42 protein-coding genes and 1 pseudogene (1 of these 43 running past the window's edge) are annotated in these 57,671 nt (G+C 34.4%); 24 read left to right on the plus strand and 19 right to left on the minus strand.

Features of this window, described 5'->3' with window-relative positions; translation table 11 throughout:
• Positions 1–105 precede the first annotated feature (105 nt).
• The 7 genes from sppA to ABD935_RS10725 form a co-directional block, all read right to left on the minus strand.
• On the minus strand, positions 106–1,869 hold the full coding sequence (gene sppA, locus ABD935_RS10695; protein ID WP_345192026.1) for a signal peptide peptidase SppA: 1,764 nt from the start codon (positions 1,867–1,869) through the stop codon (positions 106–108).
• Between the two features lie 2 nt (positions 1,870–1,871).
• The gene (locus ABD935_RS10700) at positions 1,872–2,948 is read right to left on the minus strand and encodes an AMP-binding protein (RefSeq protein ID WP_345192027.1); all 1,077 of its coding nucleotides are present in this window, start codon (positions 2,946–2,948) and stop codon (positions 1,872–1,874) included.
• A complete protein-coding gene (locus ABD935_RS10705; RefSeq protein WP_345192028.1) occupies positions 2,945–3,910 on the minus strand; it encodes a CPBP family intramembrane glutamic endopeptidase in 966 nt (321 codons plus the stop codon). The genes ABD935_RS10700 and ABD935_RS10705 overlap by 4 nt, the downstream gene beginning before the upstream one ends.
• Positions 3,911–4,048: 138 nt before the next feature.
• Positions 4,049–5,095: an o-succinylbenzoate synthase gene (locus tag ABD935_RS10710; RefSeq protein ID WP_345192029.1), complete on the minus strand. Its 1,047-nt coding sequence runs from the start codon at positions 5,093–5,095 to the stop codon at positions 4,049–4,051.
• Positions 5,096–5,773, minus strand: a complete 678-nt coding sequence (locus ABD935_RS10715) for a metal-dependent hydrolase (RefSeq protein ID WP_345192030.1) — start codon at positions 5,771–5,773, stop codon at positions 5,096–5,098. It lies immediately after the preceding gene.
• Between the two features lie 35 nt (positions 5,774–5,808).
• Positions 5,809–6,717 carry a 1,4-dihydroxy-2-naphthoate octaprenyltransferase gene (gene menA, locus ABD935_RS10720; RefSeq protein WP_345192067.1) on the minus strand — a complete coding sequence of 303 codons (909 nt, stop codon included), beginning with the start codon at positions 6,715–6,717 and terminating at the stop codon, positions 5,809–5,811.
• Positions 6,717–7,556 carry a 1,4-dihydroxy-2-naphthoyl-CoA synthase gene (locus ABD935_RS10725; protein WP_345192031.1) on the minus strand — a complete coding sequence of 280 codons (840 nt, stop codon included), beginning with the start codon at positions 7,554–7,556 and terminating at the stop codon, positions 6,717–6,719. Before ABD935_RS10725 ends, menA begins: the two co-directional genes overlap by 1 nt.
• A 54-nt stretch (positions 7,557–7,610) precedes the next feature.
• Between ABD935_RS10725 and ABD935_RS16635 the strand changes: the two are divergent.
• Positions 7,611–7,850 (plus strand): annotated as a pseudogene (locus ABD935_RS16635) (C1 family peptidase); the annotation flags it as partial.
• A gap of 2 nt (positions 7,851–7,852) precedes the next feature.
• A complete protein-coding gene (locus ABD935_RS16640) occupies positions 7,853–8,143 on the plus strand; it encodes a C1 family peptidase (RefSeq protein WP_425550216.1) in 291 nt (96 codons plus the stop codon).
• 708 nt (positions 8,144–8,851) lie between these two features.
• Here ABD935_RS16640 and ABD935_RS10735 read toward each other — a convergent pair.
• Positions 8,852–9,517, minus strand: coding sequence for a uracil-DNA glycosylase (locus ABD935_RS10735; protein ID WP_345192032.1), 666 nt, complete (start codon positions 9,515–9,517; stop codon positions 8,852–8,854).
• Positions 9,518–9,530: 13 nt separating this feature from the next.
• On the minus strand, positions 9,531–10,535 hold the full coding sequence (gene holA, locus ABD935_RS10740) for a DNA polymerase III subunit delta (RefSeq protein ID WP_345192033.1): 1,005 nt from the start codon (positions 10,533–10,535) through the stop codon (positions 9,531–9,533).
• A gap of 128 nt (positions 10,536–10,663) precedes the next feature.
• Between holA and ABD935_RS10745 the strand changes: the two genes are divergently transcribed.
• The 3 genes from ABD935_RS10745 (at position 10,664) to ABD935_RS10755 (ending at position 13,138) form a co-directional block, all read left to right on the plus strand.
• Positions 10,664–11,110 (plus strand): type I restriction enzyme HsdR N-terminal domain-containing protein, encoded by a 447-nt coding sequence (locus ABD935_RS10745; RefSeq protein WP_345192034.1) that lies wholly within the window; start codon positions 10,664–10,666, stop codon positions 11,108–11,110.
• 105 nt (positions 11,111–11,215) lie between these two features.
• Positions 11,216–12,205 carry a glycosyltransferase family 2 protein gene (locus ABD935_RS10750; protein ID WP_345192035.1) on the plus strand — a complete coding sequence of 330 codons (990 nt, stop codon included), beginning with the start codon at positions 11,216–11,218 and terminating at the stop codon, positions 12,203–12,205.
• A gap of 93 nt (positions 12,206–12,298) precedes the next feature.
• Entirely contained in the window at positions 12,299–13,138 is an 840-nt protein-coding gene (locus tag ABD935_RS10755) for an OmpA/MotB family protein (RefSeq protein WP_345192036.1), read from the plus strand.
• A 477-nt stretch (positions 13,139–13,615) separates the two neighbouring features.
• Here the strand turns inward: ABD935_RS10755 and ABD935_RS10760 are convergent, their stop codons facing one another.
• Together ABD935_RS10760 and ABD935_RS10765 are read right to left on the minus strand one after the other, a co-directional pair.
• Positions 13,616–14,236, minus strand: a complete 621-nt coding sequence (locus tag ABD935_RS10760; protein WP_345192037.1) for an L-threonylcarbamoyladenylate synthase — start codon at positions 14,234–14,236, stop codon at positions 13,616–13,618.
• Positions 14,237–14,247: 11 nt separating this feature from the next.
• Positions 14,248–16,596 (minus strand): ATP-dependent helicase, encoded by a 2,349-nt coding sequence (locus ABD935_RS10765; protein WP_345192038.1) that lies wholly within the window; start codon positions 16,594–16,596, stop codon positions 14,248–14,250.
• Positions 16,597–16,831: 235 nt separating this feature from the next.
• On the opposite strand from ABD935_RS10765, the gene ABD935_RS10770 reads away from it, so the two are divergent.
• The 3 genes from ABD935_RS10770 (at position 16,832) to ABD935_RS10780 (ending at position 20,694) form a co-directional block, all read left to right on the plus strand.
• Entirely contained in the window at positions 16,832–18,103 is a 1,272-nt protein-coding gene (locus ABD935_RS10770; RefSeq protein WP_345192039.1) for an amidohydrolase, read from the plus strand.
• Position 18,104: 1 nt separating this feature from the next.
• Complete coding sequence (locus tag ABD935_RS10775) at positions 18,105–19,661, plus strand: FMN-binding glutamate synthase family protein (RefSeq protein WP_345192040.1); 1,557 nt, start codon at positions 18,105–18,107, stop codon at positions 19,659–19,661.
• A 511-nt stretch (positions 19,662–20,172) separates the two neighbouring features.
• Entirely contained in the window at positions 20,173–20,694 is a 522-nt protein-coding gene (locus tag ABD935_RS10780; protein WP_345192041.1) for a DUF7935 family protein, read from the plus strand.
• Here the strand turns inward: ABD935_RS10780 and ABD935_RS10785 are convergent.
• The gene (locus tag ABD935_RS10785) at positions 20,686–21,606 is read right to left on the minus strand and encodes a patatin-like phospholipase family protein (protein ID WP_345192042.1); all 921 of its coding nucleotides are present in this window, start codon (positions 21,604–21,606) and stop codon (positions 20,686–20,688) included. The two genes, ABD935_RS10780 and ABD935_RS10785, sit on opposite strands and share 9 nt — an antisense overlap.
• Positions 21,607–21,816: 210 nt before the next feature.
• Between ABD935_RS10785 and ABD935_RS10790 the strand changes: the two genes are divergently transcribed.
• Complete coding sequence (locus ABD935_RS10790) at positions 21,817–27,915, plus strand: PKD domain-containing protein (protein ID WP_345192043.1); 6,099 nt, start codon at positions 21,817–21,819, stop codon at positions 27,913–27,915.
• Between the two features lie 15 nt (positions 27,916–27,930).
• Entirely contained in the window at positions 27,931–28,926 is a 996-nt protein-coding gene (locus tag ABD935_RS10795) for a PorP/SprF family type IX secretion system membrane protein (RefSeq protein WP_345192044.1), read from the plus strand.
• 157 nt (positions 28,927–29,083) lie between these two features.
• Here the strand turns inward: ABD935_RS10795 and ABD935_RS10800 are convergent, their stop codons facing one another.
• Positions 29,084–31,111 carry a M1 family metallopeptidase gene (locus ABD935_RS10800; protein WP_345192045.1) on the minus strand — a complete coding sequence of 676 codons (2,028 nt, stop codon included), beginning with the start codon at positions 31,109–31,111 and terminating at the stop codon, positions 29,084–29,086.
• Between the two features lie 108 nt (positions 31,112–31,219).
• Here ABD935_RS10800 and recG point away from each other — a divergent pair, with 108 nt between their 5' ends.
• The 4 genes from recG (at position 31,220) to ABD935_RS10820 (ending at position 37,422) form a co-directional block, all read left to right on the plus strand.
• On the plus strand, positions 31,220–33,367 hold the full coding sequence (recG, locus tag ABD935_RS10805; RefSeq protein ID WP_345192046.1) for an ATP-dependent DNA helicase RecG: 2,148 nt from the start codon (positions 31,220–31,222) through the stop codon (positions 33,365–33,367).
• Positions 33,368–33,816: 449 nt separating this feature from the next.
• Positions 33,817–34,398 carry a MiaE family protein gene (locus ABD935_RS10810; protein WP_345192047.1) on the plus strand — a complete coding sequence of 194 codons (582 nt, stop codon included), beginning with the start codon at positions 33,817–33,819 and terminating at the stop codon, positions 34,396–34,398.
• 216 nt (positions 34,399–34,614) lie between these two features.
• Entirely contained in the window at positions 34,615–36,783 is a 2,169-nt protein-coding gene (locus ABD935_RS10815) for an endonuclease MutS2 (protein WP_345192049.1), read from the plus strand.
• A 222-nt stretch (positions 36,784–37,005) separates the two neighbouring features.
• Entirely contained in the window at positions 37,006–37,422 is a 417-nt protein-coding gene (locus tag ABD935_RS10820) for a thiol-disulfide oxidoreductase DCC family protein (protein ID WP_345192050.1), read from the plus strand.
• Between the two features lie 255 nt (positions 37,423–37,677).
• Here the strand turns inward: ABD935_RS10820 and ABD935_RS10825 are convergent, their stop codons facing one another.
• A complete protein-coding gene (locus ABD935_RS10825) occupies positions 37,678–38,274 on the minus strand; it encodes an NAD(P)H-dependent oxidoreductase (protein ID WP_345192051.1) in 597 nt (198 codons plus the stop codon).
• 93 nt (positions 38,275–38,367) lie between these two features.
• Here ABD935_RS10825 and ABD935_RS10830 point away from each other — a divergent pair, with 93 nt between their 5' ends.
• Positions 38,368–39,267 (plus strand): LysR family transcriptional regulator, encoded by a 900-nt coding sequence (locus tag ABD935_RS10830; protein ID WP_345192052.1) that lies wholly within the window; start codon positions 38,368–38,370, stop codon positions 39,265–39,267.
• Positions 39,268–39,568: 301 nt separating this feature from the next.
• Here the strand turns inward: ABD935_RS10830 and ABD935_RS10835 are convergent, their stop codons facing one another.
• The 3 genes from ABD935_RS10835 to ychF all read right to left on the minus strand — a co-directional run bounded on the left by ABD935_RS10835 (position 39,569) and on the right by ychF (position 43,190).
• Positions 39,569–40,390, minus strand: a complete 822-nt coding sequence (locus ABD935_RS10835) for a sulfurtransferase (protein WP_345192053.1) — start codon at positions 40,388–40,390, stop codon at positions 39,569–39,571.
• A gap of 109 nt (positions 40,391–40,499) precedes the next feature.
• Positions 40,500–41,825, minus strand: a complete 1,326-nt coding sequence (locus ABD935_RS10840) for a dicarboxylate/amino acid:cation symporter (protein ID WP_345192054.1) — start codon at positions 41,823–41,825, stop codon at positions 40,500–40,502.
• A gap of 270 nt (positions 41,826–42,095) precedes the next feature.
• Positions 42,096–43,190, minus strand: a complete 1,095-nt coding sequence (gene ychF / locus ABD935_RS10845) for a redox-regulated ATPase YchF (protein WP_345192055.1) — start codon at positions 43,188–43,190, stop codon at positions 42,096–42,098.
• 267 nt (positions 43,191–43,457) lie between these two features.
• Here ychF and ABD935_RS10850 point away from each other — a divergent pair, with 267 nt between their 5' ends.
• Positions 43,458–46,145, plus strand: a complete 2,688-nt coding sequence (locus ABD935_RS10850; RefSeq protein WP_345192056.1) for a TonB-dependent receptor — start codon at positions 43,458–43,460, stop codon at positions 46,143–46,145.
• 51 nt (positions 46,146–46,196) lie between these two features.
• Here ABD935_RS10850 and ABD935_RS10855 read toward each other — a convergent pair whose 3' ends face one another.
• Complete coding sequence (locus tag ABD935_RS10855; protein ID WP_345192057.1) at positions 46,197–46,598, minus strand: ACT domain-containing protein; 402 nt, start codon at positions 46,596–46,598, stop codon at positions 46,197–46,199.
• Between the two features lie 526 nt (positions 46,599–47,124).
• Here ABD935_RS10855 and ABD935_RS10860 point away from each other — a divergent pair.
• Positions 47,125–49,656: a T9SS type A sorting domain-containing protein gene (locus tag ABD935_RS10860; protein WP_345192058.1), complete on the plus strand. Its 2,532-nt coding sequence runs from the start codon at positions 47,125–47,127 to the stop codon at positions 49,654–49,656.
• Between the two features lie 269 nt (positions 49,657–49,925).
• On the opposite strand, the gene ABD935_RS10865 is transcribed toward ABD935_RS10860, so the two are convergent.
• A complete protein-coding gene (locus ABD935_RS10865; RefSeq protein ID WP_345192059.1) occupies positions 49,926–50,279 on the minus strand; it encodes a 4Fe-4S dicluster domain-containing protein in 354 nt (117 codons plus the stop codon).
• A 98-nt stretch (positions 50,280–50,377) separates the two neighbouring features.
• On the opposite strand from ABD935_RS10865, the gene ABD935_RS10870 reads away from it, so the two are divergent.
• The 7 genes from ABD935_RS10870 to ABD935_RS10900 all read left to right on the plus strand — a co-directional run.
• Positions 50,378–51,436 carry an acyl-CoA reductase gene (locus tag ABD935_RS10870; protein WP_345192060.1) on the plus strand — a complete coding sequence of 353 codons (1,059 nt, stop codon included), beginning with the start codon at positions 50,378–50,380 and terminating at the stop codon, positions 51,434–51,436.
• 135 nt (positions 51,437–51,571) lie between these two features.
• Positions 51,572–52,636 (plus strand): 3-phosphoserine/phosphohydroxythreonine transaminase, encoded by a 1,065-nt coding sequence (gene serC / locus ABD935_RS10875; RefSeq protein ID WP_345192061.1) that lies wholly within the window; start codon positions 51,572–51,574, stop codon positions 52,634–52,636.
• Between the two features lie 104 nt (positions 52,637–52,740).
• Positions 52,741–53,691 carry a D-2-hydroxyacid dehydrogenase gene (locus ABD935_RS10880; RefSeq protein WP_345192062.1) on the plus strand — a complete coding sequence of 317 codons (951 nt, stop codon included), beginning with the start codon at positions 52,741–52,743 and terminating at the stop codon, positions 53,689–53,691.
• Positions 53,692–53,815: 124 nt separating this feature from the next.
• Positions 53,816–54,454: a DUF937 domain-containing protein gene (locus ABD935_RS10885; RefSeq protein WP_345192063.1), complete on the plus strand. Its 639-nt coding sequence runs from the start codon at positions 53,816–53,818 to the stop codon at positions 54,452–54,454.
• A 384-nt stretch (positions 54,455–54,838) separates the two neighbouring features.
• A complete protein-coding gene (locus ABD935_RS10890; protein WP_345192064.1) occupies positions 54,839–55,276 on the plus strand; it encodes a DUF6146 family protein in 438 nt (145 codons plus the stop codon).
• 36 nt (positions 55,277–55,312) lie between these two features.
• On the plus strand, positions 55,313–55,615 hold the full coding sequence (locus ABD935_RS10895) for a DUF6787 family protein (protein WP_345192065.1): 303 nt from the start codon (positions 55,313–55,315) through the stop codon (positions 55,613–55,615).
• A 395-nt stretch (positions 55,616–56,010) separates the two neighbouring features.
• A protein-coding gene (locus tag ABD935_RS10900) for a TonB-dependent receptor (protein WP_345192066.1) crosses the window boundary here: on the plus strand, positions 56,011–57,671 show its 5' portion. 580 nt of this gene lie beyond the right edge of the window; the window shows 1,661 of its 2,241 coding nt (coding positions 1–1,661); it begins with the start codon at positions 56,011–56,013; the stop codon falls past the right edge of the window.

Consider the following 57,671-nt stretch of genomic DNA (forward strand, 5'->3'; position numbering starts at 1 on the left):
TGAAGAAATATGAATAATACTCCAATCCTTTTTAAAAATGAATAGTTTTTGGACTTACTTCTGAAAGTGCCTGACTGGTCTAAATTTATATGAATAAGATATCCCTTAATTAATCTCCGTTCCAAAAGGAAACATCAACTGAATTCCTTTTTTCTCAGACATGGCTTTAACTTTTTTAAGCATCATATAAGTGTCTTCCCCTAATTCCTCTTTTAAAATAGTTTCCTTAGCTTTTATTAAACCAAACTCTTCTAACATTTTATCAAGGTCTTTTTCAAAAATCGGAAATTCCTTTATTTTATAATCTTCAATTTCAGCAGCTTCAGAAGCACGTTGCAAGGCCAAATCCAATCCGCCTAATTCATCAACCAAACCAATATTTAGCGCATCAGTTCCTGTCCAGACGCGTCCTTGAGCAATAGCCTTAACATCGTCTTGTTTCATGTTTCGTCCTTCGGCAACTCGACTTGTAAATAACTCATAAATATCAGAAACACCTTCTTTTATAAAAGCACGTTGCTCATCATTTAAAGGTTCAAAAAAGCTATATGTCACTGCGTTTTTATTAGTAACCACTTGCTCTGCATTAATACCCATATTATCGGCTAATCCCTTACCATTCGGCAACATACCATATACACCAATACTTCCTGTAACGGTAGTTGGTTCCGCAATAATCTTATCGGCATTACATGCAATATAATATCCGCCAGAAGCTGCATAATTACCCATGGATACTATTACAGGTTTCACTTTTTTAGTCAGTTCTATTTCTCTCCAAATAAGCTCGCTAGCCAATGCACTGCCGCCAGGCGAGTTTACTCTTAACACAATGGCTTTTATTTTATCATCTTCCCGAGCATCTTCTAATGACCTATTCATGGTGCCTTGCCCAACGGCATTCTCATCACCTTCACCATAAATAATATCGCCTTCAGCATATATAACAGCAATTTTATTTTTACTGGAGTTTATAAGCAATTTAGTTGCAGTATGTTTTGCATAATCTTCAATAGTAATGGATTCTAAATCATCCTTTTCATCAACTCCTAAAGCATGTTTTAAAGCGTTTATATATTCATCATGATACCCAATTTTATCTATTAGATTAGATGATTTTGCCATGCTTGGATTTCTTGCAAGCAGACTGTCTGCTATGGTATTTAATCTATCTACTGGAATGTTTCGGCTGCTGGAAATATCTTGTTTCATGTCATTCCAAAGTGAATTTAAATACACCGAAATTTGCTCTCGGTTATTATCGCTCATTTCATTAGCTAGAAAAGGTTCTACGGCACTTTTATATTTCCCTAGCCTAACCACTTCCATTTTAACACCGGTTTTTTCTTGAAAATCTTTAAAGTATAAACGCTCAGAAGACAAGCCTTTAAACTCTAAAACACCTACAGGGTTTAAATAAACGGTATCTGCTACTGAACTTAAATAATAATCTTTTTGGGTATATATATCTGAATACGCTACAATGAATTTTCCTGACTCTTTAAATTTCAGTAAAGCACCTCTTAATGCTTTTGTTTGCGAAATCCCTGCATCAATAAAATGGTTTTCTATTGAAATACCTGTAATATTATCGTCAGTAGCCGCGTAATTTATAGCATCTATAATATTAAAAAGACCATTTTTTTTGGCTTCATTTAAAAACGGATATTCTGCAAATACTGTTTTTCCTGCATAGTCTTTAATGGGGAAATCCAAGGTTAATTCTAGAACAGAATTCGGTTTTACCTTAACAATATTATCTGAACCTCCTCCAAATAATACCCCTAAAACAATTAAGCCTAAAAAACAAATGGCCAAGAATACAAAGATTCCTGTTACAGTTGATAATACGCGTTTAATAAAATTCATAATTAAATATTTAATGCTTCTAAGGTATTCCTTCTATGAATCTTTCCCGATGCCGTAAGTTTAAAATTAGGAATGGCAATAATTTCTTTTGGCTTTTCGTACTTATCTAAGCAGTCAAAAATTGATGCATCCAAATTATTCTCTTTACTTTCTAAAACCAGTATTAATTTTTCTCCTAAAGCATCATCTAGTTTCGACGCAATAAAAAATTCTTCATCTATTTTACACCTAAGTTTTTTTTCAATGACCTCGGGGAAAAATTTAATACCTCCAGAATTTATTACATTATCACTGCGGCCCAACCATTGAAATTCATTTTGAGAATGAATTTCAACAACATCATTGGTAATAATTATTTCATCAGAAAGATGCGGGGCGTTAACTACCAAACAACCTCTATCATCTTGAGATACTGAAACATCTGGAAATGCTTTGAAATAAGAAGTTTCAATATTTTCTGAATCGCTAAAATTATTTAGTTTTTTTACAGCAATATGAGATACTGTTTCTGTCATTCCATAGGTTTCATAAACAACAGGTTTTTTATCTTTAATAGAGTCTATTATAGGTTTGGAAACTCGACCTCCCCCAACTATTACAGTTTTTATGCATTTCAAATACTTTGCAAAATTTTTAAGTTGCAAAGGCGTAAAGGCACAGAACTCATAGTCTTTTTCGTAATCTATTTGAGGAAGCCCAGTAGGTCCAACCATGTCTAATTCTAAACCTAAAACAATGGCTCTAACTATCATCATTTTTCCTGCAATAAAATTTGATGGCAAGCAATGCAGTACTTTACTACCTGGGTATAAATTAAAAAAATCACCTGTCGCTATAGCCGAATTTACCATAGCTTGTTTTTTAATCTTTATTTTTTTTGGCTTGCCAGTAGACCCCGATGTTTTGGCTATAACATAATCTTTATCATCCAGCCAATCGAGTAAAAAATTACCTAGTTCTTGTTGATAAGGAAAACCTTCTTTAACATAACTATATGCAATTTCCATAAGGTCTTCGTATTTGTAATTTAAACCGTCTAGTTTAAATTTTAAATGTACATTGGTGTAATTTGGTGTCATAATTCTTCTAAAATTTTATAATCTTCTGTTGGTGGTTCAACTATATTTCCTAATAATTTATCTTTCCAATTTGTCCAATTGTACTTTTTTGAAAGTATAAAAAGCAATATTGGAAACACTACAAAAACGGGAACAAATATTTCTTCAATCCCCATTTCTGATGGGTCTGATAAATCTTTTAATACTGAATGTGTTTGAAATGCTGTCCAGTCTGCTGTAACCAAAAGTGCAGTAAATAAATTGTTTGCTGCATGAAAACCAAGAGACAGTTCCAGACCTTCATCCATTAACGTCATAATACCTAAAAATAATCCTGTGCCTATATAGTAAACCATAATAACGGACCCCAATTTATCTACTTCTGGATTGGCAATGTGCAATAGCCCAAAGACTAGAGATGTTAATATTAACGGCACCCATTTATTTTTCACCAAAACACCTATACCCTGCATTAAATAGCCTCTAAACAAATACTCTTCAAAACTGGTCTGTAAAGGCACTAAAAGAATGGCAATAACGCAAAGCATTAAAAACGGAACTAATTGAAAGTTTAGCTCATAATCTTCTGGTGCCATATAATAATCAAGCAAAACAATTCCACTTGATACAATGCCCCAAATAAAGAATATAAACCAAAATCGTTTCCAATCGATTTTTTTTCTAGTAGTTGTTAAATGTGTTATAGATTGTTTGTGTAAATATTTAACTGCTAATAGGAGCGCTAAAAGACCTCCTGCAAAGGGCAATAAGACGAATACCAAATTTAAATTAGGATCAAACAAGGACATCATATAATTAGTATCCTGCATTTGAGACAAATCTACATTACCAATTGCCGTTTCAACACCTATAGCAATCATGTGTGGCATAGAGAAAATAACAACACCAATAATGGCAATTATTACACCAACTATGTAACGCCACCAATCGTGCAAAACATTAAAAACTTGAGTTATATACATAACTTATAAATTAATTCCGATTTTAGTTCGGAATGACAATTATTAATTTGAAGCAACACTTTTAATGTTGCATATTGAACTCATTTAAACTTTTTTAATTGGCTGTAAAATGATATTTTTCGCTTCAATCCAAAAAGTTTAAATGAGTTCATTACCTAAATTCCAATTAACATTTTTACGGTATTGCAATGTACCATTTTTTACTTGTAATGGGCTTTCAAAATTGTTGAAAAATAAACCTCCGGTTCCAAGTCCTTGTAGCAAACTACTGTTTTTTGTGTATGTATATTGCGCTATGGCATTTAGCCCAATATTACTTTCTAAAGCACTGGTTATCCACCATCCCATATTTTGTTTTTCTGCAATGTCAATCCATTCGTTACTTCCACAAAAACCTGCAACCAAACTAGGTTTTAAAATGATGTATTGTGGATTAATAGTTTGTAGCAATTCTTGCTTTTTTGTTACAGAAAAGACCCCAATTAATTCTTCATCTAAAGCAATAGGTAAAGGTGTATTTTCACATAAAGCGGCCATGTCTTGAAATTGACCTTGTTTTATGGGTTGTTCTATGGAATGTAAATCAAATTCAGACAATATTTTTAATTTTTCCAAAGCTTCGGATGGATGAAATGCACCATTGGCATCCACACGCAATTCGATATCTTTTGATGTGAATTGGTTTCTGATGGATTTTAGAAGGTTAATTTCTTGCTGAAAATCAATGGCTCCAATTTTCATTTTAATACAATTGAAACCAGCTTCAATTTTGTCTTTAATTTGCTGTTTCATGAAAGCTTCTGACCCCATCCAAATTAGTCCGTTTATTGGGATTGAATCTTCACTTTGTGTAAATTTAGAAGGAAACAACTCAAACATACTAGGGCTTTCCAGAGATTTAAAAGCGGTTTCTAAACCAAACTGAATACTTGGGAACGCCATCAACTCTGCCAATAATTCTTCTAAACCTAAATTAATATTTCTACAAACCCATTTAAGTTTTTCTTCATAATCCGGTCTATCATCAACTGAAAGCCCTCTAAAAAGTCCACATTCACCAATGCCTTTTTTGCCTTCAGCATTTAAAATAAGAAACCACGTTTCTTTAGTTTTTAAAACCCCTCGAGATGTTCCGCTAGCTTGCTTGAAGTTAAGAATGTACTTTTTATATGATGCTGATATCATTTATAATTCAATAAAATCACCAATTTTCAAAAGCATTAAATCTTTATCTTTTTCAAAGAATTTTCGCTTTGCGACTTCATGGTCTATTTCTATATAGCCAAACGTATCGTAGTGATAGCCTAAAACTTTGTCGCATTCAATAAAATCACTGGCTAGAATAGCGTCATCAATCCCCATTGTAAAATTATCGCCAATAGGCAAAATAGCTAAATCTAATTTTGTTTGAAGCGGAATAAGTTTCATATCAAAAGTCAATGCCGTATCTCCAGCTATATAAATATTTTTATGTTCGCCTTCAATTACAAAACCTCCGGGTTGCCCACCATAACTTCCATCAGGAAAAGAAGAGGTGTGAATTGCATTTACATATTTAACAGAACCAAATTCAAAATCCCATGTTCCGCCATGATTCATAGGGTGGCCTTCAAACCCAAGGTTTGTGTAATGCGTAACTATTTCATAATTTGAAATGATAACGGCGTTAGTTCTTTTAGCAATAGCCTCGACATCTACAATATGATCTTGATGTGCATGTGTAACGAGAATATAATCGGCTTTAAGAGTATCAATATTAATTTCTGAAGCTTTTGGATTGGCTGAAATAAATGGGTCTACAAGTATATTAACATCGTTAATTTGAATCCCTAAACTGGCATGTCCGTAAAATGTGATTTTCATGTTTAAAAATTTAAAGTTTTAGAATGCTAAATTTACTAAAATGGCAGTAAATGTCCAATCCCTATTAAGATTGCTAATAATACTGTAGTTAGCGCTAATTTTTTTAATTCAGGGTCCAGCAATTTAGGATCTGAATTATTATTTGTTTTTTTTAGGTGAATTAATAAAGGAACATATGCTAAAACAAAAATTAAATTATAAGGTGAGGTATAATATAATATACCAAATAAGCCAGATAAAACTATAGCAGATATAATAAGTATAATATGATAGATTTTTGCTTTGTTTTTACCAAGTTTTACAGCCAAAGTGATCTTATTAGACTTTTTATCCGAATCTAAATCGCGCATATTATTAAGGTTTAAAACCGCTGCACTTAGCAACCCAATGGTACACGCTGGCAAAAAAGTGACGTGATCTACCTGCTTAGCAAACAATACATAGCACCCTATAACACTTACCAATCCGAAAAAAATAAAAACAAAAACATCCCCTAAACCTCTGTAACCGTAAGCATTACTCCCTATAGTATAGCGCATCGCGGCAATTACAGATCCTATTCCGATTCCGAAGAAAATAAGCGTTAGAAAAAAATGTTTGACTCCAAAGGCCGTAAAAACAAGCATGAATGCTAGTCCAATTGAAATCAAAATATTCATTTTGATAGCGTTAAATAACTCCTCTGGAGAAATTTGTCCAGACTGTACGGCGCGTTCAGGACCAATTCTATCATCATTATCAATACCCTTTACTCCATCGCCGTAATCATTAGCAAAGTTAGAAAGTATCTGAAAACTCAAAGTAGTTAAAATAGCCAATGTACAAACATCCCAACTAAAAACGCCGTTATAATACGCTAAGCATGAAGCTAATATAATTCCAGATATTGATAATGGAAGCGTTCGTAAACGCATTGCGGAAATCCAAATAGAAATTTTGTTCATCAAGGGATCCATTTTTTATCAAAGTTAGGCTTGCGCTTTTCAAGGAAAGCATTTCGTCCTTCTTTTGCTTCATCTGTCATATAGGCTAAACGGGTAGCTTCACCTGCAAAAACTTGTTGTCCCACCATGCCATCATCAGTTAAATTCATGGCAAATTTCAACATCTTTATTGACGTTGGGGATTTTGCTAATATTTCTTGAGCCCATTCGTAAGCCGTGTTTTCAAGATCTTCATGAGGTATAACCGCATTAACCATTCCCATATCAAAAGCTTCTTGTGCTGAGTAATTTCTTCCTAGAAAAAAGATTTCACGGGCTTTTTTCTGCCCTACCATTTTTGCTAAATAGGCAGAACCATAACCGCCATCAAAACTAGTAACATCGGCATCGGTTTGTTTAAAAATGGCATGTTCCTTACTTGCTAAAGTTAAATCGCAAATGACATGCAAACTATGTCCGCCGCCTACTGCCCATCCTGGAACTACGGCTATTACCGCTTTTGGCATAAAACGGATTAAACGCTGAACTTCTAATATATTTAAACGATGGTAACCGTCTTCTCCAACATAACCTTGGTGACCACGAGCTTTTTGATCGCCACCACTGCAAAACGAATATACACCATCTTTAGTTGAAGGACCTTCAGCAGAAAGCAAAACAACACCAATATTTACATCTTCATTGGCATCATAAAAGGCATCGTATAATTCGCTTGTTGTTTTTGGTCTAAATGCATTTCTAACGTTAGGTCTATTAAATGCTATTCTAGCCACGCCATTGCACTTTTTATAAGTGATATCTTGGAATTCTTTAACGGTAACCCAATTTGGTTGTTCCATTTTATTTATTTTAGTCAAAAATAAATTTTATTTCATTAAAACACTTACTTCAATATGAAAAATAATATTTTCCTATTCGTTTTTATCCTTATCGCTTTTGCTAGTAATTCTCAATCTTATGAGTTTAAAACGGTTATAGATATAGAAGCTACACCCGTTATTAGTCAAGGCAAAACGGGAACATGTTGGAGTTTTTCAACATCTTCTTTTTTAGAAAGCGAAATTATTAGGCTTACAGAAAGAAAAAATGATTTATCTGAAATGTACTCTGTCCGTAACAGATACCCGAAAAAACCTTGGAATTAAGTTATAGGACTACAGATGACCATTTAATACATATAACAGGCCATGTAAAAGACCAAAACAACAACACCTATTACAAAGTTAAAAACTCTTGGGGCAGTGAATCAGAAAGGGTTACTAATGGTGGTTGCTTGTATATGAGTCAAGCTTATTTTAAAATGAAAATGATTTCTATAACTATTCATAAAGATGCTCTTCATCAAAAACTGCCTAACCTTTTGATGAAACAACAAAAATACTTACACATTTTTAAATATGTAGTAAAAATAAAAAATAAGGATTAGTGCGTATTGTCATACTCATTTTATTTGTTAATTTTGTTAATAATTTTTTGTTAAAATTAAATTTTGTTGACAAATAGTGTGTTTTAACGAAAAAATATGTATTTTGTCGAAAATTTAAACCCCAACGCCTATGTTGTTAACAATTACTTTCTCTATTTCTGCTCTTGTAATCATTAATTTGTTGCTATTAAAGTTTAGTTGTAATAAAACTGTAAAAACGACAAAAATGGATAAAAAGCCTGTTATTCTAAGATCATTTACCTCCACTGAATCTGGGGCTGAAATTCTGGCTCCAACCGGTAGTTAGAAAATTTATTTTTTTAAATAATGTCTTCAAAGCAATGATCTTTAAGGTATAAGGTATGGAGATATAATTCTTTGGTGTTTTAATTTTTATGGTTTTTGGGTAAAAAACGTCTTGAATATTTTAGGGACTAGTTTTAATTCACTTGTTATTCATCGTTTTACATAATTACAATAATGAATTCATGAATCTTTCAATTTCATGGGAATAACAATTTAAACGGAGAAGATTAGAACTATTTTTTCAATTAAAAATGACTTATTAAAACCTTTTTGGACCTTAAACACTAATATTTTCACACTATGATGTTTATATATTTTATTATTCTTGTATTGTTTTTTATTGCAGCCCTTACTTTTTCAGTACATATTTATAACAGAAACAAAAACGGTTAAACTTTTTTACTACCAATTTATTTTCTTCTCTCCATTATCTTCCAACCAAATATTGGCATCACTAAAACTCTTATTTCCGAACCAATACCCTCTATTTGCACTTAAGGGCGAAGGATGCCCCGAAGTCAATACTTTATGTTTTTGATTATCAATTAACTTTATTTTTTTCTTGGCAAAACCACCCCAAAGTAGGAATACAACACCTTGTTTTTGGTCACTAATTATTTTAATGATTGCATCTGTAAAAATTTCCCAACCCTTCTTTTGATGGCTTGCCGCTTGATGTGCTCTTACTGTTAAGGTTGCATTTAACAACAATACTCCTTGACTTGCCCAACGTATTAAATTACCGCTTTTAGGATATGGAATTCCTAAATCTAATTCAATTTCTTTAAATATATTGATTAACGACGGCGGGTGTTTAATCCCTTCATTTACAGAAAAACATAATCCATTAGCTTGTCCGTGGTCATGATATGGATCTTGACCAATAATAACTACCTTAACATCTTCAAAATGACAATGATTAAACGCATTAAAAATCTGGTTTCTAGGTGGGAAACAAGTATGTTTATTATATTCAGACTTAACAAAACCTGTTAAATCATTAAAATATTGTTTATTTAGCTCTTGTTCTAAATAAGGTTTCCAGCTTTTGTGAATATCGAAACTCATATTGAACATAAAATTAGTTTAGAATTCTAACCAATAATTCCTTTAACAAATCACCTTGTGGCACAGCATTAGAACCAACACCTTTGCTTTTTACATCAAATTCTCTCAAGGTAGATACCACACTACTCACTTTACGCATCGGGTAATTTCGTGCCGCAGTAATATACTCATTAACAAAATAAGGATTCACCTTTAAAGCAGAAGCAACACTTCTTGGAGATTTATCATTTAATCCATGAAAATGAAGTAATTGCGAGAAAAAATTAAACAATAATGATACCGTTACCACCATTGGGTTATCCTTGGGGTTCTCAGCAAAATAATTAACTATTTTGTGCGCTTTAATGGTATTCTTTTCACCTATTGCTTTGCGCAATTCAAAATTATTGTAGTCTTTACTTATGCCTATGTTTTCTTCTATATGATCAGGCGAAATTTGAGTCCCTTTTGGTAAAATAATCTGAAGCTTTTCTAATTCATTATTTATTTTACTTAAATCTGTTCCTAAAAATTCCACAAGCATTTGTGCGGCTTTTGGCGAAATGGTATAGTTTTTTGGAGATAATACGCGACGAATCCAATCGGCTACTTGGTTTTCATAAAGCTTTTTACTCTCATAAACTACGCCTGTTTTTTTAAGTGTTTTATAAAGTGTTTTACGCTTATCAATTTTTTTGTACTTATAATTCAGAACCAAAACCGTTGTTGGCTGAGGATTTTCGGCATATTTAGCCAATTTCTCAATGGTGCGGGATAAATCTTGAGCTTCTTTAACAATAACGACCTGATGCTCTGCCATCATGGGGTATCGCTTTGCATTACCTACAATATCTTCAACAGTTACATCGCGTCCATACAACACCATTTGATTAAAACCGCGTTCCTCTTCAGCTAAAACAGTAGCTTCAATAAAATCTGAAATCTTATCAATATAGTAAGACTCTTCACCCATTAAAAAGTATATGGGTTTTAATTTACCATTCTTTATATCTGTAACCAATTGTTTTACTTCGTCCAAATCCTCTTAAAATTTTCAAATTGCAAGCACTAAATTCCATGTATATAAGTACAAATTTGGAATTTGGTATTTAGAAATTGTGATTTATCATTTTGTAGTTTAACTTTGAAAAAATAAACATCATCACATTGCAAGACCTTAATTTTCCAAAGTATTCCTTTCGATTCAAAAATAGCGAAAATAAAGTTTCCATTTTCGATAGTATTCGTAAAAAATTTGTGATTTTACAACCCGAAGAATGGGTGCGCCAACATAGTATCCAATATTTAATTGAAGAAAAAGGATATCCTAAATCCTTAATTAATATTGAAAAAGAACTGACTATTAACACATTAAAAAAGCGATATGATATTGTGGTTTTTAACCCAGATGGAAGTATTCATTTAATAGTAGAATGTAAAGCGCCTAGAATTAATATTAATCAAGACACATTCGACCAAATAGCCCGTTATAATTTAGAGTTAAACGCCTCCTATTTAATGGTTACTAACGGATTAAATCATTATTATTGCCAAATGGATTTTGAAAATGAAAAGTATCGGTTTTTAAAAGACATTCCAGGGTATAGTAGATAGTATTCAGCTTACAGTCGCAGTCGCAGTCGCAGTCGCATAAAAGTAAAAAGAGTTATTAATTAAGAAAGATTAACACATAAACTTTTAAAATATATAAACTAAAAATTGAACATAGCCATCGTCATATTAAACTGGAATGGAAAAAAACTATTAGAACAGTTTTTACCTTCAGTTATTAAGTATTCAAAAGAAGCGCGTATCTATCTGGCAGATAATGCTTCTACAGATAATTCTGTTTCTTATGTAAAAGCCACATATCCATCAATAAAGATTATTCAAAACAAAGAAAATGGCGGATATGCTAAAGGTTATAATGATGCATTGCAACATATTGAAGCTGACATATTTTGCCTTTTAAATAGCGATGTAGAAGTTACAAAAAACTGGCTTGTTCCCATTATAGAAGTATTCAAAAAAAATCAGAATACTGCTATTATCCAACCTAAATTATTAGATTTCAAAAAGAAAGATTACTTTGAGTATGCTGGAGCCGCTGGAGGTTTTATTGATAAGTTTGGCTATCCATATTGTCGAGGTAGAATTTTTAATACCATTGAAAAAGATACCGGACAATACAATGATATTTTCGAAATATTTTGGGCATCTGGAGCTTGCCTTTTCATCAGAAGTGAAGTTTTTAAAGCACTAAATGGCCTAGATGAACTTTACTTTGCGCATATAGAAGAAATAGACTTATGTTGGCGTGCCAAAAATTTAGGCTATTCTATTAAATACGTTGGATATTCGGAAGTTTATCATGTAGGCGGCGCTACTTTAAATGCCTTAAACCCTAAAAAAACATTTCTTAATTTTAGAAATAGCCTATTCGCCCTTACCAAAAACGCAAATGGGGTTTTGTTTTCACTTATATGTATTCGCCTAGTTTTAGATGGCATTGCAGGAGTAAAGTTTTTATTGGAATTTAAACCTAAACACACCTTAGCAGTCATAAAAGCACATTTTAGTTTTTACTTTTACTTAAATCGTTTATTAAAAAAACGAAAAGCAATAAAAAATAAAATAAAATACTATCAAAGAACATCTATAGTATTCGATTATTTCGTAAATAAAAAAACGAATTACAAAAGTTTATAACTCGTTAGTAAAAGTTTTGTTAAAATGTTGAAAACTACTGATTTTTATATACTTTTGTGCAAATTAACAAGAAAAATTAATCCTTAAATAATTATGAAAAAAGTTTTATTACTTAGTGTATCTGCCATGTTATTATTAAGTTCATGTGTAACTAAAAAACAATTTACAGATCTTCAAGCAAAACAAAAAGAAACTCAAGATTTACTTAACTCTGCAACTGTAAAATTAAATTCTTGTTTAGAGGATAGAGCATCTGCAACAGCTAGAGCAAAAGCACTAGAAGAGCAAGTAGTGGATTTACGTAAAAGTAATGACAATTTAACAATTTTGTCATCTAAAGGTGCTAGTAATGTTGAGAAAACATTAGAGAGCATCAAAGAAAAAGAACTTAAAATTACACGCTTACAAGACGCACTTACTCAAAAGGATAGTGTAACTTTAGCTTTAGTAACAAGCTTAAAACGTGAAGTTGGCATAAATGACCCAGATATTGAAGTGAATGTTGAAAAAGGTGTAGTATTCATTTCTATTGCCGATAAATTATTATTCCAAAGCGGTAGCTACAATGTAACAACAAAAGCTAAAGATGTCTTGGCAAAAGTGGCTAAAGTAGTAAATAGCAAGCCAGATTTTGAATGCATGATAGAAGGTCACACCGATAGTAGATCATACGAAAAAGGCGTATTATTAGATAACTGGGATTTAAGTGTAAAACGTTCTACATCTATTATTAGAGTATTACAAGAACTTGGTGTTAACCCAGGACAGTTAATTGCTGCAGGTCGTAGTTCTTATGTGCCATTAGTAGATAACGATACAGCAGAAAATAGAGCAAAAAACAGACGTACACGTGTTGTTGTGTTGCCAAAAATCGATCAGTTTTATGACATGATTGAAAAAGAAATGAAAACCCTTGCAGCTGGTGGTAACTAAGCAGTATTTTAAATAAACATAAATGAAGCTCAACTGGAAGGTTGGGCTTTTTTTTTGGATTAAACTTTTATTTGGGCGGTTACCCAAAGGGTCAGGCTTTCGGCAGTCACTTCCCAATAAAAATTGGGCGAGCTCGAACAAAGTCTCAATCCTTAACGCTAGCTTGCCGTTTTGTTATATGCTTTCAACTAAACACTTATGCAATCGGAGAGGCTCAGAGCGCTACAATTGTGAATTGATTTAGCTCCGATGAACCTCGAAACTTAAGTTTTTTTTATAGATTATTTATACGAGCTCATGCAATTGCTTAAACCCACGTTTGTGATTTAGGTTTCAAATTGCATTTTTACGTATGGATTCACAAGAAAGCCTGTTGCGTCATCTTTCCTGTCTGAGTTGTGAATTCAATTTCATGAGGTTGCCACGTCTTACTGTTTAGCATTGACAGTTCCAACTAACAACTACTATTTGACAAACCTAAAAAATCTCCAAATCCCCCTTACCTTCTCTAAGAACAACCGGTTCACCTTCAGATAAATCTATAACGGTAGAGGGTTCGTTATCGCCATAACCACCATCTATTACTAAATCTACCAGATTACCCCATTTTTCAAGAATGAGTTCTGGGTCTGTGGTATACTCTATAACTTCATCATCATCATGGATAGAAGTTGATATAATAGGGTTTCCAAGTTTCCTTACAATCTCCAAAGCAATGTTATTATCTGGCACACGAATACCAACTGTCTTTTTCTTTTTAAAAGGGTTTGGTAACGATTTACCTCCAGGAAGAATAAAGGTATAAGGCCCTGGAAGCGCACGCTTCAATATTTTAAAAACCGACGTATCAATTTGCTTCACGTAATCACTTAAATTACTAAGGTCGTGACAAACAAACGAAAAATTTGCTTTTTCTAATTTAACTTGTTTAATTCTAGCCACACGCTCTAAGGCTTTTAAATTGGTAATATCACAGCCTAAACCATAAACGGTATCGGTAGGATAAATTATAAGTCCACCACGTTTTAGAATAGCCACGGCCTTTTCAACCTGCTTAGGATCTGGATTCTCTTCATAAATTCTAATAAATTCTGCCATAATATCAACTTTTACCCAACAACCTCCAACTTAGCAAAACGCAATAACAACTTTTTAACACCGCCATGCTGAAAATTAATTTCAGCTTTAACATCGCCGCCTGTACCTTCAATTTTCATGACTTCTCCTGTTCCAAAACGGATATGCTTAACAATATTGCCAACAACCAGTTTACTATCAAATAGATTCGTGTTGCCGTTAGTTTTTGTAACTGGCTTTAAGTTTTTATGCGTTGTTACTTCGAACTTTTCAGGTTCTTTTTTCGTTACATTTCCTTTTTTAAATACAGGTTTTTTAGCTGGTTTGTATCTAATTTTATTCGGATTTATTTGAGCGGTTTCTGGGTCGCCAAAAATATCAGCAGACAGCATCGGGTTGAATCGACGTTCTTCAATAGGCGTTACAATATCTAAATACTGCTCGTCTATTTCTTCAATAAAACGGCTAGGTTCAGAATCTACTAATTTTCCCCAACGGTAACGGGATAAAGCATACGTTAAATAAGCTTGCTTTTCGGCACGTGTTAATGCTACATAAAACAAACGGCGCTCCTCCTCTAGTTCGCTACGGGTATTCATACTCATAGCGCTCGGGAATAAATCTTCTTCAAGCCCAACAACAAACACCGTTGGAAACTCCAGCCCTTTCGCTAAATGTATAGTCATTAACGCGACGTGGTCAGCATCACCTTTATCGGCGTCTAAATCCGTTGCCAAAGCCACATCCTCTAAAAATTCAGCCAAAGAACCCGTAGTATCAGCAATTTCCTTTTGTCCTTCAACAAAATCCTTCATACCATTTAAAAGCTCTTCAATATTTTCCATTTTAGCAACACCTTCTGGCGTACCATCTTTATTGAACTCTTTTATTAAACCCGTGGTTCTTGTAACATGTTCTGCCAATTCAAAAACATCGGCAGTTTGATTTAATACTTGAAAACTTTCAATGAGCGTAACAAAATTTTGAAGTTTGGTTTTGGTTCCTGAATTAATCTTAACATCGGTTTTATCGATATTTTTCATCACTTCAAAAATTGTTCGATTATAACCATTGGCCGAAACAATCAATTTATCGACTGTAGTTTGCCCAATACCACGAGGCGGGAAATTAATAACACGCTTTAAGGCTTCCTCATCCGCAGGATTAATAATTAAACGCAAATAAGACAATACGTCTTTAATTTCTTTTCGTTGATAAAATGATAAGCCGCCATAAATCCTATACGGGATATCACGCTTTCGCAACGCATCTTCAATAGACCGCGACTGTGCATTGGTTCTGTATAAAATAGCAAAATCGCTGTTTTTTAACTGGTTTTGCATTTTATTCTCCCAAATGGTACTGGCTACATAACGCCCTTCATCTCCATCTGTTAAAGAGCGATGTACTTTTACTTTTTCGCCTTCATCATTGGCTGTCCAAACTATTTTTTCAAGTTTCGTTTCGTTTTTATCAATAATAGAATTCGCAGCATTGACTATATTTTTAGTTGAACGGTAATTCTGTTCCAATCTAAATTCTTTTACATCATCATAATCCTTCTGAAAATTCAGAATATTATTAATGTTAGCACCACGGAACGCATAAATACTCTGTGCATCATCCCCTACTACGCAAATGTTCTGAAACTTATCAGACAACGCTCTCACAATTAAATATTGCGAGTGGTTGGTATCCTGATACTCATCAACCAAAATATATTTAAAACGGTTTTGGTATTTCATTAAAACCTCAGGAAACCGCGTTAACAGTTCATTGGTTTTCAACAATAAATCATCAAAATCCATAGCGCCAGCTTTAAAACATCGGTCTACATATGCTTTGTAAATATCGCCCATACGAGGGCGCCTTGCCATAGCATCCGCCTCCTTAAGTTCTGGGTTTTGAAAATAAGCGCGTACGGTAATCAAACTGTTCTTATATGAAGAAATTCTAGAGCGCACTTGCTTATACTTATAAATATCTTTATCAAGTTGCAATTCTTTGATAATAGAAGCAATCAGTCTATCAGAGTCTTGAGTATCGTAAATCGTGAAATTACTTGGGTAGCCTAATCTATCTGCCTCAATACGCAAAATTTTAGCAAACACCGAGTGAAATGTACCCATCCATAAATTCTTAGCCTCACTTGTACCAACAATACCAGCAATACGTTCCTTCATTTCGCGAGCCGATTTATTAGTAAACGTTAGGGATAATATATTAAAAGGGTCAATACCCTTACTCATCATATAAGCAATACGATAGGTAAGCACACGCGTTTTTCCAGAACCAGCGCCTGCAATAATAATCATGGGGCCATCAATTTGAATAGTTGGCTCTAATTGGGCTTCATTTAATTGGCTTAAATACTTTTCCAAATCATCTTCAATTTTATCACGTGAAAATAGCGATTGTTATGCTTTTATTGAAGTGTAATTCATAATAATTATAAACAATTAACACTTATATTATGCTTTAGTATATTTTGAATATCTTTAATGTTGAAAAAATTTCATCTTTCTTATGAAACATCCATAACTAAATTTCGATACCCAAGGAAATGATTAAATGGATGTTACATGTTACCAATAAAAAAACAATAAATATAAACACATGAAACACCTCATATTTCTATTTTCTTTCTTTGGAATAATTAATTCTTACGGACAGCATAATTTAGAAAAACAATATATTGATATTGAATCTAAAGTCATAGAATGGCGACGCGATTTTCATCAAAATCCAGAACTATCAAATAGAGAGTTTAAAACTGCCGAAAAGATTGCAGGGCATTTAAAATCTTTAGGTTTAGAGGTTAAAACTGGCGTAGCGCATACAGGAGTGGTTGCCATATTAAAAGGACATGCATTAGGAAAAGTGATTGCTTTAAGAGCAGATATTGATGCACTTCCAGTTACTGAACGCAACGATTTACCTTTTAAAAGTAACATAAAAACCACATTTTTAAATACAGAAACCGGAGTAATGCATGCTTGTGGACATGATGCACATGCTGCCATTTTAATGGGCGTTGCAGAAGTACTTTCAAAAAACAAAGACAAGATTAAAGGTACTGTAAAATTCATTTTTCAACCTGCCGAAGAAGGTCCTCCTCCAGGTGAAGAAGGCGGTGCAAAGCTCATGATAAAAGAAGGTGTTTTAGAAAACCCTAAAGTAGATGCTATTTTTGGCTTGCATATTCGTTCAGGGGTTGACGTTGGACAAATTCATTATAAACCAGGTGGTGCTATGGCTGCTGTAGAACGTTTTACGATTAATGTAAAAGGAAAGCAAACCCATGGCTCGGAACCATGGCTTGGTGTGGACCCCATTTTAATTTCAGCTAAAATTATTGATGGCTTACAAACTATTATCAGTCGGGAATCTGAATTAATTAATGAAGCTGCTGTAATTAGTGTTGGAAAAATTACTAGCGGTGTCCGCTTTAATATTATTCCTGAAAGTGCCGAACTCATTGGAACGGTTAGAACTTTAGACCCCAATATGAAAGTTCATATTATGAAACGCATGAAAGCTATGACCGAAACCATTGCTAAAGCTTACGGTGGAGAAGCAACTATTAGATTTGAAAATTTTACAGCCGTTACTTATAATAATCATAGTTTAGTTTCTCAAATGCTACCTGCATTAGAGCGTGCTGCTGGAAAAGAAAATGTTACACAAATAAAAGCAGAAACTATCGGAGAAGACTTTTCCTATTACCAAGAAAAAATACCTGGGTTTTATTTTTATTTGGGTGGAAAACCAGAAAACGCAACCAAAACACCACTGCATCATACGCCAGATTTTTTAATTAATGAAAGCGGATTGCTTCTTGGTGTAAAAGCATTAACACAAATAACTTTTGACTTTTTAAACAACTAAAATGGACATCATATTGGATTTTTTAACGAACATCTCTTGGTGGGGATGGATTTTAATAGTTTTAGCAGGTGTTGCCATTCGCGATATCTTTTTTCAGAAAGCGCACACAATTAGCCATAATTACCCAATTGTTGGTCATTTACGCTATTGGTTAGAAAGCATTGGCCCGGAAATGCGCCAGTATTTTGTGGCAAACAACAGAGAAGAGTTGCCTTTTAATAGGATAGAACGCGGTTGGATTTATGCCTCTGCTAAAAAAGAAAACAATTACGAGGGTTTTGGTACCGATCGAGATATTTATGCCCATCAACACATTTTTGTTAATAATGCGATGATGCCCTATAAAATAGCTGACAACCATCCGAACAAAATAGACAAAACCTTTTTGCCATGTGCCAAAGTGATGGGCGAATTCAACAAACGTAAAAGACCATATCGTCCAGCATCAGTTATTAATGTGTCTGCCATGAGTTTTGGATCGCTTTCAGCAAAAGCCGTTGAGTCCTTAAACAAAGGTGTTAAAATAGCATGCGCCTACCACAATACTGGCGAAGGCGGTCTATCCCCGTACCATAGTCATGGTGGCGATGTCGTGTTTCATTTTGGAACAGGATATTTTGGGGTTCGAGCTGATGACGGCGGATTTTCCATGGAAAAAATGGTAAAACTTGTTAACGACAATCCGTTTATAAAAGCCATAGAGGTCAAGTTATCCCAAGGTGCCAAACCAGGAAAAGGTGGTGTCTTACCAGCAGCAAAAATCACCAAAGAAATTGCTAAAATCAGAGGGGTTGAAGTTGGCAAGGATGTACTTTCCCCACCAAACCACAAAGCGTTTTCCAATGTTCCAGAAATGGTTGATTTTATTGAAAAAATAGCAGAAGCTACGGGTTTGCCAGTAGGCATTAAAGCGGCTATTGGTAAATTAGAACAATGGGAAGAGCTTGCCGATATCATGAAAAAAACTGGAAAAGGTCCAGACTTCATTACGGTTGATGGTGGCGAAGGCGGAACAGGTGCAGCACCGCCTAGTTTTGCAGACCATGTATCCTTACCTTGGGTATATGGCTTTAGCGATTTATACTGCCTTTTTAAAGACAAAGGCCTGTCCGAACGCATTGTATTTATAGGAAGTGGTAAACTTGGATTTCCTGCCAAAGCCGCCATGGCATTTGCTATGGGTGCCGATTGTATTAATGTGGCGCGAGAAGCTATGATGAGTATTGGCTGTATTCAGTCTCAAGTATGCCATACAAACCGTTGTCCAAGTGGCGTGGCTACGCAAAGTAAATGGCTGCAAAATGGCATTGACCCTACTCTAAAATCGGAACGTTTAGCACAATATTTTAAAACTTTTAGAAAAGAATTTATCGAAATCACCCATGCCGCAGGATATGAACACCCATGCCAATTTAAAATGAGTGATATTGAAATAAATGTAGATGACCACAATCTTTCAAAAGAATTGAGCCGAACTTATATGTATAATAAAACTCCTGTTCCCTTTACCAGTATGCAAACTTTAAAAGATTGTTCGTATTTAGGAGGTGTTTATTAGTTTTTAGTCGCAGTCACAGTTTTCAGTTATTTACGTTTAATATTGCACTTTTTTTGGGCGCAACCACAAGGGTCGGGCTATACGCTACAAGTCCTCGCTTCCCCGAAAAAAATCGGGTCGCTGTGGGCTTTCCTCTACTATCCCTTGCGCGCTTCTCCCAGCTTTAGCCCATAACTATTAACGTAAGTTCTACCTAAAAATGTGTGTTTTTGGGATAAAAGCTAATAGTATAGACATTTGTCACCTTAAGCCCTTCGTCTCCGCTCAGAATAAACTAAAGTCGAAAGGTCTCGAAAAATCAAAAAATTTCGTAGGTCTAAACTTTAGCTTATCTCGAGCGGAGATAAAGAGTTCAACCGGACTTGAATCTGGTAAGTTGTTCAAATTTAATTTTTAGATAAAATTTTATATCGAACTCAAGTTATTAAGTTTAAGCTTATTCATTTAGCAAGTAATTATTTTTTGTACAATAAACACAAACCCTTATGTTTGTATATAAAACTACCTTCTTATGGAAATCAGCCGAATCATAGACCTTTTTTTGTTTGCCATTCCTTCATTAATCACAGGAATTATTGCCTATTACTTTTTTAGAGAACACACCAGAAACGAAGATGGTCGACGACGCTTTTTATTAAAAAAAGATTTGCAAGTAAATGCCATGCCACTACGTCTTCAAGCTTACGAACGCATGGCGCTTTTTTTAGAGCGCATATCGCCTTCAAAATTACTGATTAGAATAACACCAATATCCTCAAGTAAAGAAGATTACGAGTCTTTGCTTATACAAAGTGTTGAACAAGAATTTGAGCATAATTTATCACAGCAAATATATATTAGCGATAGATGCTGGAACATTATAACTACCGCAAAAAACGCAACCATTCAACTCATAAGAAAAGCTAGTATGCTCGAGAAAACAGATACGGCAAATAAATTAAGAGAAGTGGTTTTAACGGAAATGATGGAACGTCGTTCTCCTAGTGATGCTGCATTATCTTTTATAAAAGAAGAAGTTTCAGATTTATGGTGATTCGCTTAAACGCAACTCATTAGAACGTGCCGCTTCGCACTTTTTCTTAGCATAAAAATAACCTTGTTGCCACCAAGAAGTCATTAGTTTTTTATTAAAAATCAACGAGTTTTCAGTAAGTTTAGATGGCGTATAATACAAATTAAGCTTTACATCTTTATTTTTTGCCGCTAATTTACCTATAAGAATATCACTGCGTTCTACTTGATCTAATAAGTGCCCAAACAAGTTTAACATTAAAGAAAATGGGTTTTTACCAAGCACTTTATTATAGGCCATGCTTTCAGACTCCAAAATAATAGCATCAATTTCCGTTGCACCCCTTAAAATAGCCTCACGAATAGGAACCACGCAACCAAAAGCACCATCAGCATATTCAAAACCATCCTTCTTCACTAAAGACATAAACGGAATATAATTACAAGAAATCCATATCCAATCACAAAATTCATCATAACTAAAATCTCTAATAGACTTATATTCCACTTTGTTTTTTGATAAATTGGAAACCGTAACCACTACATCATCTTTTGTTTCACGTATTAATTTAAACTCATCATAAGTAAAGTTCTTTTTTAAATAACGGCGTAGTGCTTTACTCTCTCCAAAAGTTCGTTTCATTTTAATAAACTGCCATAACGAGTTTAAAAAATCTATAGAAACAAATTCTCTATTTCCTTTTTTACGAACCACAAACGGATTAACGCTAAATATATTATGCTGATTAACATTAGTAAATACTTTGTGGATTTTATCAATCTTACCAGCTGCCAAGTGAGGAATCAACAAACTACCTGTGGATGTTCCAAAAAACATATCATAATCCCGTCCTTCTTCCTGAATTAAATATTGTGCAACACCTCCAGCATAAGCGCCTTTACTACCTCCTCCAGAAATCACCAATGCTTTCATTTAAGTCTTTTATTGAATTCAGATAAAGATATTATTTTCTTCTGAAAATCATTTAAAATATCAAAAAACTCTTATAAATGATTTTTATCGAGGCATAACATACCTAATAATGGGTATAAATCTGTAAAAATCAACATAAATCCTGTTTTAATTGGGCTTCATTAAAAAGAATATTTATTTTAGTCTCAGCTATTAATACATTTTTTCTGCATGCGAAAGACTTATTTTCTTACCGTACTATCTTTTTTTATAATAACTATATCCATTTTCGCCCTAAATAAAATCGATTTTATAAACGACGAAAAAACCATTTTAGAAACAGAAAACCATACGGTAGCTGTTTTACTTCCGCCAGCTGCAACAATTTCTGGTTCAACTGATGTTTGCAGAAATGATACCGAACCGCAAATAACTTTTACGGGTTCTGGAGGAACTGCGCCGTATACATTTACTTATACTATAAATGGCGGTGGAACTCAAACTATAAACACAACTGGCTCTAACGATTCCGTAAATATAAATGTTAACACTAACACAGTCGGCACTTTTTCATACCAGTTGGTTTCTGTTGAAGATAGCACAAATGATACATCAAACGAAAACGGTACTGCAACCGTTGTTGTAAGCGAACCTACAGTGGATTTCACATTTAATAATAGTGGTGCCTGCGCTGGCACTTCTGTAAATTTCACATCAAATGTTACTGGAATTGGACCATTTACTTATAATTGGAATTTTACAGATGACGGCAGTACAAGTACCATCGATAATCCAACTCACATATTCACATCTACAGGTTGTGGCACAGAAAACGTAAACGTTACACTTACAGTTACCGATGCTAATGGCTGTTCCAACTCTGTAACACAAGCTGTTCTTGTTCAAGAAAAACCGATGTTAGAATTCACAGACATTGATAGTCCTTTTAACCCATTCAATAATTGTGGGAACAACACTACAGACCCTTCATATACTATTAATGTCGGTATAGCTAATGTGTCTGCAACATGCATAAACTCTTATGATGTAGATTGGGGTGATGGAAGTGCCATAGAAACAACTGTTACTTTTCCTGCCACACACACGTACACCCAATTAGGTTCTTTTAACATGAGAATAACTGGCAATGGAAGTAATTGTGATAATACCGTAATATATTTAATCAAGAACTCAAGTAATCCAACAGGTGCCATTGTCAATCCTGGAAACACAGTTAATCTTTGCACGCCCGTTAACCCCATTGAATTTGCCATTGGGTCTTGGGCTACCAACCCTCCAGACACCAACTATTTTGTAGATTATGGAGATGGTAACACCGAAAGCTACACACAAACACAACTTGAAGCATCAACATATTTTAATGCAACAGACCCTGTAAATTCACAAGATTTCCCAATACCTCACACATACACAGAAACCAGTTGCCCTAACAGCTATACCGTTTTCTTAGCGATTACAACATCTTGCGGACAAACCAATTTAACCGCTGGACCTATTATTATTTTAAGAAAACCCGAAGTAGATTTTGAAGACCCTCCTACAAGTTGTGTTGACACCCCTATTCAATTCAACAACAATTCTTTAGATGGATATAGCAATGATTGTAGTGTAAATGATGGGTATTTCTGGGATTTTGGAGACGGCAGTCCAATCTCCACATTAAGAAACCCTAGTCATATCTATACGGTCCCTGGAACTTACACGATTTCATTGTATGGTGAAAACTCCTGCGGGGCTACAAACACCATAACCAAAACAATTTGTATTGAACCCGAATTAATACCTGAGTTCACCTTAAGCACAAACAATGGCTGCTCTCCGCTTGCCATACAAACCACAAATACCACAGATTTAAGTGAAAGTTGCGGGGGCGAAACTTACCTATGGGAAGTAGCTTATAGCTCTGGTTTTTGTGGAAACAATCCAACGCAATGGAGTTTTACAAATGGTACAGATGAAAACTCAGCAGCTCCATCGATGAGTTTTGATACCGCTGGCACTTATACACTTACTTTAACAACAACAAATTCATGTGGAAGCAATTCAATTTCTGAAACAATAGAAGTAAAAAGACCACCAATAACAACTATTAATCCTATCGTTAATTTTTGTGGTTCAGCATCTATAGCACCAGTTGCTACAGTTGATGCTTGCGCCCCAAGTTCCGAAACCCCAACCTATAGCTGGAGTTTTCCTGGTGGCACGCCCGCAACCGCCAACACTTTAAATCCTGGAACTATAGTTTACGCTACTCCTGGAAATTACCAAGTATCGTTTAGCGTAACGAATAGTTGCGATACAACTACGGATACTGAAGATTTTACAGTAAATCCAATTCCAACACTTACTAATACCAACTTAACGCAAACTATTTGTTCCGGCACAAATACTTCGGAAGTAACCCTTACTTCTGATATTACAAACACAACTTATATATGGACAGCAACAGCTCCAGCTGGAGTAACGGGATTTACTGCTTCTGGGAATACAGATGTCATTCCTGTTCAAACTATTTTTAATTCTAATACAACTTCTCAAGATGTTACTTACACCATTACACCATCTGTTGGTGGTTGCGATGGCAGTTCAGTAACTTTAATAATTACTGTAGACCCCGCTCCTGAATTCACTAGTCAACCTCAGCCCGAAACGGTTTGTTTAAACGGCCCTTTAAACGCATTATCCATTACTGTAAATGGCCCAGGAACACCAACATACCAATGGTACAGCAATGCAACAAATTCTAATACTGGCGGAGCTTCAATTACAGGAGAAACGGCTTCAACTTACACCCCACCAAACACCTCTGTTGGCATTACATATTATTATTGCGTGGCCTCATTTACCTCTGGATCAGGCTGCAACGAAATCGCTTCAAATACAGCAAGAATAGAAATTGTTGATGGCATTCAAATAGACACCAACCCAACACTAACAGAGCGTATTTGTAACGGTGGAGATATTGCTTCCGCACTCTCCGTAACACACTCTGGAGGCACAGGGACAATAACTTATCAATGGTACAGCAATACCACAAATTCCAATACTGGAGGAACGATTATTGCAGGAGCAAACAGCATAAACTATACGCCACCTACTTTTAACACCTCAGGTAATTTTTATTACTATCTGCTTATTTCACTTAACGGAAGTGGCTGTAGCGATATTACAAGCGAAGTAGCCGAAGTTATTGTTGTTGACGACCCAACTATTACGACACACCCCATAACCACCCAAACACTCTGTCAAGGCATTATACCACAAGATTTAGAAGTCATAGTTTCAGGCGGATTAGGAAGTTCATATAATTACCAATGGTATAGCAATACAACAAACACAAATTCTGGCGGGACATTAATTACAGGTGAAACAAACAGCATATTCACACCACCTACCACAACTGTTGGAACACTTTATTACTATGCTGTTATTACGCAACCTGGCGCTGGTTGTAGTGTGGTTAGTACTACTTCGGAAATTAATGTAAATCCCGCACCAGTTTTCACTGCACAACCAGCCTCCAACACCTATTGTCTTGGCGATTCCCTAAATCAGCTTTCAGTGTCGTATGCTAACGGTGTGGGCACACCAACTTATCAATGGTATTCGAATTCAGTAAATGATTCCACTACAGGAACGGCTATTACTGGCGAAACAACAGCTACTTATAATCCGCCCTCAGGAACCGTTGGAACAGCGTTTTATTACGCTATTATTACGTTTTCTTCAGGAGGTTGTACTCAAATCACTTCCAATGTCGCAGAAATCACAATCAATCAAACACCAAGTATTGGTCCTAAATCAGACATTATTTGTAGCGGTAATGCTTTCGCCATTACACCTGATAATTCCGGAGGCGACATAGCTCCTATTGGAACCACTTACACATGGACGAACCCTGTTATAAATCCAATTGGCTCTATAAGCGGAGCTTCAATCGAAACAACCCCTCAAAACAACATCAGTCAAACCTTAATAAATACCACCACAAACCCTTCAACGGCAACTTACACCGTTACACCAACATCAGGAATTTGTATTGGCAATGACTTTGAAGTCACCATAACGGTTAATCCATCCATTAGCATAACTGAAATTACAATTAACAGCGATTGCTATTTGGCAAATACTGGTTCTATTGACATTTCAATAGCTGGTGGCGTGCCGTTTTCGACAGGAAACCCATATCAAATTTCTTGGACAGGACCAAACGGATACACCAACACTAATGAAGATATTTCTAATTTAGAACCCGGAGACTACACGGTTACCATTATAGATGATGGTGGTTGTCCGTTTTCAAACACATTCACAATTACTGAACCTAATGAATTAATATTTAGCACGATTGATTTCGACCTAGAAACCATTTCATGTTTTGGAGCAAATGATGGCACTATAGGTATTGAAATTTCTGGAGGAACAACACCATACACCCATAATTGGACAAGAAATGGAGCTGCTTTTACAACTACGGAAGATTTATCAAATCTAGGTCCTGGTGATTATGAAATAACAGTAACTGACACGAATAACTGTACGCCTATTATTGAAAGTTTCTCGATAATGGAACCAACAGCATTAAACGCCAACCTGTCAAATCAAGTCAATATTATTTGTTTTGGCGATGCTACTGGCGAAATTAATGTTACTATTTCTGGAGGACGATTAATTGAAACCAGTCCCGGAGTTTTTGATTATTCATACGCTTGGACGGGACCAAACGGGTTTACCAGTAATCTTCAAAATTTAACAGGGTTATTTGCAGGAACATACAATTTAACGGTAACGGACAAATCAAATTGCACCGATACTTTAGAAGTAATTTTAATTCAAACAGATGAAATTATTATAGATTATACAGCCACAGAAATTGAATGTTATGGCGATAATGACGCATCTATAACCATCAACAATATATCTGGCGGCAATCCACCTTATACTACGGCATGGAGTAATTTTGGGTCTGGAATGGTTCAAACAAATTTATCCGCAGGTACTTATGTGATTACCGTAACAGATAATACAAATTGTGTAAAGCAGGCTACCGTTGTTATTGACGAAGCGCCTATTTTCACCATAACACCTGCCGTAAATAACGTGTCTTGTTTTGGAGAAAGCGATGCGCGTATTGTATTAAATCTCATTGGAGGTATAGCCCCAGTAACCGTAGTTTGGGACGATGACCCTACTGCTGGTGTTGAACGCAATAATATTGGTCCAGGCACATACACCGTCACTATTACAGATGGCACACCTTGCGTCATCACCGAAACCTTTACAATTACTGAACCTGACAAACTAGCGCTTTCAGCAAATACTACCGATGCTTTAGATTGCGATGATGCCAATAGCGGTGCTATTAATTTAATTGTTACAGGAGGCACACTTCCGCTAACGTATTCATGGTCCAACGGCGCAACCACAGAAGACCTCAACGCTATACCACCAGGAAATTATTCAGTTACCATAACCGATGCCAATACTTGTCAAATCTCTGGAGATTGGACTATTAACAGGTTCGAACCCCTTGAAGTTCATGTTAATACGGTTACCGATTTTGATTGTGCCGCCAAAACGGTTGAGCAATCTTTTGTAGCCCAAGTTTCAGGTGGTGTTCCTCCATATAATATTAATTGGTCCAGCGGTTCGATTAGTGGTGCAAATGGAGAAATCATGGATACCAATCAAAATGGACTTGTGATTATTGATGTTTCTGATAGTTTAGGTTGCACAACCAATTTCTCATATAATGTTGATATTCCTGTTTTAGGTGATGCTGATTTTGCAATAACATCAAATGCGTTCAGTACTTTTGGATTCTATTCCATTCAAGACCCTATTCAGTTTACAAATACCGCTACTGGCGACTATATTTCTATATCCTGGGATTTTGGAGATGGTAATTTTTCAGCAGAAGAAAACCCAACTCATACCTATATTAATGAAGGTAGCTACATCGTTACACAAACAGCAACCTACCCTTTTGGATGTGTTTACACGAAACAAATCACTTTAATTATAGAAAAAGGATATAGTATAATCATGCCAAACGCATTTACACCAAATGGCGATGGCATGAATGCCTATTTTGCTCCAGAATCTATTGCACTAAGCGATATAACACTCAATATCTATGACACTTGGGGCAGTTTGATATATTCTGAAAAAGGCGACAATATAAAAGGTTGGGATGGTAAAATAAATGATGCTGAAGCAGAAAACGGCAACTATTACTACACCCTTGAGGCCAAAACTTTTTATGACGGTACTATTACTAGAAAAGGCGCATTTGTATCCATTAAATAAAAGCAACAACTAAGGATGAAATTTAAAATATTCACATTAATCATTATAAGTTGCTTTTCAATTAAAGTAAACGCTCAAGACCCTATTTTTTCTCAATACTTTTTAGTTCCTGAAACTTTAAATCCAGGATTTTCTGGCTTTGAAGATGCTTCATATTTTGGGCTAATCCACAGAACACAATGGCCTAGCCTAGATTTAAGAGTAGACACCGAATATGCCTTTTATAATTCGTGGATTGAAGATATTGGCGGTATAGGCTTTAGTATTTTAAATCAACATGAAAACAATACGAATTACAATCATTTACAAGGCAATATAAACTTCGCATATCATATTAGACTTGCAAACGAATGGTATTTCAGACCAGCTGTAGAAGTTGGTTTTGGGGCAAAATCTTTTAACTTCGGGAATTTAGTTTTATCAGACCAAATTAATATCAATTCTGGAACGATAAATCCAACATCATCCGACCCTTTTGCAATAAACGCCAATAGAAAAATAAACTTTGTCGATTTTACCGCTGGTTTTGTTTTCGACAAAAAAAACACCCGAAATAACACCGATTTATGGTTAGGAGCTTCAGTGAAACATTTAAACAAACCCAATATTTCATTTGTTGAAAATGGCAATGTACCGTTAGACATTTTTTATTCATTGCATGCCAATTACAAGTTCCCTTATTTTGATTATAACGACATGATTATTTCAGCCAACTACATGCAACAAGGCGAATACAATAGATTAGATATCGGAACGACCATAAAATTAGAAAAACTAATGCTAGGTGCCATGGCAGTTACAAATCCAGCAAAAAACAATTCAAACAGTCATTTACTAACCTCTATAAATGCCTTTGTAGGAATAGAATTTGAGCAATTACGTTTTGGATTTTCCTATGATGTAAATACAACAGGCATTGGCAGGACCGATGGCGTTTACGAACTTTCAATCACCTATTTATCTGGTTGTTTAATTTGTAGAAATCCGTCGAATTTGGAACGGAGGAAGTAGAAATGAATCCGTCACCCTGTCCCAAAAGCTTTCGTGATTGTTTCAGGGTCACACCCCAACACGTCATTGCGAGGAGGTTACGACGTGGCAATCTCATAAATTCCACCATAATAAACAGATGCTCAAGCTTCGCTCAGAATGACGGAAACATTTTGGCTTACTGCATAGACTTAAGCATGGCTTTAGCAAATTTTGAAAATCGCCAGTTATGATGCTTTGTTGCTTGCTCTAAATTTTCTTTGCAGTTCTCAGCGCAAGCACTTATCCATAATAAATATTTAAAAGCATTTTCTCTAATTTCAAAACCGTATTTAGGACTTGTATAATCCGTTAATTCATTAAAGTAAGCCGTTTCATTCTCAGGGTTATAATCATCGCTTACCAATGCCAATGCCAACCAAATTATTCTAATGTTTTTATCATTAAAGCCTTCAATATCTTTTGTTTGATTTAAATACTTGTTTTGCTCCTCAGGAAAACTATTCCACAAACCAAACAAAGCTGCTTTAATTGTTATATAAGATTGGTCTTCTAATAGGGTTTCATAATCTGTTTTTAATTCTAAAGGCACTTTAGATAGCGATAGCGCGACGGCTTGACGAATTTTTAAATCATTTGACTTTAATGCTTTTTTTAAAATATTATGGTTAACGCCCGCAATCATTTCCTTTGAAAACAAATGAGCTTTAACTCTCGGATACATGGCATTTTCCCAGTATCTATTTATCTTATTATCTAGACCATCTGATGACACTAACAACATATCGTCAAGTGTAATCATTTGCGCGATCTCTTTTGAAGCCGCTTTTAAAGGATTAATATAGTCTTCATAAAGAAACCCGCTGCCTTCCAACCAAGTGTTTACAAAATTTGTCAAATCTTGGCCACTTGCCTTTTCAACTTCACTTATAAAATCATCGGTCTCTACATTCTTAAATTGATGTTTTAGTAGATAGTTTTTCACACCTTTTTTGAAGGCTTCATCGCCTACCTTTTCGCGCAACACATGCAACACCCAAGCCCCTTTTTTATAAAACGTTGTACTACTCGATTTTGGATTGAGCAACGCCGTTCCTTGTCTTGCTTTGTGCTGCTCTAACAATTCTTGAGCATAGTCGTAAAGCTGCCAATAGTAATACGCATCTCCAAAAATGTGGCGTTCTGCTAACAAGGCATAATAAGTCGCAAAGCCTTCTTGCAACCAATGATGCGTTCCAGACGTTTCAGTAACCAAATCGCCAAACCATTGGTGCGCCAATTCATGTGCATTAACGTTAACGTAGTTTTTATCCACAAAGGCAATAGAATCAATTACAAAACTATCGGCAAAAATGGTGGTACTCGTATTTTCCATACCTGCATATAAAAAGTCTTTTACAGGAACTTGTTTATAATTTTGCCAAGCATACGGCACGCCTATTTCTTCCTCCAAAAAATCAAACATCTGTTTGGTATAGCGGTACGTGGGCTCAACTTTTAAAGAATCTTCAGGATAGTAATACATTTCTAAAGGAATACCGCTATTTGAATATTCTACTTTCTTGTCATATTTTCCGATAGCCAAGGCAACTAAGTAGCTTGACATGGGCTTTTGCATATCGTAATGCCAAGTGGTTGTGGAGTCGTTGATTTGTTTATTTGTTAGTTTTCCATTGGCAATAACTTCATAATCTTTATCGAAAGTTATTGTTAAATCAAACTCAATCTTATCGTTCATGTCATCAATAGAAGGCAGCCAATTACTTGTGTATTTTCCTTGGCCTTGGGTCCAGATTTGTTTATTGCTGATTGTCCCACTGAGTGCAGTCGAAGTGTCCCAATCTATAAAATACAGGGCTTTTTTGGGCTGAGTCGAATAATCAAATTTTAACTCATACCTCTCGTCTTTCTTAAATTCATTGTAGATAATTAATCTATTGGAGTCATTATGAAATTCAACATCCGCCTGAACACCCAATCCATGCAAAACAATATTTGAAAACACCACTTTGTTTGCATCAATAAAAACAGAATCAACGGCTTTTAGAATTTCAAATTCATAAGTAATCGTTCCAGTAACTTCCTTTTTGCTTAAATCACCAAAAACAATATGGGCTTTGGCTGTATTAAAATCCACATTATCGGTTTGTTGGGAGAACCCCAAAGAAGCAGTAAACAGGAATAAAAGAAGTACTATATTTTTCATATTTAAAACCCAACAAGTATTAGACCAAATTACCACTTTAATAACAATCTTAAAAGTTCCAATATAATAAGATTACCATTTTCATGAGAATTAATTAAATTCGCCTTTATGTCTGTTAACCTTCAAACTCCCATAGATTACTTAAAAGGCGTAGGGCCTAATCGAGCCGATTTACTACGGAAGGAATTAGGCGTTCACACCTATCAAGATTTAATCAACTTATTTCCAAATAGATATATAGACAGAACCCAGTATTACAAAATTAGTGGCTTACAGCGTAATAACGCCGATGTACAAGTTATTGGCAAAATAACGGGCTTTAAAGAAGTGGCTCAAAAACGAGGCAAACGTTTGGTTGCAACCTTTGTTGACGAAACTGGTGCTATGGAATTGGTTTGGTTTCGAGGGCAGAAATGGATTCGCGAAAACTTAAAGCTTAACAAACCCTATGTAGCATTTGGCAAAACCAATTGGTTTAGTGGAAAATTCAGCATGGCGCATCCAGAACTTGAATTGCAAGAAGAACACGAAAAAAACCTTCGTTCTGCCATGCAACCGGTTTACCCTTCCACTGAAAAATTATCAAATAAAGGGATTTCAAATCGTGTGATTAGCAAAATCATGCAACAATTATTTACAGAAACTAACGGAAAATTTGTTGAAACTTTACCGGACAATTTACGTTCAGAATTAAAGTTAATCAACAAACAATCTGCGCTTTTTAATGTGCATTTTCCGAAGAGCCAAGAGTTACTTTCTCGTGCTCAATTTCGATTAAAATTTGAAGAATTATTTTATATTCAACTGCAATTAATCATTAAAAATTTAATCCATAAATCTAAAATAAAAGGGGTTTCTTTTGAAACGGTCGGCAACTATTTTAATTCCTTTTTCAAAGACCATTTACCCTTTGAATTAACTCATGCACAGAAACGTGTTTTAAAAGAAATTCGTGCCGATTTAGGAAGCAACGCACAAATGAATCGGCTTTTACAAGGCGACGTAGGTTCTGGAAAGACCATTGTAGCCTTCATGTCAATATTAATAGCACTTGACAACGGTTTTCAAGCCTGCTTAATGGCGCCGACTGAAATTTTGTCAGTCCAGCACTATTACGGACTACAAGAACTATGTAATAAATTGAATATCAGTATTTCAATACTTACAGGTTCAACTAAAACTTCAAAAAGACGAGAAATTCATGAATCTTTAGAAAACGGCGAATTACAGGTGCTAATTGGCACCCACGCCTTACTTGAAGATAAGGTGAAATTTAAAAATTTAGGACTCGCAATCATAGATGAACAACACCGATTTGGAGTTGCCCAAAGAAGTAAATTATGGAGAAAAGGGCCTACTCAATCCTCCCAAAGGGAGGAAGCTAGAGAAACCTCTTCTTCTATCCCCCCACACATTTTAGTCATGACCGCCACCCCCATTCCACGAACATTGGCCATGTCTGTTTATGGCGATTTAGACATCTCTGTAATTGATGAATTACCCCCTGGTAGAAAGTCCATAAAAACGGTTCATCGATATGATAAAAACAGACTAAATGTATTCCGATTTATTCGTGATGAAATTGACAAAGGGCGACAAGTATATATTGTATATCCGTTAATTCAAGAAAATGAAAAAATGGATTATAAAGATTTGATGGATGGCTACGAAAGCATCTCTAGAGACTTCCCTATGCCCGACTATCAAATATCTATTGTCCACGGTAAAATGAAACCTGCCGACAAAGAATTTGAAATGCAACGCTTTATAAAAGGCGAAACTCAAATTATGGTAGCCACAACAGTTATTGAAGTTGGCGTAAACGTTCCTAATGCATCGGTTATGATTATTGAAAGCGCCGAACGTTTTGGCTTATCGCAATTACATCAACTAAGAGGCCGTGTTGGTCGAGGCGCTGAACAGAGCTATTGCATTTTAATGACAAGTCATAAACTGAGCGCCAACAGTAAAACACGATTAGAAACCATGGTAAGAACCAACGATGGTTTTGAAATAGCCGAAGTCGATTTGCGTTTGCGTGGCCCTGGCGATATTATGGGCACACAACAAAGCGGTGTTTTAAACTTAAAAATAGCAGACATCATAAAGGACAGCGATATTTTACAATTAGCCAGACACCATGCTAAAAACATTCTAAAAATAGATTCTACGCTTTCGCTTCCAGAAAATAAAGTGATTTTACATACGTATAAACAGCTTGGCAAGTATAAGAATATCTGGAATTATATTAGTTGATGACCGAAGAAGGAAGACCGAAGCTTGAAGTTTGGTTGAAACTACATGGAAGTTTTAGTTTATTGTTTGATATTTTGAATTCATGAATCTTTCGATTTCACGGGAATGACAATTTCAATTGAAACCCCGAGACAGAGCCACGAAGAATTCTTTTCGATTAAATCTAAACTTCAAACAAGTCGCAAAGCCTTCCCCTCTTGGGAGGGGATTAAGGGGTGGGTTTTTCAATAATAAAACCAATAAACATAATACGAATTCACAATCCCTATTGCATTACGCAACTCGCATTAGGGATTGAGGCTTTGTTGGAGCTCTTTTTGTGTTGTTGCACCTATGCAACACAAAAAAGCGACTGCCAAAAGCCCGACCTTTAGGGAATGCCCAAATAATTTAATCGGTTATTTTTAAGCTTATTTGGTATTTGACTACTTTTACAAAAACAAAAAAATATGCTTGGTTTAAAATTAGCTACAGACCCACGATGGGTAAATATAGTAGAGTCGAATATTGAGGAGATTTTAACGGATCATGCTTGGTGCGAGCAAAAGGCCGCCAGCAATGCCATAACTATTATTACGCTTAATTCCGAACACACCGATTTAGTTACCGATTTACTCCTTTTGGCCCAGGAAGAGTTGGAGCATTTTCAGATGGTACACGATATTATAAAAAAACGCGGCTACAAACTAGGTCGAGAACGCAAAGACAGCTATGTTAATGAGCTTTATAAATTCATGAATAAAGGTGGAAACAGGTTGCAAAGCATGATAGATAGATTATTGTTTTCGGCAATGATTGAAGCTAGAAGTTGCGAGCGCTTTAAACTACTTTCAAAAGAAATCAAGGACCCTGAACTTTCTAAATTTTATCATGATTTAATGATTAGCGAAGCAGGGCATTACACGACATTCATAGGTTTTGCTCGTAAATACGGACAAGGCATTGATGTTGACAAACGTTGGCAGGAACTTATAGATTTTGAGGCAGAAGTGATTCAAAATTATGGGAAATCTGAAACTATTCACGGATAAAAAAAACCAACCAAATTATTTATTGATTGAGTTTTTAGCAACTGATTGTAGTTTGATTGATGATTTTTTAAAATCATCAAGTTAAACAGAAATACCACTCACAGGTGTTAGCATTTTGTTAATTAACATTTTAACACAAGCAACCATAAGAGTGCAAATCATCTCAAACAGAATGTGTAACTTTGCATTTCTTATTCCTAGACGCTATACTTAAGAATGATTCATATTCACGAAAAAACATTACAAGATTTAGAGTTTCAAACTGTTTTACAACAGGTAAGCGAGCTTTGTATAACACCACTTGGACATGAGAAAGCATTAGAGATTTCACCTTATAAAACTAAGGACGAATTACTTGTCGCACTTCATCTTACTAACGAATATTTATCCTCATTTTATAACGACAATCGCATACCTAATCATGGTTTTGACACCATTGCGAAAGAATTAAAACTACTGCGCATAGAAAACACGTATTTAGAGGTTCATGGATTAAAAAAAATAATTGCCATGTCCATTACAGTCAACGCTATTGTTATGTTTTTAAAGAAATTTGAAGACTACTACCCCACGTTGAACGAGTTTGCATCGCATATTGAAGTCACTAAAATACTTATTGAAAAAGTAGACGCCATTGTAGACCGATTTGGAGACATAAAAGATAATGCTTCAAATGTACTTTTCGATTTACGACAATCTATAAACCGAATAAAAGGCAAAATAAATGCCAGTTTTAGTTCAGCTTTGAACACCTATCATAATCTTGAATATCTTGATGACATACGAGAATCGGTGGTTGACAACAAACGCGTACTAGCTGTAAAAGCGATGTACAGACGCAAAGTGAAAGGCGCTATTATGGGCGGCAGCAAAACAGGGAGTATTGTTTACATAGAACCTGAAACTACATTACAATACTCAAGAGAACTCAACAACCTAGAATATGAAGAACACGAAGAGGTTATAAGGATTTTAAAAGAAGTTACGGATTTTATGCGTCCGTTTTTACCATTATTACAAGATTACCAAACGTTATTAATTGATATAGATGTGATTTCCGCTAAAGCGAAATACGCAAAATCCATGCATGCCATTCTTCCTGAATTTACTGAAGACAGAAGTATGTACTTACGCGATGCCTATCACCCATTACTTTATTTAAATAATTTAGAGAAGAAAGAAAAAACATTTCCGCAGACCATAGCACTAAAACAAGATAGCCGAATTATCGTGATTTCGGGTCCAAATGCTGGCGGAAAAAGTATTACTTTAAAAACCGTTGGATTACTGCAAGTGATGTTGCAAAGTGGTATGTTAATCCCGGTACACGAGCGAAGCAAAGTGTTTTTGTTTGATAGAATTTTAAGTGATATTGGTGACAATCAATCTATTGAAAACCATTTAAGCACCTATAGCTATCGTTTAAAGCAAATGAATTATTTCTTAAAGAAGTGCAATAAGAACACACTTTTTTTAATTGATGAATTTGGAACAGGGAGTGACCCCGAACTTGGTGGCGCTTTAGCTGAAACTTTTCTAGAGGAATTTTACCATCGTGAAGCTTTCGGCATTATAACCACCCACTATTCCAACCTAAAAATATTAGCTAACGAGCTACCAAACATGCTTAATGCCAATATGCTTTTTGATGAACGCACTTTGGAGCCACTTTTTAAATTGGTTATCGGTCAAGCCGGAAGTAGTTTCACCTTTGAAGTGGCTCAAAAAAACGGCATTCCCTATAGCTTAATCAATCGTGCCAAAAAGAAGATTGAACGCAGTAAAGTACGTTTTGATGCTACTATAGCAAAGCTTCAAAAGGAGCGCTCTCGATTAGAAAAAACGGGACAATCCTTAAAACTCAACGAAAAGAAAAAACTTGAAGAAGCGGATAAGCTAGAAGGGATTAATGCTAAAATCCAAAAGAAACTAGAAAGCTATCAGGAGTTATATGACAGCAATCAACGATTGATTTATTTGGGGCAAAAAGTTAACGATATTGCCGAAAAATATTTCGAGAGCAAGCAGAAAAAAGCTTTAATGGACGAGCTTTTTAAAGTGGTTCAAATAGAAAACTCTAAACGTAAAAAGGTTACTGCAAAGCAGAAAAAAGTAATTAAAGCCAAAGAAACTCAAGTAAAACAAGAAGCCGAAAAGAAAGTGGAAGTTATCCGCAAAAAGAAAAAAGTAGCAAAACAAAAAGCTATTGAAACCCCTAAACCAAAAGCGACTATAAGAATAGGGGATCGCGTTAGAATGGAAGACGGCAGAGCTATAGGCACAATTGATAAAATTGAAAAAAACAAAGCCGTTGTAAATTATGGTATGTTTACTACTAATGTGAGTTTAGACCAATTGGAATTGGTTGAGGCTGTAAAGAAGTAAACAGTGAAATAGTCTTCAGTAAGTAGTAAGCAGTTCGCTACCGTTTTCAGACTTAAAACGAAGCTTAATCTAGGCAAAGAAACAGATTTGAATGCGTTTTTAAATAGCCTGTAAAGCATTATCTTTGTTAAGTCATTGGAGCCGTTTTAGGCGTGGTAATCTGTTTGTTTTAAATCGAATTAATGATTGTTACGTCATCCTTCCTCACAACGACGAACTATTATGGTAAATATCCCAAAACATAAAAAACTAATTCTTTTTGATGGTGTTTGCAACCTCTGCAATAGCTCAGTATTGTATGTTATAAAACGAGATAAAAAGAACAGGTTTATGTTCGCTCCTTTACAAAGTGAAGTTGGGAAACAAATTATAGATAAATTTAATATTGACACTAATCAAGTAGATTCTATAATTTTGTATAACCCGGAAAAAGGACTTCACAACAAAAGCACTGCTGCTTTAAAAGTAGCTTCACAATTGGGGTTTCCAACTAACTTAATGACCGTTTTTTTAATTGTCCCAAATTTTATCCGCAATTGGGTTTACGATTTTATAGCGAAGAATCGCTACAAATGGTATGGTAAAAACGACGCTTGTATGATTCCTACACCTGAGTTAAAGCGTAAGTTTTTGGAATAATTCTCTTCTGTCAAGTTCAACTTATTTTGCCTTCTCCTCATAATTTTAGTAAAATCCAGAAACAACTTCAGGCATGACCAATATTTTTTGGATGAAATTATTCATTATCAATTGTTTATAACTTTTACGTAAATATTATATTACATATTGACTTTTCGATTTTAAAAAACTAACTACGCTTATCGCTTGATATAAGTCATTAAAACGGACGTATATCATTAAAGTTGTACTGCATTTCGCAAACAAACCAGATAATTACAAATTAATCATTAAAGCATTTAAAAAAGTACTGTAATTATTCAACTCAAAAGGAACATCTGCATTTTTTTCCATATCGTGAAAATGATGTGTTGCTAATAATTCCATTCCTGTAAAAGCATTCATTCTGTGAAACCCAAACATAACACCTTCATCTACACTTTTTTGATTAAAAAATTCATTTTCTAAAGTAAATGCAGTTTTAGGTGCATTCCAACTTGTAGTAAGTATATATTTTTTTCCGTGCATTAAACCACCAGTTCCGTAATTGATGTTTGGATTTTTTCTACTTCTTCCATCACTTGAATAAATTCCATTTTGATGACCTTCCGTAAAAACTTCATCTATATATTTTTTAAATCCAAAAGGGATTTGAAACCACCAAATTGGAGTATGATAAATCACTATATCTGCCCACTTAAATTTTTCAACTTCTTCTTTTACGTTATAATTTTCACCTACTTGAGTAAACTTCACTTCAAATTCTTCAAGCGTATCAAAATATGAAATAGTATTATCGAAAAGTGTTTCGTTAAATCTTCCACCAGAATGCGCAAATGGATGACTTCCATTAATTATAAATATATTTTTCATTTGTCTCTTATTTTATTTGAGGCAAAATTAAAGTAATATTTATTATTGTAAAAATAATACAAATCATACCTTTGTATCAATATTTTAATAACTATGGTAAATTTAGAATGGTACAGAACATTTAAAGAAATATATGAAAACGGAACTTTGACTAAAGCTTCTATTGCTTTATATGCGTCACAGCCTGGAGTTAGTGTACACCTAAATGCCTTAGAAGCTTATGTTGGTAAAAAACTATTTGAACGTACTTCGAGAAAAATGATTCCAACAGAGGATGGGAAATTTTTATACGAATATATTATTGAATCTTTAAAAAAACTTGAAATTGCAGAACAGCATTTTAAAAAAACAACTCAAGAAAAAAATCCATCTCTAAACATTGGAATGTGTTCAGAAATGTTTCAACTTATTATTGAACCCGAAATTCCAAAACTAGACTTTGACCTATTAGCTAGATTTGGAGCACATACAGATTTAATAAAAGACCTAAACAACGGAATTTTAGATTTAGTAATAACACCTAAAAAACAGAATGAAAAAAAATCATTAGTTGAGTATATTCCGTTTTCAAAAGAAAGAATCGTTTTAATAGCAGGAAATAAAACGAATGTAACTAAAATACAAAAACACATTAAATCAAAAAATTTAAGTAAGTTAGAAGACGAACTACTTCAAAATGTTTGGTATAGTTCATCAAACGAAATGGAACATTTTAGACGTTTTTGGTTTGAGAATTTTAATAAGAAACCTGCTTTCAAACCAAACTACATTTTACCAAACATAACTTCTATTATAAGATGTTTAAACAATGGAAACGGACTTGCATTAGTTCCAGATTTTTTATGTCAAGAACAAATTAAAAGAAACGAAATAAATTTAGTTTGGGAAGGAAAAGTAAAAACGGAAAACACCTTATATTTTGCATCAAGAACAGATTTGAAATACAAAAAAGAATTAGATACAATTAAGAATATATTTACATCAAAAATGTAATAAAAGACAAACTTAAGCCGTATATAATTTATTGCTGGCTCTAGCCTACTTACGAAAATCCTCGCGGATTTTCTATTCCGTTTTTATTTGCTAACTTTATAGTGCTTGAAACACGCAACTTTCCTTATACAAACACGATAAGCGTAATTCCCAAAATCACTACTACTTCAAACTCCTCAAAATAAAATCTACTCGTTTATTAGTGTTTTTATTTTCTGCATAAGCATCTGTAATGTGTTTTGCCTGAACAGCGAGTCCTTTTTAATAGGCGACTCAAAATCATCAGCATAATCAAAAGTTATTAACCCTTAACTAAACTGCCCCATTCCGTCCATGAACCATCATAAACCGAAATGTTTTTATATCCAGAAATTTCAGCACCTAAAGCCAAAACACAGGCCGTTAGTCCAGAGCCACATGAAAAAATAATAGCATCATTTTTATCGGCAACCATATAAAATGCTTTTGCTAAATCTTTTTTTGATTTTAAAATACCATTTTCTAATAAGTCCGTAAATGGTAAATTAACAGAATTTGGAATGGTTCCCATTCTTAAGCCTTCTCTTGGTTCTGGCACTGTACAATTGAATCGTCCTGCCGAACGCGCATCAATAATATTATGGGTTTTGTTTTTTGAAGCATCTTGAACGTCCTTAAAGAATTTCATAAATTGAGGTTGAAGATTAGCCTCAAAATCACCAGAATCACCAGTATAAAGTTTCATAGATTCTGTTGGGTATTCCGCTTTTAACCACGCAGGAAACCCGCCATCTAAAACCGCAACGTTAGTATAACCGAACGCTTTAAATAGCCACCACACACGAGCACTTGAATAAATACCCTTATCATCATAAACCACAATAGCACTATCATTATTTATTCCTAAAGCTCTAGCTTCTTTTTGAAATTGTTCTGCGGAAGGAAATGCACTTGGAAACGGATTTGATGTATCGCTAAATTTCTTTTTTATATCAAATAGTCGTGCGCCTGGTATTTGGTTTTGCGAAGCATCAAACACTTTATTTATTGTTCCGTCTAAAACAATAAGGTTATCGGCAACCAAATTGTTTTGAAGCCATTCCACTGAAACGATAGGTTCTTTTAAATATATTTTAGAACTCATTTTGAAACAAATTTTATTCACGCAAAGACATCAATTTCCAAGCATAAATTAATTATGAACTGGTTTAAACTTTTTTGATTTTCCCTGATGAAATATAAAGTTAAATATATTATTTTACTTCATCATAGTGGTCATCCCATTCTTTAGGTTTTGGGTCGTGTAATTTGTTTAAGGACTTGGCCACCATCATTGAAACCGTAGCATCGCCTGTAACATTTACTACTGTTCTACACATATCCAAAGGTCTATCAACTGCAAAAATAAGCGCCAAACCAATAGGTAGTAATTCTGTTGGAAAGCCAATAGACTCAAGCACAATAACAAGCATAACCATACCTGCGCTTGGTACCGCAGCACTCCCAATAGACGCCAATAACGCTGTAGCCACAATAACAAGTTGATTGGTAAACGTTAAACCCTCTGGCCAAATAACCTGCATAATAAATACAGCGGCAATACCTTGATATAAACTGGTACCATCCATGTTTACGGTTGCCCCAACAGGCAATACAAAACCTGACACTTCTTTGTCTACACCTAAATGCTCTTCAACACGTTCCATAGTTACAGGCAAAGTCGCTGCACTGCTACTTGTTGAAAACGCCAATAATTGCGCTGGACTTATTTCTTTTAAAAACCACATCGGTGATTTTTTTGTATACACACTAATTAAAAGAAGGTAGAAGCCTATCATTAATAGGAGTCCTCCAACAACACAGAAAGCATAATAAAGCAGTTTGATTAAAATTTCAACATCATCAAAAGCGATAATAACATTTGCCAGTAATGCAAATACAGCGTAGGGCGCAAAAAGCATGATTAAATCTACCATTTTCATGACCACCTCATTAAGCGAGTCGAAGAAATCAACCAATGGCTTTGCTTTCTTTTCTCCTATTAACAGTAAACAAATACCAACAAACAAAGCAAAAAAGATAACTTGAAGCATAGACGCTTCTACAAAGGATTCGAAAATATTACTCGGAAAAATATCCACTAATGGTTGCAAAGGTCCCGCTTCTTTTTGGGCAGATGCTTTCATTAATTTATCGGTTACACCAGCATCATTTTCATATTTTAATTTGATTTTCTCAATGGTTTCTTGCGGCATACCGTCTCCTGGCTTAATAATATTTACAATGCTCAAACCAATAACTATAGCTACTAAAGTGGTTGTAATATAAATACCAATGGTACGTAAGCCCATGGATTTTATTTTAGAAATATCCTTTAAATCTGAAATACCTTTGATTAGAGATGCCAAAATTAAAGGCACCGCTATAAGCTTTAAAAGATTGATAAATATGGTGCCAAAAGGTGCAATCCAATCTGAAACAAAACCTTTACCTCCAGCAACAGTATTCATAATAAAACCAAAAATGATTCCGAGAACCATTCCTATAATAATTTTCCAATGTAATGCTAATTTTTTCATAAAGCCTCTCTTAGCCTCTCCTCCCGATAGCTATCGGGAGGAAAGGGATTTGTTAGTTATTTATCGTCAAATAATTTTGAGACAAGATAAGTATTTTTGATTTGCTCTATAATAGTTTCTTAGATTGTTATAATTAAGATTCCATATATTACTAATTCTGCTTAAAAAGTAAACGTATTTGTTTATAAGAACAAAAAAAAGCAAACTTTTTAAGTTTACTTTTTTTGTTCTTCATCCTGAAAATGACGATTGTAATTATATATTTTTAATCTACACGTTAAACAAAAAGTGCATCACATCGCCATCTTTAACAATGTAGTTCTTCCCTTCAACACGCATTTTTCCAGCTTCTTTTACTTTGGCTTCACTACCAAATTGAACATAATCATCATAAGCAATAACTTCAGCACGGATAAACCCTTTTTCAAAATCGGTATGTATAACACCGGCTGCTTGAGGCCCCGTAGCACCTATATCTACAGTCCAAGCTCTAACTTCTTTTACACCTGCTGTAAAATAAGTTTGTTGGTTTAGTAATTTATATGCTGAACGAATTAACTTGGCAGCACCTGGTTCATCTAAACCTATATCCTGAAGAAACATTTGGCGTTCTTCGTAATCATCCAATTCATTAATATCAGCTTCTGTACCAACTGCTAATACCAAAACTTCGGCGTCTTCATCTTTTACAGCTTCTTTAACTAATTCTACATACGCATTTCCTGAAACCGCGGAACCTTCATCTACATTACAAACATACATGACTGGTTTATCTGTAATAAACTGTGATGGTTTCACAAAATCCGCATCATCTTCTTCACTAAATTCTAAAGCCCTAACAGATATTCCCGATTCTAACCCTGCTTTAATTTTTAATAAAACGGCTTCTTCTTTTTGAGCCTCTTTATTTCCTGTTTTTGCAGCACGTTTTACTTTATCAAGTTTCTTATCAACCGTTTCTAAATCTTTAAGTTGCAATTCCATATCGATAGTTTCCTTATCGCGAATGGGATTTACATTGCCATCAACATGCACAATATTATCATTATCAAAACAACGCAGTACATGTAATATAGCGTCAGTTTCACGAATATTCGCTAAAAACTGATTCCCTAAACCTTCACCCTTACTGGCACCTTTTACTAACCCAGCAATATCAACTATCTCTACTGTTGCTGGCATAACACGTTCTGGGTTTACCAAAGATTCTAGTTTTTCTAAACGTGGGTCTGGCACATTTACTACCCCAATATTTGGTTCTATAGTACAAAACGGAAAGTTTGCACTTTGCGCTTTGGCATTTGATAAACAATTAAATAAAGTCGATTTTCCTACGTTTGGTAATCCTACAATGCCTGCTTTCATCAATTATGTGTTTTTTTATCATTCCCGCGAAGGCGGAAATCTTTCAATCGCTCAGTTTTATTAACAAATTACCGCCTACGTGGTAATTTGTTTTGCGAGTGCAAATATAGACTATATTGGTAGTAATTTATGTTTTTTTCAATTGAAAATTTACTAGAAAAAGAACATAATATCAGCTTATTAGGCTTAGAAATTCGACTAGCGTTATCTACATATTATTAAAACTTTAACATATATTAGCATTAATTAACTCAAAATTATTAAAAGATGAAAAACATTTATTTCTATTTATTTTTTTTTATGACGTCCTTAGCGTTTGCGCAGCATAATGTTACAGGTGCAGTTAAAGATTCACGTGGAATTCCTTTGCCTGGTGTAAATATTACAGAGGGAGGTACATCAAATGGAACAACTTCAGATTTTGATGGCAATTATTCTATCTCTGTTAACCAGAATGCTACACTAATTTTTAGCTATGTGGGTTACAATACAGCAACACTATCTGTTAATAATCAAACAACATTAAATGTAATATTAGAAGAAGGTGTAAGCTTAGATGAGGTTATGCTTGTTGGGTCTCGAAGTCCAAGAAGAACAGCTACAGATACTGCGGTACCTGTTGATGTAATTAACGTTGCTGATATTGCTTCAACAACTGGAAAAGTTGAAGTTAATGAAATTTTGCAGTATGCAGCACCCTCATTCAATGCTAGTAAACAATCTGGTTCCGATGGTGCCGATCATATCGTACCTGCATCTTTACGTGGTTTAGGTCCAGACCAAACACTAGTTTTAATTAACGGAAAACGAAGACATCAATCGTCTTTGGTTAATGTTTTTGGAACTAGAGGTCGTGGAAATTCTGGAACAGACTTAAACGCAATTCCTGCAAACGCTATTAAAAGAATTGAAGTTTTAAGGGATGGTGCTTCAGCGCAATATGGTTCTGATGCCATTGCTGGTGTAATTAATATTGTTTTAAAGGATAATACAAACGGCTTTTCTGGAGGTATTACATATGGCGCTTATAGTACTGCCATAGGCGATGGTTGGGAAGAAGCTACCGGAGAAACACTTAATAATGTTGAAGGTAAAAATAGATTAGATGGTGATGATAAAAGTTGGGATGGTGAAACGGTTAAAATAGATGCAAATTACGGTGTATCATTAAATGACAACGGAGGGTTTATTAATTTCACTACGGAGTTTTTATCAAGACAAAATACACTAAGACCAGGATTTGCTTGGAGAAAAGGATATGGTAGCGCAGGCGTTGATGGTTTTAATTTTATGGTTAACGCTTCTTTGCCTGTTAATGATAATACTGAAGTGTATGCTTTTGGTGGTAGAAACTTTAGAGATACTAATGCCTATGCTTTTTCTAGAGATGGCTTTGCCGATGGAGACAACAGATCCGTTCCTAGTTTATATCCTAACGGATTTACGCCAAAAATTACGTCTAACATAACAGACGTTTCAGTATCAGTTGGAGTAAGACATGAAATGGAAAATGGATGGAATCTAGATTTTAATAATACTTATGGTAAAAACAACTTTCACTATTTTATAAAAAACAGTAACAATGCATCTATGCAAAATGCTTCTCCAACCGATTTTGATGCAGGTGGACATTTTCTTTCACAAAACACTACAGGCTTAGATTTCAATAAATACCTTGAAGATGTTGCTTCAGGGTTAAGCTTAGCGTTTGGTTTCGAATATAGAACAGAAAACTTTGGTATTTTCGCAGGTGAAGTTCCTTCTTATGGTCTTTATGATGTAAATGGTGTTCCTGTAACCAACCCCGCTACTCAAACGGTAGCTTTTGATTCGAATGGAGATGATTTACCTAGTGGTTCTCAAGGTTTTCCTGGATATAGTCCGGCTAACGAGGTAGATAGAAGCAGAACTAACTACGGAATCTATTTTGACACAGAACTTAATGTTAGTGAAGCCTTTATGTTAGCTGCCGCTGTTAGATATGAAAATTATAGTGATTTTGGAAGCACCTTTAACGGAAAACTTGCCTCTAGATTAAAAATAAGTGATGACTTTTCATTGCGAGGTTCTATATCTACTGGTTTTAGAGCACCATCGTTAGCTCAATTATATTATAACCTTATATTTAACAACATTGTTGCTGGTGCTTCTGTTCCTTCATTGTTATCAGCAAATAATAGCACTGTTACTAAAGCATTTGGTATTGGTCAATTAAAGGAAGAAAAAGCATTTAATGCCAGTATAGGATTTACCTATAAAACAGGCGGATTTACTGCAACTATTGATGCCTACTCCATAACAGTAGATGATAGAATCATTTTAACAGACAATTTTACAGACCAAACTATTTTAGGCCCTTTAAATGTTGATGCAGCACAATTTTTTGCCAATGGGGTTGATACAAGAACTAATGGTCTGGATATTGTTTTAGGCTACGATACTAATGTTGGAGATCATGGTAAAATTAAAGTAGCTTTAATTGGAAACTTTAATGATTTAGAAGTTAAGAATATTAATAATGGTAATTTAAATGAATTTACATTCTTTGGACCATTCTCGCAGGCCTATTTAAAAGCAGCTGCTCCAGATTATAAGTTTGGACTTAACCTAGGGTATTCATGTAAAAAGTTTGACACCACTGTTTCCTTAACACAATTTAGTGAGGTAACGCTTCAAGATTTCCAATGGGTAGATTCCCCTGCTACTACGCAAGCAGAGGCAGATGCCCTATTTCCTGTAGCAACAGATATTTACAAAGCAGCTTTAGTTGTTGATCTTAGCATGGGATATGAACTCTCGGAAAAAGTTAAATTTAGCATTGGTGCAAATAATTTATTTAATAAATATCCAACACCACAATTTGATGGTTGGACAGACCAAGGTGGTTTGGCTGATTCTGTACAAATGGGGTCTGATGGAACTTATGTTTTTGGAAGATTAAATTTTAGTTTATAATTATAAACTATTTCTATAAATAAAAAAGCCGAGCTAAATAGCTCGGCTTTTTTATTTATATTTTTTTGACAAATTAGTTAAAACCTCTAGTGCTATTTTAGAATCCTTTTTAGCAACAAATATATGGTCATGATAAAATCCAGCAATCACATTACAGCTTATATTATACTTAGTTAATTCATCTGAAAATACAGCAGTCAATCCTACAGCTTCTAATGAAGAATGAACCTTTAGCGTAATCCAGGAGGCAATATAATTATAGGTGAGATTTAAATTATCTGCCTTACTTTTTTCAATTACAATGGTAACACCTTCATCTTCTTTAAATTCACAAATGGTATCTAACCTATCTATTTTATTTAAATCAATAACCGTTGCAAAAACATAATCTCCCAAATTCAATTTAGGTGTCATTCCCTTTATTAATTTTACTAAGTTTTTTTCTCCAGTCATTCTTATATATTTTATAACAAACCTAATAATTAATTATGTTAAACCGATTTATGCAACATAACAAATTTTCATTTGTCAATTATTTGTAACACTCCAATTATGAAAAAAATTAGTTTTTTTATAGTCTTATGCTTTTGTTATTTTTATTCGTTTTCGCAAAACATTACCACTAAATTAATTGACATAAAGTACAACAAACCCATTCTATACGCCAACATAAAAACAGTTAAGCATAGTGGCTTAATTTCTAACGAGTAAGGTTATTTTGCAATCCATACTGACGATAATAATTTAAAAACCATTATCGTTTCTTGTTTAGGCTATCAAAACAAAACACTAAGTATTCAAGATATTAAAACGCTAAATTTTATTATTCCTTTAGATGAAGCGATTAACCAACTTAATAAAGCTCATATAAGCAATAAATTAGCCGAAAACCATAAGTTATCTAACAAAAAACATTTGTTAGACATTCCCTTAAATATTGTTTCTAAATTCACATTTAAAAGAATTTAACATTATTTATATGATAAAGAAAATACACCTTTCTAAAACCTTATTTCTATTATTTTCGTTTTTGCTGATTGGACTTAAAATTTTAGCACAAGAAGTAAGTGTTAAAATAGACCCTAATTGTCAACGTTTTCTTGGAGAAGTTTCGGAATTGGACAGAACCAAATACTTTTCTGTTCATGATTCATCAAGCGATACTGAATCGAATATGTTTCGGAATGATTATAACGTTACTGGAGGTAGAGGTTTCTGGGGAGCTTATAGTTTTGCTAAAAACCAAACAGGATCTGCGGGTGTTTATCCTGCTGATAAAAATGGGAATGATGATTTAAGAGCTGTAAAAAAAGGTTTTGTGGCTACTGAACATCCAGGGAATGTATTTCTAGACGGTATAGACATAACAACTGCAAGTAATTGGGCGGTGGAGTATTTCAAGGATTTCGTTAATCAAAATGGCAGAAACGAATTTTTTGAGGTCATGAACGAGCCTTTTGTTCATGCCCAAGATTTTTATTCTGGCGCTTGGAGTAATTCTGAGAATAATAGAATAAAACTTCAAATGGCGAAGTTATATGGAGAAGTCGCAAAACGTATTCATGAAACCCCTGCATTGGGTAACATGAAAGTTATTGGTTATTCTGCTGCATGGCCTTCTATGGAACTTAGCGATTTTGGTCATTGGAATGACAATATGAAAATGTTCATGGACAATGCAGGAGAAAACATGTATGCTTTTTCAACTCATTTATATGATGGTATTAACATAACAGGACAGGACTCAAAGCGTTCTGGAAGCAATTCCGAAGCCATTTTGGATTTAATAGAGAACTATAGCTATGTAAAATGGAATGCTATAAAACCACACGCCATTACAGAATATGGCGCTATAGAGCAAGGCTATGGCGATGATTATAGCGATATTGCTAGTATTCAAACCGTACAATCCATAAATCATATACTTTTTAATTTATTAGAACGAGAAAACCGTTTAGTAAACTCTATTCCTTTTATAACCGGAAAAGCCGAGTGGCATATAACAGCGGCCAATAATTACCAACCCTATCAAGCGGTACTGTTTAAACCCACGAATATTGGCGAACCAACTCCTGCTGGTTGGGAATATACTCCAAGAATTCATTTTTATGAACTTTGGAAAGATGTAAAGGGAAAACGTATTATGATTAAAAGCGATAACCCAGATATTCAAGTTCAAGCTTTTGTTGATAATACAAAAATGTTTGTAGCATTGAATAATCTAGATGATAACACACAAACCGTAAACTTAACCATGTTGTCTAGTATCACGGATTTAGTGGATGTAAAAATAAAAGCACTTAAAATCTACCCGCAAACCATGCCAGATATGACTATTGAAACGGTAACTACAGCTCCAAATACTATGTCGTTGATTAAGGGGGAAACTGTTATTCTGGAATACACATTTAACAGTCCGGTTACTTTTGATAATGCACTTAGGATGAAAACCTATTATACACAAACACACTTACAACCTATTGCTACTAATTCTGAAATAGTGTATACTTTTGATAATGTTTCTACAGGAAATGGTTTTGCTACACTTCGCATGGGTCTAGGTAGAAAGCACAATGTTTCAAAAAAACCAATTCTTAAGGTAAATGGCATTACAGTCGAAGTTCCGGATAATTGGAAAGGCTACGACCAAGCCAATAGAGACGATTTCTTCGGAATGATTGAAATTCCTTTCTCTACAACAATTTTACAGGAAACAAATACTATAAGTTTAACTTTTCCAGATTCTGGTGGAAGAGTGAGTTCTTTAATATTATCCGTAGAATTATATGATAACGCTCCAGATACAGGAGTTTTAGCTTCAGTTCAAACGACGAGTATTACGTGTCCAGGGCAAAAAAGCGGAATCATTACCGTAAACCCATTGGCTGTTGGATCATTTAATGTAACAATAACGGGTAACGGTTTAAATGAAACCAATAGTTTTTCCAGTAGTTATGAAATCACAGATTTAGCATCTGGCACATACACCATTGTAATTACCTCGCCAACAAATACCAATTTAAAAACAGAATATGAGGCAACTATTACGGAACCGGAACCATTATCGGTAACAAGCAAGGTGATCAATGACAAAAAAAGTGTAAGCTATCATCTAAGCGGTAGCAGTAGTTATACTATCGATTTTAATGGAGAACAATTTAAAACCTCAGATACCTCTATCGAATTCCTGCTTAAAAGCGGAAGCAATAGTATTGAAATAAAAACAGAAAAAGACTGTCAAGGTGTTTTTAAGGACAATGTGTTATTCAATGACATTGTAGGCCATCCAAATCCATTTGATGAACATCTAACAATCGATTTAGGGTTAGAAGATGCAGCATCATTGAAAATCTATAATACTTTGGGCACTTTAGTTTATTATAAAACATATAACCTTAACAATCATAAGATTGATTTAAAAACTAACTTTTTAAACGAAGGTATATACATTATTTCAATTGAAACCAAGACCGTTTCAAAAAAAATCAAAGCAATAAAAATTTCAAAATAAAAAAAAGTAGCTATAAAACAATCTGAATAGACAGGTGTTTTATTTTAGCTTCCCTAGTACTGCTTAGTTGTAATGGCAACGATTCAAGTGGTGATGATGAGCTAGCCTACTGCTACACTACTAATGAGCAAGTGTTCCAAACATTGTGTTAACGGTAAATACAGTTTATATCATATCTCAGATTTTTGAATTTAGAACAGAGTAAACAAAAAAATCCTAAGCCAAAGACTCAGGATTTTCATTATTAATCTTTAATTGTAAATTCTTAATTAATCTTCAGGATGCATAAAACGTTGTTTAGCCAATAATTCTTCTTCAGTTTCCACAACATCCTCATCTGGTATACAACAATCTACAGGGCAAACCGCTGCACATTGTGGCTCATCATGAAATCCTTTACACTCCGTACACTTATCTGGAACAATGTAATAAAGTTCATCGCTTACAGGCTCTTGCGCCTCGTCAGCATCAACTTCAGTTCCATTAGTTAAAACCACAGTACCTTCTAAACTGGTCCCATCTTTATAGCGCCAATCATCGGCACCTTCATATATTGCAGTATTTGGGCACTCAGGTTCGCAAGCACCACAATTAATACATTCGTCTGTTATTATAATTGCCATAGTAATTTTTTATCTTTTAAAATTCAAGAACTCTGTAGAGTTTCCTTAAATTTGCAGTTGCAAAAATAAAGCCAAAACCATTCATAACCAAATTAAGGATGCAATTACAAGAAAGAATTAATGCTTTTATAAAATTAGGAGATTTTTTAAGGCAATTTTCTAATGAAGTTATACAAAAAGCCGATAATGTTGAACATAATGACGTATTCTTTGCTGGCTTTAAACATCAACTAAAATTAGCCGAAGAACACAACGGGTGGTTTACAAAAGAAAACATCAGATTTGCTTTAACATCATGGTCAGAAGCCTTGACTACCAAAAATTTAAATACTTGGCTAAAACCTTATAATATAACTCAAATAAATCCTAAGCAAGTCGCTATTATTATGGCGGGAAACATTCCCCTTGTTGGATTTCATGATTTTTTGTCGGTGCTTATTTCCGGACATCATGTATTAGTAAAACAGTCATCAAACGACAAACATCTACTACCCTATTTAGCCAAATACTTAGAGTTTTCAGAACCAAAGTTTAAAGGAAACATAACATTTACTGAAGCTAAAATTGAAAACTTCGATGCCGTAATCGCTACAGGTAGTAATAATACAGCACGCTATTTTGAATACTATTTTAAAGGAAAACCTTCTATTATTAGAAATAACAGAAATTCTGTTGCCATTTTAACTGGTAAAGAGACTGAAGAAGATTTAGTAAACCTATCCGAAGATATTTTTAGGTATTATGGACTAGGTTGTAGGAATGTATCTAAAATCTATGTGCCTAAAAGTTATAGTTTTGACCTCTTTTTTAAAGGCATTTACCATTGGCACCCTATTGTTGAAAAAGCTAAATACGCGAATAACTACGATTATAATAAAGCGGTTTATTTAATGAGCGAATTTGATATGCTTGAAAATGGTTTCTTTATGATAAAAGAAGATGAAAGTTTTGCTTCTCCTATTGCAACATTATTTTATGAATTCTATGAAGACGCCTCTCAACTAAAAAAAGTTTTAGAAGAAAAAAAAGAACAAATACAATGTATAGTTTCTAAGGGATTTACTGAAAATGAAATTGCATTTGGTGCAACCCAAAAACCTCAACTTTGGGATTATGCGGATGATGTAGATTCTATTGAATTTTTGTTAGCAATTTAATGAAAAAATTATTGAATTTTTAACACAAAATACCTAATTAATTAGCAACTTTGCATCTTAATTTTTTAACGGAATACTAATTAAAAGTAGCCCATAAAAAATGCTTTCACTTTGAAAGTATTCGGGATAGTAAAAATGAAAAAACATAACTTTAGTGCAGGACCAAGTATTTTACCACAAGAAGTATTATTAAAAGCTTCTGAGGCAATCATTGATTATAATGGTGGTGGTTTATCTTTAATCGAAATTTCTCATAGAAGCAAAGATTTTGTTGATATCATGGAAAACGCTAGAGCTTTAGCATTGGAGTTACTTGGTTTAGAAGGCAAAGGGTATAAAGCATTATTTTTACAAGGTGGAGCAAGTACCCAGTTTTTAATGGTAGCCATGAATCTTTTAGAAAAAAGAGCAGGATATTTAAACACTGGAGCTTGGAGTTCTAAAGCCATAAAAGAAGCTAAAAAACTAGATGATATTTATGAGGTAGCCTCTTCTGTAGATGCCAATTTCAATTATATCCCTAAAGGTTTTGATATTCCTTCGGATTATGATTATTTCCATTGCACATCAAATAACACCATTTTTGGAACCCAGTTAAAATCATTTCCTAAAACAGATATCCCTGTGGTTTGTGATATGAGTAGTGATATATTTTCACGTCAATTAGATTTCACTCAATTCGATATCATTTATGCTGGAGCTCAAAAAAATATGGGCCCTGCAGGAACAACTTTAGTGGTTATTAAAGAAGATATTTTAGGAAAAGTATCTCGCGATATTCCTTCTATAATGGATTACAAAATGCATATAAAAAGCGGCAGTATGCTTAATACACCGCCAGTATTTGCAGTTTACACATCTATGTTAACCTTAGAATGGTTAAAGAGCCTTGGTGGCATTGCTGGAATTGAAAAAGAAAACGAAAAGAAATCACGTTTAATGTATTCTGAAATTGACTTAAATCCGTTATTTAAAGGGTTTGCAGCCAAAGAAGATAGATCAGATATGAATGCAACATTCAACTTAACTAATGACAATTTAAAAGACACTTTTGAAACTATGCTAAAAGAAGCTGGTATTAGCGGTGTTAATGGCCATAGAAGTGTTGGTGGTTATAGAGCATCTATGTACAATGCATTACCTCTAGATAGCGTAAAAGCATTGGTGGAAGTAATGAGTGAATTAGAAAGTAAAGCGTAATGGATTAGCCTTTGTCATTACCTCGAAGGAGGGAATATCATAAAGCTACCAAAAATTAAAAAAATGATTCCCTCCTATGAGGGAATAACAAAAATAGAATTTCAATGAAAGTATTAGCAAACGACGGTATTTCACAAAGCGGTATTGATGCCTTAGAAAAAGCAGGTTATGAAGTGATTACAACAACCGTAGCACAAGAGCAATTAATAAACTATATCAACGAAAAAGACATTGCAGTATTATTGGTGCGTAGTGCAACAACGGTACGTAAAGATTTAATTGATGCCTGTCCAGGACTAAAAATTATTGGTCGTGGTGGTGTTGGTATGGATAATATTGATGTTGAATATGCAAGAGAACAAGGTCGTAGTGTTATCAATACACCTGCAGCATCTTCACATTCTGTTGCTGAATTAGTATTTGGACACTTATACGGGTTAGCTCGTTATTTACATAACGCAAATAGAGATATGCCTCTTGAAGGCGATAGCAACTTTAAAGGCTTAAAGAAAGCTTACGCAAAAGGGACTGAACTTAAAGGAAAAACTTTAGGTGTTTTAGGTTTTGGTCGTATTGGTCAAGCTACAGCTAAAGTAGCATTAGGTGCTGGTATGAAAGTGATTGCTTTTGATCCGTTTTTAGAAAGTGCTAATTTAGAATTGGACTTTTTTGATGGTCAAACTGTAAATTTTGAAATTAAAACCGTTTCTAAAGAAGATGTTTTAAAACAAGCTGATTTTATCACATTACATGTTCCTGCACAAAAAGATTACGTTATTGACGAAGCAGAATTTAACATGATGAAAGATGGTGTTATTATTGCTAATGCAGCACGTGGTGGTGTACTTAACGAAATAGCACTTGTAAAAGCTATTGAAAGTGGAAAAGTGGCAAGAGCGGCTTTAGATGTTTTTGAAAAAGAACCAAAACCAGAAATGCAATTATTAATGAATCCTGCATTATCATTAACCCCTCATACTGGAGCGGCAACTAACGAAGCGCAAGATAGAATTGGTACAGAATTAGCATCACAAATAATTAGTATCTTAGGATAGGATAAAACAAATTGTGACCTAAATAGAATTATTGAGTCCTAACTATATTAGTTGGGACTTTTTTGTACATTAAGCTTCCAATTTTTCATAAAAACTTTATTAATTAATACATACAATAACAATCATGGCAGGAATTTTAGATTTATTAAACAGCGACTTAGGAAAAACTATAATTAGCGGAGTAGCCGGTTCAACAGGAAACGATACGAATAAAACAAGCAGTGTATTAACAATGGCTTTACCTGTTTTAATGAAAGCTATGCAACGTAATGCGGCAACACCAAAAGGCGCAGAAGGACTTATGGGAGCTATACAAGGAAAACATGATGGTAGTATTTTAGATAATCTTGGAGGGTTATTTGACGGAGGTGTTAATGATGACGTAAAACAAGATGGCCAAAAAATATTAGGACACGTTCTAGGTGCTAAACAAAATGGAGTAGAAAAAATAATAGGAGAAAAGTCAGGATTAGATGCTAGTTCTGTTGCCAATATATTAAAAGTTGCGGCACCAATTTTAATGGGCGTTTTAGGAAATCAAGCCAAACAACAAAACGTAAGTTCTTCTAATGGTATTGGAGATTTATTAGGCGGAATGCTTGGCGGGAATTCTGCTGAAAAAGAACAAAGTTTCTTAGAGTCTATTTTAGATGCCGATGGCGATGGTAGTGTTATAGATGATGTTGCAGGAATGGTTCTTGGAAATGCAAGTAAAAAAGGCGGACTTGGTGGTCTATTAGGTGGTCTTTTCGGAGGAAAATAATTTTCCCTATAAATATAAATAGCAAAAAGAGCCAAACGTTTTGTTTGGCTCTTTTTATGTTAAAAATATTTAAAAACAAGTTGTTTAAAGAATGGATTTTGTAAATTTATTAATACCAAATTAATTTCAAAATGGTTGGTGATAAATTAGAATTATATGTTCTTTAGATAAGATAGAAAATATAAGCATAGCATTAGTTACGGTTCTATTTTATATTGAAATATAAAGGAAATAGAAACTGATTTAATCAATTATTTTGATGTTTATTTGGTATAAAGAAGATAAATGGGTTCACGCAATGAAAATACCCGTTAACTCATTCTCATTTTAAAAATGATATAATGAGGCATACATTTGAAAAATAACTAAAACTCATTGAAAGCTATGAGAAAACTTATCTACACCTTACTTATTTCTGTATTTATTTTTAACTGTAATACATCAAAAACTACAGTTTCAAAAAAAGATGAAAGGTTAGCAAATGCTAAGCAAAGTGATACCGTTACCATTGCAAATGACGAATTAGAATACGAGATCATTATTATAGAACCCGGCTTCAACACTTGGCTGGTTAGTAGAGCTCGACCAGAAGGCTTCTATTCGCAGCAATATCTTGAAAACAGAAATTACATTTATGTAATAGAATGGAATCAACGGGTACTGCAACCACAACGATTTGACCCGAGCCTATATGAAATGCAAATTGATTACCAACCCGGAATCGATTACGGTTATGAGGTAAACTATAAACTCTACAATTATTTTATTTATTTTCAATTAACCTATAACCAAAGATTAGGACCTTTTGTTCCTAGGATTTAATTTCATTTTAGTTACTTTTGCAATCAAATTGTGATTGTGGAAAAATTAAAAAAACGTTGGGGCATAGAGCATAACTGGCAAATTGTTATCATTTTTATTGTATTTGCCGTAACAGGATCAACAGCTTCCTATATTGGCAAGCCTATATTAAATTACTTAAGTATTACACCCGAAACCTTTTCAACATTTGGGTATTGGATACTTCGTATTCTTTTACTATTCATCATGTACCAAATTATGTTGGTCTTTTTTGGTTGGCTATTTGGCCAGCACAAGTTCTTTTGGAATTTTGAAAAGAAAATGCTCCGCAGAATAGGCTTAAAACGCTTTGTAGATTAATGAACCACATTAAGGAACATTTCGTTTTCAAGGCACTAACGCTCTCGTTAGTTTTAACGCTATTGGTTCCTTCTGCACTTAAATTTATTCATATTTTTGAGCATCACGAGCATGACGTTTGTTTAGGCGAAAAAACGACACACCTTCATAAAATAGATTTAGAATGTGAGTTCCATAAATTTCAGCTCAACAAAAATTTTACATTTAATTTTTCTTATTTAGAACTCTTTTCAGAAAAAACTGAGTCGCTTCAAATTAGCTCTCAATACGTCTTCCTTAGTAAATATCAACGTTTACACTTTTCGCTTCGCGGTCCTCCTGCATTAATTTAATATTATTATTTATGCTGAAACCTCTACAGCTAACATTTTTATTAAATTAAATTAAACCCATCAATGAAGTCATTTATAAATACATTGCTATTCCTAGCAATCACAAGCATATACAGTCAAAACACCATACAAGGCATTGTTACAGATGCTAATACACAAGAACAGTTAGCCTTTGTAAACATTTATATATCAGACCTTGAAAAAGGCACAATAACAGACGGAAATGGAAATTTCAAACTTGAAAATTTACCTTCTGGACATTACAATATTCTTTTTTCTTTTTTAGGCTACAAAACAGAATCCTTTAAAATCAGTATTCCAACAACTGATATTATTACAATCAGCTTAACGCCCACAGCCATAGAAATGGAAAGCATTATCGTCTCTACACCCTTTCACAAACTACAAAGTGATAATGTGATGAAAGTGGAACAAAAAACCATGGAAGACTTAAAGGCTAGTGGCGCAATAACGCTATCCGAAGGCATTACAAACATTGCAGGTGTTGAAAGTATTACAACGGGTTTAAGCATTGGAAAGCCAGTGATTAGAGGATTAAGTTCTAATAGGGTTTTAGTTTACACCCAAGGTATTAGATTAGAGAACCAGCAATTTGGAAGCGAACACGGTCTTGGAGTTAACGCTGCCGGAATACAAAGCGTTGAAGTTATAAAAGGCCCCGCTTCCCTACTCTATGGTAGTGATGCGCTAGGTGGTGTTTTATATTTGAATCCTGAACGTTTTGCCGAAAACGGGAAATCTTCCGGTGATTTAAGCGGAAATTATTTCAGTAACACACAGGGCTTTAATACCAATGCAGGCTTTAAATCATCTGAAAATAATTTTAAATTTTTATTTAGAGGAAGCATAGCTGAACATTCCGATTATACTACTAAAGATTATCGAGTAACAAACACGCGATTTAGAGAACAAGATTTTAAAGCTGGCATTGGGTATCAAGTTTCACAATTTAAAACCGAATTCCGATATAACGTGAATCATTCCAAATTGGGGATTCCTGAAGCTATTGGAGAGCAATCCACGAACAGAACACCTTTACTTCCGTTTCAAGATATAACCAATCATATTTTTAGCTCAAAATCAACATTGTTTTTCAATAATTCTAAATTAGATATTAATTTGGGATTTATATATAATGATAGAAAAGAGTTTGAAGAACACCATCATGAAGATGACGATGAAGACGACGAAGATGAGGAACACGAGGAAGATGAACACGAAGATGAAGATGAAATTTTAGAAGCGGCACTTCATATGAAACTTAAAACAGCTAATTATGATATTAAATACAGTTTACCAGAATTAGGGAAATTTGAAACCATTATTGGGGTTCAAGGCATGAATCAGACCAATTCCAATTATGGCGAAGAACAATTAATCCCGGACGCTACCACTAACGATTTTGGTGTTTTAGCAACGTCTCATATTCATTTTGAAAATGCCGATGTACAATTAGGAGCACGTTTTGACACCCGAAATATTGATATTTTAAACAGTATAAATAAATCATTCAATAGCTTTAATGGTGCGTTTGGCGTAAAGACTAACATAGCTAAAAATATGACCGCTAGAGTAAACTTAGCTACAGGATTTAGAGCACCAAATTTATCCGAATTAACTTCTGAAGGAAGTCATGAGGGCACCAACCGCTATGAAATAGGAAACAGCAGTTTAAAGAGTGAACAAAATTTTCAAACAGATGT

Origin of the sequence: Algibacter agarivorans (assembly GCF_039543245.1) — a bacterium.
Classification (GTDB): Bacteria; Bacteroidota; Bacteroidia; order Flavobacteriales; family Flavobacteriaceae; genus Algibacter_G; species Algibacter_G agarivorans.

What these genes read in the sequence shown, in the direction of transcription:
- ABD935_RS10715 (WP_345192030.1), bottom strand. Translation starts at nt 5,773, where the DNA reads ATGAAAATCACATTTTACGGACATGCCAGTTTAGGGATTCAAATTAAC.
- ABD935_RS10850 (WP_345192056.1), top strand. Translation starts at nt 43,458, where the DNA reads ATGAAAAACATTTATTTCTATTTATTTTTTTTTATGACGTCCTTAGCG.
- ABD935_RS10870 (WP_345192060.1), top strand. Translation starts at nt 50,378, where the DNA reads ATGCAATTACAAGAAAGAATTAATGCTTTTATAAAATTAGGAGATTTT.
- ABD935_RS10880 (WP_345192062.1), top strand. Translation starts at nt 52,741, where the DNA reads ATGAAAGTATTAGCAAACGACGGTATTTCACAAAGCGGTATTGATGCC.
- serC (WP_345192061.1), top strand. Translation starts at nt 51,572, where the DNA reads ATGAAAAAACATAACTTTAGTGCAGGACCAAGTATTTTACCACAAGAA.
- ABD935_RS10835 (WP_345192053.1), bottom strand. Translation starts at nt 40,390, where the DNA reads ATGAGTTCTAAAATATATTTAAAAGAACCTATCGTTTCAGTGGAATGG.
- ABD935_RS10780 (WP_345192041.1), top strand. Translation starts at nt 20,173, where the DNA reads ATGGAAATCAGCCGAATCATAGACCTTTTTTTGTTTGCCATTCCTTCA.
- ABD935_RS10865 (WP_345192059.1), bottom strand. Translation starts at nt 50,279, where the DNA reads ATGGCAATTATAATAACAGACGAATGTATTAATTGTGGTGCTTGCGAA.
- ABD935_RS10770 (WP_345192039.1), top strand. Translation starts at nt 16,832, where the DNA reads ATGAAACACCTCATATTTCTATTTTCTTTCTTTGGAATAATTAATTCT.
- ABD935_RS10825 (WP_345192051.1), bottom strand. Translation starts at nt 38,274, where the DNA reads ATGAAAAATATATTTATAATTAATGGAAGTCATCCATTTGCGCATTCT.
- ABD935_RS10700 (WP_345192027.1), bottom strand. Translation starts at nt 2,948, where the DNA reads ATGACACCAAATTACACCAATGTACATTTAAAATTTAAACTAGACGGT.
- ABD935_RS10820 (WP_345192050.1), top strand. Translation starts at nt 37,006, where the DNA reads ATGGTAAATATCCCAAAACATAAAAAACTAATTCTTTTTGATGGTGTT.
- ABD935_RS10890 (WP_345192064.1), top strand. Translation starts at nt 54,839, where the DNA reads ATGAGAAAACTTATCTACACCTTACTTATTTCTGTATTTATTTTTAAC.
- ABD935_RS10795 (WP_345192044.1), top strand. Translation starts at nt 27,931, where the DNA reads ATGAAATTTAAAATATTCACATTAATCATTATAAGTTGCTTTTCAATT.
- ABD935_RS10710 (WP_345192029.1), bottom strand. Translation starts at nt 5,095, where the DNA reads ATGATATCAGCATCATATAAAAAGTACATTCTTAACTTCAAGCAAGCT.
- ABD935_RS10885 (WP_345192063.1), top strand. Translation starts at nt 53,816, where the DNA reads ATGGCAGGAATTTTAGATTTATTAAACAGCGACTTAGGAAAAACTATA.
- recG (WP_345192046.1), top strand. Translation starts at nt 31,220, where the DNA reads ATGTCTGTTAACCTTCAAACTCCCATAGATTACTTAAAAGGCGTAGGG.
- ABD935_RS10810 (WP_345192047.1), top strand. Translation starts at nt 33,817, where the DNA reads ATGCTTGGTTTAAAATTAGCTACAGACCCACGATGGGTAAATATAGTA.
- ABD935_RS10840 (WP_345192054.1), bottom strand. Translation starts at nt 41,825, where the DNA reads ATGAAAAAATTAGCATTACATTGGAAAATTATTATAGGAATGGTTCTC.
- ychF (WP_345192055.1), bottom strand. Translation starts at nt 43,190, where the DNA reads ATGAAAGCAGGCATTGTAGGATTACCAAACGTAGGAAAATCGACTTTA.
- ABD935_RS10800 (WP_345192045.1), bottom strand. Translation starts at nt 31,111, where the DNA reads ATGAAAAATATAGTACTTCTTTTATTCCTGTTTACTGCTTCTTTGGGG.
- ABD935_RS10705 (WP_345192028.1), bottom strand. Translation starts at nt 3,910, where the DNA reads ATGTATATAACTCAAGTTTTTAATGTTTTGCACGATTGGTGGCGTTAC.
- sppA (WP_345192026.1), bottom strand. Translation starts at nt 1,869, where the DNA reads ATGAATTTTATTAAACGCGTATTATCAACTGTAACAGGAATCTTTGTA.
- ABD935_RS10725 (WP_345192031.1), bottom strand. Translation starts at nt 7,556, where the DNA reads ATGGAACAACCAAATTGGGTTACCGTTAAAGAATTCCAAGATATCACT.
- ABD935_RS10775 (WP_345192040.1), top strand. Translation starts at nt 18,105, where the DNA reads ATGGACATCATATTGGATTTTTTAACGAACATCTCTTGGTGGGGATGG.
- ABD935_RS10755 (WP_345192036.1), top strand. Translation starts at nt 12,299, where the DNA reads ATGAAAAAAGTTTTATTACTTAGTGTATCTGCCATGTTATTATTAAGT.
- menA (WP_345192067.1), bottom strand. Translation starts at nt 6,717, where the DNA reads ATGAACAAAATTTCTATTTGGATTTCCGCAATGCGTTTACGAACGCTT.
- ABD935_RS10785 (WP_345192042.1), bottom strand. Translation starts at nt 21,606, where the DNA reads ATGAAAGCATTGGTGATTTCTGGAGGAGGTAGTAAAGGCGCTTATGCT.
- ABD935_RS10760 (WP_345192037.1), bottom strand. Translation starts at nt 14,236, where the DNA reads ATGGCAGAATTTATTAGAATTTATGAAGAGAATCCAGATCCTAAGCAG.
- ABD935_RS10790 (WP_345192043.1), top strand. Translation starts at nt 21,817, where the DNA reads ATGCGAAAGACTTATTTTCTTACCGTACTATCTTTTTTTATAATAACT.
- ABD935_RS10855 (WP_345192057.1), bottom strand. Translation starts at nt 46,598, where the DNA reads ATGACTGGAGAAAAAAACTTAGTAAAATTAATAAAGGGAATGACACCT.
- ABD935_RS10735 (WP_345192032.1), bottom strand. Translation starts at nt 9,517, where the DNA reads ATGAGTTTCGATATTCACAAAAGCTGGAAACCTTATTTAGAACAAGAG.
- ABD935_RS10860 (WP_345192058.1), top strand. Translation starts at nt 47,125, where the DNA reads ATGATAAAGAAAATACACCTTTCTAAAACCTTATTTCTATTATTTTCG.
- ABD935_RS10830 (WP_345192052.1), top strand. Translation starts at nt 38,368, where the DNA reads ATGGTAAATTTAGAATGGTACAGAACATTTAAAGAAATATATGAAAAC.
- ABD935_RS10815 (WP_345192049.1), top strand. Translation starts at nt 34,615, where the DNA reads ATGATTCATATTCACGAAAAAACATTACAAGATTTAGAGTTTCAAACT.